Raw genomic sequence first — 55,979 nt, forward strand, 5'->3', positions numbered from 1 at the left:
TACCTGACCAAGCACAGTTTCGGGGTGTACGGCACCGAGCCGCCGCCGTCACGGTTCGTCTGGGAGGACGTGCAACCGGCGGTCGACGCCGAGGAGACCTGCACCGCGGCGGTGCACTGGGAGGGTGCCGGCACCGTCGAGGCGTGGACGGTGCCGTTCGACCGGAACGGCAGCCCGGCCAAGGCGTTCCTGGCGGTGCGCACCCCGGATCGTCGGCGCACGCTGGCCTGGATCAGCGATCCGGCCGCAGCAGCCGAGACGGTCGACACCGATATCGCCGGTGCCGCGGTCACCGTGCACGCCGACGGCACCGCGACCCTCGCCTAACTGCGCAGCGACGCGATCGTGGTGTCCGGGTCGGCGAGCCGGTCGGGGTCGACTGGGGTTTTCGCCCGGATCAAGGCCTTGATGTCGTCGAGCCCCTCCCAGATGTTGACGTTCATCCCGGCGAGGACCCGGTTCTGCGCGTCGAGCCAGAACGCGGTGAACTCGCGGCCGGCGACGTCACCGCGCAACACCACCCGCGCGTACTGCGCAGCGTGCCCGACGTACTCCATGCCGAGGTCGTACTGGTCGGTGAAGAAGTACGGCAGGTTGTCGTATTCGCCGGGGTGGCCGAGCATGCCGGCCGCGGCGACGGCGGGCTGATTCAGCGCAGTCGCCCAGTGTTCGGTGCGGACCCGCGCACCCAGCACCGGAATCTGCGCCGCGGCGATGTCTCCGACGGCGTAGATGTCGGGGTCGCTGCTGCACAGGGCGGCGTCGACGACGACCCCGCCGTCGGCGGTGGCCAGCCCGGCCGCCTCGGCCAGTTCCAGGTTGGGTTGGGCACCGACGGCCACCAGCACCGCATCGGCGCTGATCGTCGTACCGTCGCGCAGTTTCAGACCCGTGGCGGCGCCGTCTGCGGTGGTGATCTCCTCGACGTTGGCGCCCAGACGCAGATCGACGTCGTGGTCGCGGTGCAGTGTCGCGAACACCTCTCCGAGTTCGGGGCCGAGGGCGCGCAGCAGCGGTGCGGCGGCCGCCTCCACGACGTGCACCGTCGCGCCGCGCTGACGCGCCGAGGCGGCCACCTCCAGACCGATCCATCCGGCGCCAATCACCGCCAGGGTGGCCGGCTTGGCCAGCAGGGCGTCGAGCGCTGCGGCGTCGTCGACGGTGCGCAGATAGTGCACGCCGGTGGCGTCGGAGCCGGGGATCGGGGGGCGCCGCGACCGCGATCCGGTCGCCAGCAGCAGCTTGTCGTAGCTGATCGCGGTGCCATCGGCCAGCCGCACCGTGTGCTCCCCGGGATCGAGTGCCTCCGCCCGCACCCCCAGGCGCAGGTCGATGTCGTTGTCGCGGTACCACTCGGCGGGATGGACGGTGAAATCCTCGAGGGACTTGGCGCCGGCCAGGTATTCCTTCGACAGCGGCGGGCGCTCGTAGGGGAGCCGGTCCTCCTCGCCGATCAACACGATCGTGCCGTCGAAACCCTTCTCCCGCAACGCTTCGACAGCTTTCATCCCGGCCAGTCCGGCCCCTACGACGACAAAATTCTGCGACTTGGCCATGACGATGCTCCGTTCGACGGTGTGGACCCACTGTTGCGCGCAACCGATCTCTGGGGGAGTTTGTTCCCAATCACGTCGACATCCGAAACCCGCCCAGTACTCTGATCCGAACAGCACGGAGGGGGAGCGGTCGTGGTCATCGGTCGTCAGCGCGCCCAACCCGGCCTTCGGGGCAACCGTGCCGCCGTACACCGGCGGGTGCTGGGCGCATTGACCGACCCCCGCTGGTATTGGCTGTTGATCCCGGCCGGGCTGGCTGCGTTTGCCCTCGGTTTCTGGGGTTACGGAACCTATGCCGAGGGCACCCACTCCGTTTCCGACGCCATCTACGGCAGCGTGAAGCTGTTTCTGCTCAGCGCGGCACCGCAGCCGGAGACCCACGTCGGGGTGGCCCTGAACATCGCGCGGTTCCTCGCTCCGACCGTGGCAGGCTGGGCCACTCTGATCGCCATCGTCTCGGTGTTCCGGGAACGTGTGCAGCAGATGTTGATTCCGTTCAAACGCGGCCACGTCGTTGTCTGTGGGCTCGGTTATGTCGGGTTCGCTTTCGTTCAGCGGCTGCGCGACGCCGGATACCGGGTGGTCGTCATCGAACGCGACGACTCCAATCCGCAGATCAAGACGTGCCGGGAGTGGGGGTTCCCGGTGATCGTCGGCGACGCCCAACTCCCTCCGACGTTGACGGCGGCCGGAACCCGCCGGGCGGCGCGGCTGCTGGCGGTCACCCCCGACAGCGTCACCAACACCGAGATCGTGGCCTGCGCCCGCCATCTCGCCGACGCCACGCTGTTGGGCCGCCGCCGGCTCCGTTGTTTGGCCCGGATCACCGACCCGGGCCTCAGCGTGGCACTGCGGATTCGCGAGACCAACCGTGGCGATGATTCGACGCTGGATTTCTTCAACATCGAGGAGATAGCCGCGCGGATGCTGCTCGACCGCTATCCGGTCACCGCCGACCGGCCCCACCTGTTGGTGGCCCACCTCGACACCCTCGGGGCGCGGTTGGTCATCGACGCGGCGCGACGCTGGCATGATCGTCGCAGCGACCCGCAGGTCCCGCTGCGGGTCACCGTCGTCGATGACGACGCCGACCGGCAGGTGGCGGCGCTGCGCGCCGCCTGTCCGCCGCTGGACCAGGTCTGCGAGTTCTCCTGCGTCGCGGCCACGGCAGCCGGATGGGATCACCTCGCCGAGACCGAGCGGACGCGTCGCGGCGCAGCGCACCCCGACCCGCCGGTCGCGGGCGCGTTCGTCACCGCCCGCCACGACGATCAGACGGTGCGCACCGCGTTGGCGCTGCGGCAGGCGCTGGGCCCGGCCGTGCCGGTGGTGGCGGCGTTATCGCGGGCCTACGCGGTCGCCGACCTGCTCGAGGACGCCGCCGCGCCCGCAGCGTTGCGCGTGACAGTGTTTCGGACCCTCGCCGAGACGTGCAGCGTGGAGTTGGTCGAGGGCGGTTCGTTCGAGTCGATTGCCCAGGAGATTCACCGGCGATATTGCTTGATGCAGCCTGCCGATGCGACACCGCCGTCGTGGGCCGACCTCGACGCGGAACGACGCCGATCAAGCCGTTCTCAGGCTCGACATATCGGGATCAAACTTCGCAGTATCGGCTGCGAGATTGCGCCCTTGCGCGACTGGGCGGCCCGCGATTTCCGCTTCACCGACGACGAGCTCGTCACGCTCAGCATCATGGAACATGATCGCTGGCAGCAGGCGAAGCAGGACGACGGGTGGACCCTGGGTCCCAAAAGCGCCGAACGCAAAACGGATCCGCATTTGGTGCCCTGGCATGCCCTTCCCGCAGAGATAGCCGACTGGGATCGTCGTTTCGTTCTCGCCATTCCCGAAATGTTGGCCGCGGTCGGACTGCAAATCGTCGATACCCGTAACGACGTCCCCCGTTATCCATTAACGCGGATTGATTCCAAATAACGGCCGCCGGGCTTAAACTTCGCGTAATTACCAGGCCAGGAGCCTGAGGGGAGCCATGCTGTTCATCAGTTACGCCAGCCAGGACAAGGCTGTGATCGAAACCCTTGTCACCACGTTGCGGCGCAGCGGCCAACGCGTCTGGCTCGATGAGGAACTCGGCGGCGGTGAGACCTGGTGGCGGGCGATCCTCGAGCAGATCCGGCGCGCCGACCTGTTCGTGGTCGCGGTGTCGGAGCATTCGCTGGCCTCCAAACCCTGCCAAGCAGAATTGCGCTACGCGCAGGCCCTGAAGCGCCCCGTGCTGCCGGTTCAGATCGGTGCCGTCGACAGCCTGCGGTTGACCCCGCTGGCCACCACGCAAATCTTCGATTTCCGTCATCCCACCGCCCGGTCCCGTGAGCAATTGCTGGCCGCGGCGAGCACGTTGATCGGGCGTGACGCGCCCCTGCCGACACCGCTACCCGCCGAACCGCCGGTGCCCTTCGCCTATTTGATGCGGCTGGCCACCACGATGAGCAGCCCGGAGTTGAGTCGCTACCAGCAGGCGGAGTTGGTGACCGAGTTGAAGAACCGGCTCGATGAGGACCGGAACGATCCAGCCGCGTGCCGCGACATCACCCGGTTGCTCTACCTGCTCCATGAGCGCCCCGACGTCACCTGGCGCACCCGCACCGATATCGACGCCATTCTCGGGCTCGCCGCCGGCCCGGCCAGCGGGCCCCTGCCAACCCCGACCCAGCCGTTCACCGGCCCGCAGGCAGTGTCGACGCTGGCCTTCACCGCTCCGCAGCCGCTGGCCGAACCGCCCACTCACCCCGCCGCCGAGACCACCGCGGCGCCTCCGGGTTGGTGGCGCCGGCACCGGCGGTGGCTGCTCGCCGGCGCGGCCGCTGTCGTCTCGGTGGTCACGGCCACCGTGGTGGTGGTGATCACCCGCCCCGCCCCGGTGTCTGCCGGGCCGATGTTGATCAGCGACGCCGACTTGGAGCCGATCATGGGCACCGAGCAGCTGGCAATCGCCGATAGCGGCGTCGCACAGGCCAAACAGAGCAGCCTGGTCGACATCACCCCCACCGAGTGCGGTGGTGCGCTGTATCCCGGGCTCGACAGTGACTATCTCGACAGCGGGGCCCAGCAGGTGTCGTGGCGGGTGTCCGAGCCGCCCGGCGGATTGAAACGCGCCGGAGTCAACAACAATCCGTTCGTCGACCAGGCTGTCGCCGTCTTCGCGCCGAAATCAGCGGCCGGCGCGGAGTTCGTGCGGCGCTCGGCGCAGCAATGGCGTGACTGTGCCGGAAAGACGGTGACCGTCGATTATCGCGACGGTGCGGTATTCACCTGGCTGCTGGGTGAGCCACGCGGGGAGAGCCCGCGCATCGTCCACTCGTTCACCCTGGTCGCCAACCCCGACTACGGATGTCAACGGGTGCTCAACGCGGTCGCCGACGCAGTCATCGACGTCAAGACCTGCGGGATCGGACTGACCGATCAGGCCAACCGGGTCAGCGCCCGGCTGATCGGAACCCTAACCGACATCCCGTCTTTTTGAGCATCACAGCCCGGTCCGCGGCATCAGCCGGCGCAGCTGGGTGACGTGGGCGGGACCCAGCTCCTCCAGGGAGCTCACCCCGAGCAGCCGCATCGTTCGGGTCAGCTCGTCGGTGAGGATCTCGATCGCGCGCGTGACCCCGGCTTGACCGCCGGCCATCAGCCCATACAGGTAGGCGCGTCCGATCAGGGTGAACCGAGCCCCCAGCGCGACGGCGGCGACGATGTCGGCGCCGGACATGATCCCGGTATCCATCAGGATCTCGGTGTCGGCACCGACATCGCGGACGACGGTCGGCAATAGATGAAACGGCACCGGTGCGCGATCCAGTTGACGCCCGCCATGATTGGACAACACGATGCCGTCCACCCCGACGTCGACGACCCGTCGCGCATCCTCCAGCGTCTGAATGCCCTTGACGACGAATTTGCCCGGCCATTGGCCACGTACCCAGGCCAGGTCATCGAGGGTCACACTGGGGTCGAACATGGTGTCCATGTACTGCCCGACGGTGCCCGGCCATCGGTCCAGCGAGGCGAACGCCAACGGCTCGGTGGTGAACAGGTTGAACCACCACGCCGGCCGCGGCAGGGTGTCGAGCACGGTGCGCAGCGTCAGCGCCGGTGGGATCGCCATGCCGTTGCGGGTGTCCCGCCGCCGCGCCCCGGCCACCGGGCAGTCGACGGTGGCCAGCACGGTGTCATAGCCGGCGTCGGCCGCACGGCGCAGCAACGCCATCGAGCGCTCCCGGTCCTTCCACATGTACAGCTGGAACCAGCGTCGCCCCCCGGGCACGGCCGTGGCCACATCCTCGATGGAGGCGGTGCCCAGCGTGGAGAGCGTGAACGGGATGCCCGCGGCTGCCGCGGCCGCGGCCCCGGCCAGTTCGCCTTCGGTCTGCATCAGCCGAGTGAACCCCGTCGGCGCGATACCGAACGGCAGCGCCACCGGTGCTCCGAGCACGTCGCGACCGGTGGTCACCGCGGTGACGTCGCGCAACACCGCGGGATGGAATTCGATGTCGCGGAACGCCTGGCGAGCCCGCGCCAACGAGATCTCGTCTTCGGCGGCACCGTCGGTGTAGTCGAACGCCGCCTTGGGGGTGCGGCGGCGGGCGATGGTCCGTAGATCCTCGATCGTCACCGCCGCGGCCAGCCGACGCCGGGTCGGCCGCAGGGCGGGGGGCCGGAAACGGATGAGTGGCGCCAACTCTCGCGGTCGCGGCAGACGGCGCTTCATCATGCGCTTTTCGGCGCCGGATGCACGGCTCCGGCGAGCGCCTGTTTGACGTTCTCGCGTTGATCGTCGATGGAACGGCTGATGTCTTGCAGCAGCAGCGGTTTGCGATAGACCAGCGTCTCCAGGTGGTGGCGTTCGATCTGGATCAGGGCCGTTTCGGTGAGCGCTCGCGCGGTGGTGGCGACCGGCTCGCGGGTCAGGGTGGTCTGCCCCAGCCAGTCGCCCTCGGCGAGGGTTCGCACCGGTACACGGCCCCCGTCGGCACCGGTGACGGTGAGTTGGATCCGGCCGGTGAACAGACACGACATCTGTTCGGGCACGTGACCGGGGGAGTGGATGATCTCCTCGGCGCCGTAACGGATGATCCGTATGCAGTCCTGCAGGTCCTGCTCGTCGTCGGCGGTGAGCCGCAACGTGGGCGTGATGATGCGCAGTGCCGCCTGCACCCGTTCGGCGGTGACGAAATCGTCGACGGCCTCATCGAGGTGCAACCCGGAGCGCCGGGCGGCATACCACAGCCAGCGCAGGAACGTTGCCCGCGCCGGGCCGGCATCCGCCGGGGAGCGCAGCGGGATCGTGGTGGCATAGCCGGCGGCACCGACCGGCACGCTGGCGGGCAGCGCGTCGGCGCGGCAGTGCGGCAACCGCGCCGCCGTCGTCGAGAGCACCGAACAGACCCGATCAGGGGGATCATCGGCGACGAATGTGGTCTCCACGGTGATCTCGTAGTCGCCGGCGGGGCGGCTGAGATTGGTGAACGACGCGGCGGCGAGCACCGAGTTCGGCATGATCTGCAGCCCACCCGCGGTGCGGATGTGGGTGGCGCGCCAGTTCACCTCGACGACTTCGCCTTTGGCCGAGGGGGTATCGATCCAGTCGCCAAGCTGGAACGGTTGTTCAAAGAGCACGAACAACCCGGAGATGATCTGGCCGACCGAGTTCTGCAGGGTCAACCCCAACACGATCGAGGTGACCCCCAACGCGGCGAACAGGCCACCCACGTTGGCGCCCCACACCCGCGACAGGATCACCGCCACCCCGATGGCGATCAGCACGAACCGGGCGACCTCCAAGAAGATCGACGGTAGGCGGCGCCGCCAACTGCCCTCAGGGGCGGTCTGGAACAAGGTGATGTTGAACGCGGACAGCAGTAGCAACAGCACTGCGAAGCCGAACACGGTGGCCACCACCCGCACGACGGTGGCCTGTGGTGAGATGTCGTTGGCGCCGACCAGCAGGACCAACAGCGCACCCAACGGCAGCAGATAGCTGCGGACGAGGTTCACCGGCTTGGCCAGAACGTTGTTGCGCCGCACCAGTGCCTGATGCAATTCGGTCAGGCCCACCAACAACAGCGGCAACCCGACAACCACCGCCAGGGCCCAGTAGAACCAGGAGGCGTGCGGCAGTTCACTCACGGTGTGGCCTCGTCGAGCCGCCACACCGATTCGTCGCCGTCATCGACCGTTCCGGCCGCGACGAACCGGTGTTCCTCGCCGACCGCATCACGGACTCTGGTGGTCACATAGATGCCGGGCTGTTGCGCGGCGTTCTTCAGCTCCCGGGCCAGGTTGACCGTCGAACCCCACATGTCGTAGGCCAGATTGGACCGGCCGAGCAGGCCACTGGTCGCCACCCCGGTGTCGATGCCGATCCGCAAGCTCAAGTTGTTGCCGGTCTCGTCGTTGAAACGCCGCACGATGTGCTGCAACTCGATCGCGAACGCAACGGCGCGCTGGGCACTGTCCAGCCGCGGCACGCTCAGTCCGCAACTGGCCATGTACCAGTCGTGCAGCGATTGCACGGTCTCCACCCCAAGGTTCTCCGCCGCCGAATCGAATTGCCGCACCAACGTGTTCACCACCGACAGCGACTCGTCGGAGCTGAGTTCGGCCGACAACCCGTCGAGGCTGTCGGTCTCGGCGACGATCACGGTCACATCGGGGTGCTCGATGACCACCTCCTCGGCGCCATCGCGATAGCGCTGGGCGGCCGCCTCGGGCATCACCGACAGCAGCAGCCGATCGTTCTCCCGACGCTGCTCATCGATGAGTTCCTTGTTGGCCCGCAGGCTCGATCCCATGTCGTTGAACGCCAAGGTCAGATCACCGAGTTCGTCACGCGAGCGAATCGGCAGGTTGACGTCGTAGTCTCCGGAGGCGATCCGGTTCGCCCCGGCGGTGAGGGTCTTTATCGGCCAAACGAAGATGCGCGCCAGCAGCATCCCGGCGATGCAGACCAAAAAGATGATCACCGCCGTCGACAGCACCAGGGTGCGGGTGAACGCCGCTACCGGCGCGAATGCCTCGGCGGTGTCGATTTTCGCGATGATGGTCCACTGCAACCCGTGCAACGTCGCCGGGGCGTAGGACTGCAGGGTCTCGTTGCCCAGATAGTCGTTGGCGATCAGGTTGCCGGTCTCCCCGCGCGCCGCGCGTCGGGTGGCCTCGGTGCCGATGGGTTGGACCAGGGTGGTGCCGTGCTGGCGGATGGCCTTCTCGGCGACGTCCCGCGGTGTTCCGGCCTGCACCACGTCGTGCTCGTATTTCTCCGGATCCTCGAGGAACAGGCGGGAATCCGAGCGCATCAAATTGTCCGGCCCCACCAGGAAGGTCTCGCCGGTCTCGCCCATCCCGGCGCCGGCCCACTTCTGCGAGACCGTCATCATCCGGTTGAGCTTGACGATCGGGAACTCCAGCGCCAGCACCCCGACACGGTTGGAGCCGACGCTGATCGGCGCCATCACCCAGGCGGTGGGCTCACCGACCGGTTCGTACTCGGCGAAATCGGCGATGCCGATGTAGTCGACGGCCCGCGCGTTCAACGTGGTGCGGAACGTCTCGGCCAAGTTGCTGTCGCGGTAGGGTCCGGTCAGCACGTTGGTGCCGAGGTCGATGTTCTTGTAGGCCGAGTAGACCACGCTGCCGTCGGGATCGATCAGCAGCGCGTCCTCGAAACCCGAACGGGTGACCACGGTGCGGAAATAACCGTTGTAGCGGGCGTTGGCGGCCGACCATTCGCTGCCGTCACCGACGTCGTCGGTGTTGATGCCGACGTCGCGATCGGCGCGGGGCACGGTGTAGTGCAACTGCAGATATTTCTGTGCCGGTGTCGACGGCAGCAGCGAGGTTATGTCGACATCGGCTCCGAACGCGACCTTTTCACGCTCGCCCACGGTCTGCTCGTAGTAGCGGCGCAGCACCCGCTCACCGGCCGGTTCGATGACGGCGTCGGAGAGCTTGTCGAAGCCCTTGCGGAACGCGTCGAGCGCCCCGGCGATGGTGTCACCGCGGGTCTGGACGATCACCGTGTTGCGCAATTCATCCAGCGAGGACTGCAGCTGCCGTTTCTGCGCGGTGCGCAGCTGGGTCAGACGGTCCACCACGGCCGCCTGCAGTGATTCGCGCCCGGAGCGGTATCCGATAGCGCCGACGACCGTCGCCGACAAGACACTGGTGACCAGCATCATCAGCAGCAGTTTCGACAGGATGCTGGCGCCGTGGCGGCGCCGACCGCGCCGACCGCGCCAGCTAAGCCGTCGGCGGTGTTCCTGGCCGGACTCGGCCTCGGCGGATTCGGGCGACGCGCTCATCGAATCTTTCACACCCTGGTCTTTCACGCCCTGGTCAGTTGGGTCCGGCCTTACCGGGGGGAGCCTACCTTGAGCCGGCGCCGCTGGGAGGGTTAGCGCCCGGTTGGTGCGTGTTAGCCCGTGGGCCGATATCGGGCGGCGTAGAGCAGTTTCATCGGCTCGGCGAACTGCGGGGCGGGGCCGTCGACGACGGCGCGGGGCACGACGGTGGTGATCGGCAGCGCCGCCACCGGCGGTGCGGACACGCCCCATTCGTCGAGCCAGGCGGCTAGCTGCGCCGCCGAGGTGGCGTAGACGATGCGTCCCAGGCCCACCCAGGCGTGGGCGGCGGCGCACATCGGGCAGTGCTCCCCGGAGGTGTAGACACTGGTCCGGATGCGGTGCACCGGGGCGAGGTTTGCCGCCGCCCAGGCGGCGACGGTGAATTCGGGGTGCGCGGTGGGGTCGCCGGTGCCGACGCGGTTGCGGTCCTCGACGAGAACCTCACCGTCGGGGCCGACCAGCACGGCCCCGAAAGGCTCGTCACCGTGGTCGAGGGCCTCACCGGCCAGCTCGACGCAGCGGGTCAACCGCTGCAGGTCGGTGTCGTTGAGCGCCACACCGGCCAGTTTAGGGGCCGGTGTGGCGCTCCACGAGTCAGCCGGCGGTGTTGGGCAGCGCCTCGGCCGCCAGCATCGCCTGGCCGACACCGGCGATGATCGAGGCCACCTTCAACGCCTCGAGCACTGCCTCGCGGCTGATGCCCTCCTCGCGCACGGTGTGCTCGTGGGCGACGGCGCAGGCCGAACAGCCGTTGACCATCGACACCGCGAAACACCACAGCTCGAAGTTGGCCTTGCCCACCCCCGGGCTGCCGATGATGTTCATCCGCAGTCCCGGGCGCAGGTCGTCGTACGCGCCCTCCAGGAAGTGGCGGCCACGGTAGAACACGTTGTTCATCCCCATGATCGACGCCGCGCCGAGGGCGGCGCGGTAGGCCTCGGCCGACAGGGTGTCGGCGGCCTCCGCCCCGATCTCGGCGAGCACCGTGGGGTTGCGGGTCGCCGCGGCGCAGCTGAGCAGCGTGCCCCAGAGCTGCTCCTCGTCGAGCACCGTGGTGCGGGTGATCGAGCCGAGGTTGAGCTTGAGGTCCTTGGCGTACTCCGGCAACGCTTCTTTGAGGTTGTCCACACTCATCGGCTACTCCTTACACCGACTCTTTGAGCAACTCTCCGGCGTCGAGCGTCGGGTCACCCTTCTTCCAGTTGCAGGCGCACAGTTCGTCGGATTGCAGCGCGTCGAGAACGCGGAGCACCTCGTCGACGTTGCGGCCGACCGAACCGGCGGTCACCGAGACGAACTGGATCTCGTTGTTCGGGTCGACGATGAAGGTGGCGCGGTCGGCCACCCCGTCGGCATTGAGTACGCCGGTCGCCTCCACCAGCTCCCGCTTGAGGTCGGACAGCATCGGGAACGGCAGCGTTTTGAGGTCTTCGTGCTGGGCACGCCACTGGAAGTGCACGAACTCGTTGTCGATCGAGGCGCCGAGCACCTGGGTGTCACGGTCGGCGAATTCGTCGTTGAGCTTGCCGAACGCGGCGATCTCCGTCGGACAGACGAAGGTGAAGTCCTTCGGCCAGAAGAACACCACCCGCCACTTGCCCGGGTAGTCATCGCTGGAGATCGTCGTGAAGTAGTCCTCGGGGGCGTTGGCGTTGACCTGGGACAGGTCTCCGGGGATCAGCGCCGTCAGCCGGTAGCTCGGGAACTGGTCGCCGATGGTCAGCAGGGACATAACACTCCTTCGTTGAGGTTGAACTTCTTCTTCGCGAGATTTGTCCGGACCGTTTCTGGGTCTGACCCCATCTTGCCGCATAACCACTATAAATGAAAGGTGATACCTCACACTATATTTATTGGCATGACCGATAAGACCTATCAACCAACCCTGGCCGGCCTGCGGGCATTCGTCGCGGTCGCGGAGAATCATCATTTCAGCACCGCTGCAAGCAGTTTGGGCGTCAGTCAATCCACACTGTCGCAGGCGTTGGCCGCCCTGGAGAGCGGGCTCGCCGTGCATCTCGTGGAACGCTCCACCCGTCAGGTGTTCCTGACCCCGGAAGGTCGTCGGCTGCTACCGCACGCCCAGGCGGTGGTCGAGGCGGTCGGAGTGTTCTCGGCGGCGGCCGCCGGATCGGTTGATCCGCTGCGCGGAACCCTGCGCCTCGGACTGATTCCCACGGTCGCACCGTATGTGCTGCCGGCGATGCTGACCGGCTTGGCGCAACGCCTGCCCGAGCTCATGTTGCGGGTGGTGGAGGACCAGACCGACCGCCTGCTGACCACGTTGCGTGAAGGCGGTCTCGACGCGGCGCTGATCGCACTGCCCTCCGACTCGCCGGGGCTGACCGAGATTCCCATCTACGACGAGGATTTCGTACTCGCGTTGCCTCCGGGGCACCGGCTGGCGGGGAAGCGCCGGGTCGAGCCCACCCTGCTCGGCCAGCTGCCGCTGTTATTGCTCGACGAGGGACACTGCCTGCGCGATCAGACTCTCGAGGTGTGCCGCGGGGCGGGGGTGCGCGCCGAGGTGGCCGACACCCGTGCCGCGTCGCTGGCCACCGCGGTGCAGTGCGTGGCCGGCGGACTGGGGGTGACGCTCATCCCGGCCAGCGCGGTCGAGGTCGAATCGGCGCGCAGCCGATTGGCATTGGCACAGTTCGCCACACCGCGTCCGGGCCGGCGGATCGGGTTGGTGTTCCGTTCCTCCAGTGGGCGCGACGAACACTACCGACGGTTGGCCGCGGTGCTCGCCGACGCGATCGGCGACGATCCGGCGGTACGCCGGGTCGCCTAGGGTTTAAAGGGTGATACTGCAGATCGATGACCGCAACCGGGTCCGCACCCTCACCCTGAACCGTCCCGACGCGCTCAACGCGTTCAACGAGGCGCTCTACGACGCCACCACCGAGGCGCTGTTGGCCGCCGCCGACGACCCGGAGGTGGCGGTGGTGCTGCTCACCGGCGCAGGCCGGGCGTTCAGCGCCGGAACCGACCTCACCGAGATGCAGGCGCGGGTCACTGACCCGGACTTCGTCCCCGGCCGGCACGGCTTCACCGGGCTAATCGACGCGCTGACCCGGTTCCCCAAACCACTGATCTGCGCGGTCAACGGTGTGGGACTCGGGATCGGCGCCACTGTCCTGGGCCACGCCGACCTGGCGTTCATGGCCACCACCGCGCGCCTCAAATGTCCGTTCACCAGCCTCGGAGTCGCACCGGAGGCGGCGTCGTCGTATCTGTTGCCGCACCTGATCGGCCGACAGAACGCGGCCTGGATGCTGCTGTCCTCGGAGTGGGTCGACGCCGCGCAGGCCCGGGAGATGGGGCTGGTCTACCGGGTCTGCGAACCCGCGGAATTGCTCGATGAGGCGCGCCGGCACGCCGACATCCTCGCCTCCCGCCCGATTCCGAGCCTCATGGCGGTCAAACGCACGATGATGGCGCCGCACCGCGAGCAGATCGCTGCGGCCGGCGAGCGGGAGAACGCCGAATTCGCCGAACTGCTGGGCGCTCAGGCCAATGCGGCCGCGTTGGCGGAGTTCACCGGACGCGGCAGCGACTGACCGCAGCTCAGAACGGACTCAGACGACCTGGAGCAGACGCGCATCGGGCGGGCAGATGACCTCGCCGAACGCATCGGAAGCCGAGGCGATAATGGAGCGCACCGTGCACCGGCACCGTCCACAGTCGGAGCCGGCTCCGCACATCGCCGCGACCTCCTTGGAGTTCGACGCCCCGGCGGCGACAGCATCGGTCACGGTCTGGGCGGTAGCCCCGACGCACAGACACACATACATCAACGCATCTCCACTGCTGGTCACCTGAGCACATCGACGGCGCCGACGAACCCGGAAAAGTTCTTGTTAGTGCAGTCTAACCTAACTCGATTAGCGCAGTCTAACCTAACGTTCAACACGTCTGTGACCAGGGATTTTTCGGCGTTTCACCGCGACGCGCGCACCACGGTCAAACCCCGCGCGGTGGCGCCCGGACTGCACTAAATTTAAGGATGGCAGCCCCACGATGACGCACAGCCCGCGCCATCGATGCCATCTGACACCTGCTGACGAGGAGTGAGCACCATGCAAGGCGATCCGGACGTTTTACGTCTGCTCAACGAACAACTGACCAGCGAACTGACCGCCATCAACCAGTATTTTCTGCATTCGAAGATGCAGGAGAGCTGGGGTTTCACCGAGGTGGCCAGCCACACCCGCGCCGAATCCTTCGAGGAGATGCGACACGCGGAGTCCATCACCGACCGGATTCTGTTGCTCGACGGTCTGCCGAACTACCAGCGGATCGGCTCGCTGCGGATCGGCCAGACCCTGCGTGAACAGTTCGAGAGCGACCTGGCGATCGAGCTCGACGTCGTCGACCGACTCAAGCCCGGCATCGTGATGTGCCGGGAGAAACAAGACAGCACCAGCGCCACGCTGCTGGAGCACATCATGGCCGAGGAGGAAGACCACATCGACTATCTACAGACCCAGCTGGAGCTGATGGACAAACTCGGCGAAGAGCTCTATCTGGCGCAGTGCGTCTCCCGGCCGCCCTCCTGAGCGTGGGCGCCGCCGCGGTCGCCGCGGCGGCGCTGGTCCGAGGCGCCCGCACCCGGCCGAGCCGTCGGCGGGTGGCCCCGCCGTTCACCCCGGAGTGGACCCCGGGGCCGCCGCGCTTCGGCGTGGGGGTGCGCCACAACGTCGCCGTGCCGATGAGCGACGGCGTGATCCTGCGCGCCGAGGTGCACTATCCCACCGATCCGGCGACCGGCGCACCGGCGCCGGGCCCATTCCCGGTGCTGGTGTGTGTCACGCCCTACGGCAAGAAGGCGCCCCCGCCGGCAGCGCAGCTCGGCGGGGGCGCCAGCCCGTACCTGATCACCCGCGGCTACATCGAGGTGCTCGTCGACGTGCGTGGCACCGGAACCTCCGACGGGGATTTCGAGATGTTCGGGGATCGCCAGACCCGCGACGGGGTGGAGTTGGTCGACTGGGCGGCCGCGCTGCCCAACGCCAACGGCCGGGTCGGGCTGTTCGGGTTGTCGTATCTGGGCATCAATCAGCTGTTCACCGCCGCAGCCGTCGGCCCGCAGTCGCCGCTGCGGGCGATATTTCCGGTGATGGCGGCGACCGACTTCTACCGCGACGCGGCCACCATGGGCGGGGTGCCCCACCTGTGGGCGATCCGGGGCTATGCCGCGGCCTACCGCCTGCTCAACGTCATCAACCCTGTTTTGGAGGCCCTCACCACCGGCGATCACCCCCGCCCCCGCTCGGGAGGGCGGGCAGCGGTACGCCGGCGCGGGCTCACCCAGCGCGGCTATTTCGGACCGTTGACCGCCGACGTCCGCAACGGGGGAGAGACCGCCTTCGACGGCCCGTTCTGGGACACCATGCGCCCGTCGGAGGTGCTCGCCGACATCGCCGCCAACAAGGTGGCCGTCCTGCTCACCGGCGGGTGGCACGACGCCTTCCAGCGGGCGGCACCGCTGAACTACGCGGGCCTGCAGAACGCCGCGGCCGGCCGTGACGTGCATGCGCCGATGCGGCCCGGCCAGCCGATCTCCGATCGGATCAAGCTGATCATGGGCCCCTGGTACCACGTCTCCGACTACGGCGGGATGCATCTGGATGCCCTGCAACTGCGCTGGTTCGACCACTGGCTCAAAGACGACGCCGACGCGGCGCTGCCCGACGCGCCGTTGACGTTCCAGCCGATCGGCAGTGCGCAGTGGCTGCGGGCCCGCGAATACCCGCTGCCGGAGGCCGAACCGACCCGGTTGTACCTCTCCGGCGGCGGCCGGCTGACCGAGACCGCGGCGACCGAGTCGTCGTCGGCCACCCTGCTCTACCGGTCCCGCGGACCGGTGTCGGGACGCAGCTTGGAGCAGTGGAGCCTCGGCCTCGGCGGGTTCGCGGTGGGCCAGAGCGGCATGCGGATTCGCTACGACCGCGACAACCGGCGGTTGCAGCGCGAGGCGCTGACCTACACCACCGCGGCGATGACCGCACCGGTGCTGGTGGCCGGGCCGGTCACGGTGACGCTGTATGCGCGGGCCACCACCACCGAGACGCTGTGGGTGGCCCATCTCGACGCCGTGGCCCCCGACGGGGCGAGCCGCCCGCTGACCCAGGGCGCGCTGCTGGGGTCCCACCGTGCCCTGGACCGGCAGCGGTCGTGGTATCTGCCCGACGGTACGGTGCTGCGACCGCAGCACCTGTGCACCCGGGCGGCCTGCACACCGGTGGTGCCCGGCGAGCTGACCCGCTACGACGTGGAGGTCTTCCCGACGGCGGCGTGGCTCGACGCCGGGCATCGGCTGCGCCTGACGGTGACCACGTTCGATTTTCCGCAGCTGGTGCCCACCCGGCCCGCCCAGCAGGCCCTCGCCGGTGGGCGCTACGAGGTGCAGCAGGGCGGTGTCGACGCCTCATATCTCCTGGTGTCGCTCGTCGACCCCGACACTCTGCGCTGAGCTACGGGCGACCGGGTTGGCGCGTCCGGCTCAGCCGGCCTCGGCGACGGCCTTGATCCGCTCGAGGGTGCGGGTCATGTCGCGGATGTTGCGGCGTCGGCGCAGCCAACCGCCGAACACCCAGTAGTAGACGGCGGTGAGCGGGGAGTCGGCCAGCCGGAACGACTCGGTGACCTCCACGCCGCCGTCGGCCGGGCGCAGCCGGTACAGCCAGGTGTTGATCGGCCGGTCCCCGGCGAGGACGGCGAACCCGAATTCGCGGCCCGGGTCGCAGGCGGTGACCCGGCAGGTCGTCCAGTAGACCGGCCCGATGCCGTTGCGTTTGACGTGGCCGCGGAACCGGGCACCCGGCGCCGGGCCGGCGGCCCCGTCGAGCCATTCGGCCTCGAAGGTCTCCGGGGAGTAGCGCCCGATGTTGCCGATGTCGGCGATGAGTTCCCACACCGCATCCGGGCTGGCGTTCATGTGGACCGTGGCCGAGCCGTGCATTCCTGCCATGTCCCGATCCAACCACGCCGGCGTCGGTCAGTAACCGGGAGTGAACAACCCGATGATCTCGGTGACGCTGTTGACCAGGTAGGACCCCGGTGTGCGGGCCGGCGCAGACCAGCGCGGGGCAGGCCCGCCCTGGCGGTTGGAGCAGGTGGGCCAGGCTTTGGGGCCCTGGTTGGCCAGGATCCGGTCGGCGACCCGGATCTGCTGTTCACGGCTGGCGGTGGCCGGCGATCCGGTGCCGCCGTGCGCCGCCCAGGTGGCCTGGCTGATCTGCAGCCCGCCGTAGAAACCGTTGCCGGTGTTGGCCGACCAGTTCCCGCCGGACTCGCACTGCGCGACGGCATCCCAGTTGACCGCGCCGCCGGTGTCGGCGGCCGCGGTCCCGGCGGATGTCCCGGCGGATAGCGCGAAGCCCGCGGCCGCCAGGGCGCCGACGACGGCGGTGCGGGCGAGGAGGTTGCGCACACGGTTCATACCCGGTGTGTCGCAACTTGTGTGCGAAGCGTTACCGGCGCGTTATTGACTGGCGTTGGTGACTGTGGGGCGGGTCAGTCGTCTTCGAGCGTGTCGTGACGCACCACCCGGACGCGGCCGCGCCCCAGACAGGCCGCGTAGCCGTGGTATTTGCAGTACAGCTCCCACGACGCCCCGGGGCCGGGGGAGACCTCGATGCGGTGGCCGCTGGCGAACTCGATGCGCAGTGCACCGTCGTCGTCGAAGCCGAAGCCGGTGCACACGGTTCCGGCGAAGTCGAACAGCGGGCGGTGGGCGGCGCTGGCCGCCCGCGGGTCGATGGTGACGACCTCGGCGGGCTGGTGGCGCGTCGGGGGCAGGCCCAGCCGGATCGGCACCGAGATGACCAGTTCGTTGTAGCCGTCCAGGCTCAACACCAGCCCGTCCCGAAACGAGATCCGATCGACCGCGCATCCCTCGATCCACGGTCCGAGCGCCGTCCGGTCGGACATACCCCCATTTTGCCGGGTTCTGCCCGCCAGGCAAGGGGGAGCAGCGACGAGAAAACCCCGGCCGGATCCCGGCCGGGGTTTTCCCGTTGCGTGGTGTGCGCTCAGGCAGCGCCGAGGTGGCTCTGCAGGTCAGGCTTCATCTGCTGAAGCTGAGCACCCCAGTACTCCCAGCTGTGCGTGCCGTAGTCCGGGAAGTCGAACACCGCGTTGTGACCACCGGCAGCCTCGTAGGCCTCCTGGAACTTCTTGTTCTGGCCGATCATGAAGTTACCTTCCAGGAAGGTGGCCGGGATGTTGTCGCCACCCAGCTCGTTGGGCGTGCCGTTCCCGCAGTACACCCAGAGCCGCGTGTTGTTGGCGACCAGCTTGGCCACGTTCACGGTCGGGTCGTTGCGCTGCCAGGCCGGGTCGTCGTCCGGGCCCCACATGTCTTCCTTCTTGTAGCCACCGGCGTCACCCATGGCCAGGCCGATCCAGCCCTTGCCCTCCGACGGGTTGACGTAACCCGACAGCGAACCGGCGTAGGTGAACTGGTTCGGGTGGTAGATGGCCAGCGTCATCGCCGAGGAACCGGCCATCGACAGGCCGACCGCGGCGTTGGTGCTCTGGCTCACGCCGTACTGCGAGGCCAGGAACTGCGGCAGCTCGCTGGTGAGGAAGGTCTCCCACTTGTAGGTGGTGCACCCGGCCTTACCGCAGGCGGGCTTGTACCAGTCGGCGTAGAAGCTGGACTGGCCACCGACCGGCATGATCACCGAAATGCCCGACTCGTAGTACCACTCGAACGCGGCGGTGTTGATGTCCCAGCCGTTGTAGTCGTCCTGAGCGCGCATACCGTCGAGCAGGTACAGGCCCGGCGAGCCCTCGCCGCCGCTTTGGAACTGCACCTTGATGTCGTGACCCATGGACGCCGACGGCACCTGCAGATACTCCACCGGCAGACCGGGCCGGGAGAACGCCCCCGCAGTGGCCGATCCTCCGACTAACCCGATCAAGCCGGGCAGCGCGGCAGCCGTCACGGCACTGATCATCAGCCGGCGAACCCAGCTGCGCTTATTTTCGCTGACGTGTCCCATACCTAACCTTTACAATCGGGGGCATTCGTAAGCCGCGGTGGAATTTACCGTGGCGAAACCAAAATGTCGATTCGACCACCCCGATTGGCCTGCCCCGACATTTCGATTCGGTCACAATCGCCGACCGTCGACTCCCGTTGATGATAGAGGCACTCGCTGGCGTCGTCATCTCCGGCCGCGTAGGCTCGGCGGAACGTTGAGCCGAATAGAACCAGCGCCCTGTGGCCGGTTTCGGTGCCTATGACATCCCCATCTTGGTGTGAACCTGCTGGGTGGCGCCGTTATCTCCGGCCCTCGGCGCGATGTGAGGTGTGAGATTTTGGATACGGTACTGGGGCTGTCGCTGACGCCGGAGACTGCGGAGGTCGTCGCTGTCGACGGTCGCGATGCGGGCGGCGGCGTGGTGTACCGCACAGTTGTCGACACGCCCGCTGTCGGCGGCGCGGCCGCTGTCGAGGTCGCCGGGCAGATCGTGGAGATCGTTCTGCACGCCCAGGCCGAGGCCGTCGAAAGCGGCCGGGCGGTCCACGCGCTCGGGGTGACCTGGACCGACGACGCCACCACCACCGCCGCGCTGGTGGTGGAGAAGCTCTCCGGTGCGGGAATGTCCAACGTGGTTGCCGTCCGCTTCGCCCAGGCCACCGAGGCCGTGCCGGATCAACCGGGCCAACACGCCGTCGGCGCGGCCCGGGAGGCCACCCGCAACACCGCGTTTCCCCACGTCGGCGTCGTGGAGACCGTGCCGCGGCCGTCCGCTGCGGCACGTCCGACACCGCAATCGCTGCAGTACGCCGGGGCCGCCGCGATGCTGGTCGTCGGGGCGCTGACCTTCGTGGTGTCGCTGTCGCTGGCGGTCAGCCTGCAAAACACCCCAGAGCGGGAGGTCGGGCCGATCGAACGGGTCGCCACCACCACCGAACCCACCGTGGAGCGCCCCGCCGCCCCGCGTCCGGAGCCCACGGTTGCGCCGGTGGATGTGCACGAACCCGAACCGGCCGAGCAGCAGGACCCCGCAGCGGCACCCGAGGACGCGCCTGCCCCCGAGGAGGCCCCGGAAGTCGCCGAGGAGGCCCCGGAGGTCGCCGAGCCTGTCGACCCCGCCGAGGGCCCGCAGGCCCCTGAGCAGCCCGAGGCCGCGGCCGACGAGCCCGACGAGCCGGCCGAATAGGCGTCCCCACAGCCGGGTGTCGCTCCGCCCCTAGCCGCGGCTAGCCGGGCCGGCGCTCGGAGTCGTCTTTGAATCGGGTGACGGCGACCGAAACGGTCACGGTGTCAACGACTTTCAGCAGGCCGAGCAGAAGATCCGGTGGGCTGATCCCGAACTCGGTCTGGCGGATCGGCGTGCGCAACGTCACCGCCCAGAAGTCGCCGAGGTCCCCGAAGGCCACGTCGATCGGCCGCGGGCGCGAGCGCCCACCCACGGTCAACGTGCCGTGCAGCCGGTAGCCGTCGTCGCGTGCGGTGATCCGGTCGGCGGTGTAGGCGATCTCGGGGAATTCGGTCGCACGCAGCGCGGCGAGCGCGCGGGACCGCACCAGCGTCTTCTCCGGTCCGATCATCGGCGCCAGTCCGCCTTCACCGTGCCGCACCTGCAGCGAGTCCACCGCAACCCGCACGTCGATCGCGGCGGGTTCATCGCCGCGCCAGTGCAGGGTTGCCTCCCAGTCGGGCATCGCGAGGGTGAGCCGGTGGCCGAGCCATGCGGCGGGGCCGCTCACCTCGGTGTGGACGAGCACCTCGCCGTCGGTCCCGTCGAAGGTCCACACCGGGTCAATCATCGGGCAATTATCGCAGCAGCAACCGTGCTGATTTCTCCATTTGGTCGGCGATCTGCTGGTAGGAGCCGTATCCCATGCCTGCGCGCAGCAACGCACCGGCGTACAGCAACTCCAACGAGGCCACCCGGTCGACCTCGGCGTCGGCGCCGAGCGCGGTGGCCAACCGGTCGCGGATCTCGGTGCCGATCCGCAGCCGCAGGTGTTCGACGTCGGGGTCCTTGCCCAGCAGCGCGCTGGTGACCGCCGCGGCGAGTTCGGGGTCGTCGGCGAGCAGCAACGCGACATGGCGCAGCACCGCGATCACCCGCTCGATCGGTTCGGGGGAGTCGCAGGGCGGCACCGGTGCGCCCGCCAGCCGGCGCCAGAACACCTCGGCCACGAGGTGCTCCTTGGACGAGAAATAGGTGTACGCGGTCGCCGAGCCCACGCCCGCCTGCGCGGCGACCATCCGGATCGTCAGGCCCGCGAAGCCCTCCCGGCCGAGCACCTCGAGGGCGGCCTGGCCGAGCCGTTCCACGGTCTCGGCCTGTTTGGCGGAGAGTCGACGGCGGGTGGACTCCCGCGCAACCGGACTGGACATGTGTCCGGACTATAGTCTCTGCGGTGCCTGCCACAGCGGGGTGCACGATTTAGCCGACCAGCGCGGTCACCGCGGTGGCGAACATGGTCTGTTTGATCGCCCCCAGCGTGCCCTGGTCCTTGCCCGCCAGGGGCCGCACCCGCTCGACGGCGGTGCTGGTGACTGCGCCGTCGGCGGCGGTGGCGTCGACGATGCCGAACGCCAGCGCCTCCTCGCCGCCGAACCGGTGGCCGGTGGTCATCGCCGCAACGGCCGCCTGCGGCGTCAGCTTGGCTTGGATGAGGGCGGCCATGCCCGCGCTGAACGGGATGCGGATGTCGACCTCGGGCAGGCAGAAGAAGCCGCGGTCGCCGCGCATCACCCGGAAGTCGTGGGCCAACGCCAGCATCGCCCCGGCCCCGAACGCGTGACCGACGACGGCGGCCGCGGTCGGTATCGGCAGGGTCAGCATCCGGGCCAGCAAGCGCTGCACCCGCCCGACGTACCAGGCCGTTCGCTCACCGTGATCCTGCAGCCACGCCAGGTCGAGGCCGTTGGTGTAGAACTTCGTGCCGGCGGTGGTGACCAGCGCGGCCGCTTCGGCCGCCACGACCTCGTCGAGACGCCCGTCGAGCTCGTCGAGGAAATCGGGGGAGAACCGGTTCTCATCGTCGCCGAGGTGCAGGACCGCCACGGCGCCCTCTGCGGCATCCTCCACAGCATCCTCATAGTGCAGCGTGATCGTCATCGGGGTCCTTTCCTCGGGCGGTCATCGGGACCGACTGTGGCGACCGCCCGCACGGCGGCCCGCAACTGCCGGCGCGCGGCAGCGTCGCTCAGCCGGCCGCGGGTGAGCAGGATCGCGGTCGGCAGATCGACCACGCAGGTGGTGATGACCGCGACGGCGACGCCGTCGCGGCGGTGCCACATCCGTTCGGCCAACTCGACGAGCACCTCGACGAGGCGATCCTGCACGGCGGCGAGTTCGCCGACCAGTGTGGTGGGCACCCCGGCGGCGATCAGAACGGGCCGCTCCAGGGCCGTCAGCAGCGCGGCGGAGCCCGGATGGCGTTCGGCGAGCACCGCCGGCGCCTCGGCCGCCGCCACCACGGATTCGACCGGATCGGAGCCGGTGGGCACCGCGGCGATCTGGCTGCGCTGGATGTCGAGGAACCGGTGCGCGGCGCGCAACCAGGCGTGGCCCAGAACCGCTGCGCGCGATCCGAACCCGTGGTAGATGGCGCCGTTGGAGACGCCGGTTTCCGCGGCGAGCGCCCGGGTGGTCACCGCGGCGACCCCGGATCCGGCGGTCAGGTCCTCGACGGCGTCGAGGACCGATTCCAGGTCGTGTCTGCGGGGGCGCGGCACCCGACAACCGTAACAGAGCAGTTGCTCTGTTATCGGGTTCGGGGTTCCGGTTGGCCCAATCGGGTCACCGCCGATGGGCGGGCGGTTAGGCTTTGGCGCAGGATGCGCGCACCGCGCGCCCGCCCGAACTCGAAGGCTGAACATGATTCGCGAGGTTGTCATCGCCGCGGCCGTGACCGTCGGCGCCGCGGCTGCGATCGGCGTGGCTCCCGGGCCCAGCGCCGCCGAGCCCGGAGGCCACTACGACACCGATGTGCCCGGGATGAACTACGAGGCGTCGGCGGGTGCCCCGTGCTACAGCTGGGAGCGGTTCATCTTCGGGCGCGGACCCGGTGGACAGACCCTGGCCTGCCACTGGATCCCCAACCAGGGGCCGCCCTGGGACCCACCGACCACCGGCTTTTGGGTGATATCGCCACCGATCCGCGGTGTCCAGGAGGTGGGTGCCCCGTGCCCGGACGCCAAACGCAGCCAGGTCTCGGCCCAGTCACCCGACGGGTTGCCGATGCTGTGCACCGAGCGGGGTTGGCAGCCCGGCTGGTTCACCGGCGGGGCCGGTCCCTATGCACCGCCGGGATTCTTCCAACCCTGATCGGCCGGGCGGCTCCCGATCCGGCGTTCGGCGCTAAAATCTAACCTGAGCTGCTAACCACGAGGAGACACTGATGGCTTTCAACCCCAAGGACGCGCTGAACTCGGCGCGCGACATCGCTTCCCACGCCGTGGACAAGGCCTCCGACATCGTCGAGAACGCCGGCGACATCATCCGCGGTGACATCTCCGGCGGTGTGAACGGCATCGTCGAGAATTCCCTGGACATCGGCAGCCACACCATCGAGAAGGTCAAGGAGATGGCGACCGGTCGCGACGACGACGTGGTCGACGACGCCTGAGCACGCACCGCCGCCCGGCCGGGCCCGCGCCGGTGTCAGGCCCCGGCTGCCTCGTTGAGTTCATCGAGGCGGCCGCTGGCCTCCAGGTACTCCTGCACCCACCGGCCGATCACCGCGGAGGTCTTCTCGACCTTGGTGAACTGGCCGACCACCTGACCCACCGGGTTGAAGGCCACGTCGACGGTCTCGTTGGGGTATTTGTGGGTGGCTTTGACCGCCATTCCGGAGACCATGTACTGCAGCGGCATGCCCAGCGGTTCGGGGTTGCCCGGGGTCTCCCAGGCTTCGGTCCACTCGTTGCGCAGCATCCGGCACGGCTTGCCGGTGAATGAGCGGCTGCGCACCGTGTCGCGGCTCGACGCCTGGACGTAGGCGTCCTGCTGCACCGGGGTGTTCTCGGCCTCCTCGACCATCAGCCACTGCGATCCGGTCCACGCCCCCTGGGTGCCCAGCGCCAGCGCCGCGGCGATCTGCTGACCGCTGCCGATCCCACCGGCCGCGAGCACCGGGGTGGGTGCAACCTCCTTGACGACCTGCGGCCACAGCACGATCGATCCGACCTCACCGCAGTGACCGCCGCCCTCGCCGCCCTGGGCGATGATGATGTCGACGCCGGCGTCGGCGTGTTTGCGCGCCTGCGACGGCGAGCCGCACAGCGCCGCGACTTTGCGCCCGGCGGCGTGGATGTGCTCGATCATGTCCGCCGGCGGGGTGCCCAGCGCGTTGGCGATCAGCGTCATCTTCGGGTGCCGCAGCGCGATCTCCACCTGCGGGGTGGCGGTGGCCTCGGTCCAGCCGAGCAGTTGCAGGGCGTTGTCGTCGGCGTCGTCGACGGGCACGCCGTGGTCGGCGAGGATCTTGCGGCCGAAATCCAGGTGCTGCTGGGGCACCATGTCCTGCAGCATCTTGGTGAGTTCCTCGGTGGACAGGTTGGCGTCCATGCCCTCGTATTTGTTGGGGATGACGATGTCGACGCCGTACGGGTGGTCGCCGATGTTCTCGTCGATCCAGTTCAGCTCGATTTCCAGCTGTTCGGGGGTGAAGCCGACCGCGCCGAGCACACCGAAGCCACCGGCCTTGCTCACCGCGACCACCACGTCGCGACAGTGGGTGAACGCGAAAATCGGGAACTCGATACCGAGGTCGTCGCAGAGGGGAGTGTGCATCGGTGCATCCTTACCGGGCCGGGAAGAAAAATGTAACGCGTTCTAGTTTAGCTAGTTTAGTACCCGCCGGCGGCCGACAATGCAAGTGCGGGGCGTCGGTTCAGCTCCGCAACGCCGCGGTGAACGCCCGTTCGGCCGGCTCACCGTGGACGGCGAACACGATCCGGCGCAGCCCGGTGGGCCGGTGAGCCCGCACCGCGGCGACCATCAGCCGGGCGGCCTCGGCAAGCGGGAACCCGCCGACGCCGGTGCCGAACGCCACCAGCGCCAGCGACGTGCACCCCAGTTCGTCGGCGACGGCCACGGTGGAGGCGGTCGCCGCGGAGATGATCTGCGCAGACGTGGGGCCGCCGAGTTCCATCGTCGCCGCGTGGATCACATACCGGGCGGGCAGCGCCGCGGGCGGTGGTGGCGACGGTCTCGCCGAGTCCGATCGGGGCCTTGTCGCGGGACTCGCGCACCAGGTCCGGACCGGCCGCGCGCGCGATCGCCGCGGCCACCCCGCCGCCGTGGCGCAACTCGGTATTGGCCGCGTTGGTGATCGCGTCGACCGCCAGCGTGGTGATGTCGACCTGGGCCACCTCCAGGTCCATGCCCGCCGCACTCACCCCCACAGCGCCGCCCACCCGAACCCGGCGACGCGGCGCACGGTGCTGCGCTGATCGGGACGCGCCATCCGCAGCACCGGCCAGTTCTGCTCGGCGGCCATCGCGGCGAGCCCGGAGCGGGGATTGACCGGCCGCGGCCGGCCCACCAGGCTCATCAGCGCCGCGTCCTCGTCGCCGTCGGCGTAGAAATAGCTGTCCTGCAACGCGATGTTCTGCTCTGCGCAGAACTGTTGGACGGCAGCGGCTTTCTGTGTTCCCCAGACGACGGGGGTGCGCACACCGCCGGTGAGCAGCCCGTGCTCGTCGAGTTCGAAGTGATTGCACAGCACGTGGGGGATGTCGAGGTAGCGGGCGACCGGCTCGGCGTGGATGGTCAATGCCGACGAGCTGAGCACCACGGTGTGGCCGCGTCGCTGGTGCGCGTGGACGATCTCGCGCATCAGCGGATAGACCCGGCCGGTGATGCGGTGGGTGAACAGCCAGTCGCCGAGCGCGTCGAGGGTGGCGATCGACTCGCCTCGCAGGTATCCGGCGGCGCGCACCAACAGCCGGTCGAATTGGATGCGGCCGAGCCGGTAGCGGGTGGCGGCCTCGATGACGCCGAGGATCTCGCCGATCCGGGCCTGCCGCAGCCGAACCCGATGTCCGGCGTGCGCGGTCGCGGTGAACCCGGCGACCAGCGTTCCGTCGAGATCGAAGAAGGCGCCGACGTGCGGCCCGGGCGGGCTCGCAGCGATCTGGGCCACCGCGTCGGGCACCGCCGGCTCCGTGCCTGGCCCGGCCCCTGCCCCGATCCCTGCCTCGGTCATTGTCTCGGCGACGCTATCCCTGGGCTTTGTCCCAGGTTTCGGCCAGCGTGGTCAGGATCTCCTCGGCGCGCCCCAATCCACCGAGGTGGCTCTCTCCGGGCATCGGGTACATCGTGGCCTCGGGTAGTCGCGCTACGACATGCTCGCCGTGCGAGAACGGGATGATGTGGTCGGCGTCGCCGTGCCACCAGTGCACCGGGACGGTGACCTCCTCGAGCCGGAAACCCCAGTCGTGGGCGAACACCACGGCGTCGGCGAACGGCGCCGCCAGCTGTTTGCGGCTGCCGTTGAGCAGGTCGTCGAGGAACATCGCCTTGAACTCGGGGCGCCCCAGCAGTTGACGGTCACCTTCGGGGGAGAGCCGCGCGTAGAGCCCGAGTGCGGGGGAGGCGACCGGTCGGACCAGCCGGATCACACTGCTGGCGACCGCGCTGATCGGTCCACCGGCGACTTCGAGGACCGGGGCGGCGACCGCGGCGAGTTTCATCAGCCCGCTGGGCATCCCGTCGGGCCCCGTGGACGGCGCGACCCCGCCGAGCACCCCGGCGGCAACCACCCGGTCGGGCATGGCGGCGGCGCACCCGAGCGTGTACGGACCGCCGCCGGAGAGCCCGATGACCGCCATCTGCTGCACACCCAACGTGTCGGCCATCGTGCCCAGGTCGTCGGCGAACTGCAACACGGTTTCGTACTGGTAGGGCGTCGAAGACCCGATCCCGGGCCGGTCCACCCCGATCAGCCGGATGTTCTCCCGCTCGGCGAAGAGCCGCGCCTCCAGCGGGATCTGGCGACGGGCCCCCGGGGTGCCGTGCAGCCAGAACATGGCCCGCCCCTGGGGTGCACCGAACTCGGCGAAACCGAGTTGGCGCCCCTCACCGACAGCAACGTTGCCCTCCAGCTTGGGCCGAGCGATTGCGACCACCATGGTCAAGAGTGTGACATGGACGACGCCGCCCCGGCACCTCGCTCCGTGTCGGCGGCGCGATCCGCTGCGGGCCGGGCCGGCCACCAGCGGGCGCAATACTGGACGGCGGAGGTGGAGACGATGTCGGTTCTGGTTGCATTCTCGGTGAGCCCGATGGGCACCGGCGAAGGGGTCAGCGAAGCGGTCGCCGAGGCGGTGCGGGTGGTGCGGGAATCGGGGCTGCCCAATCATACCGACGCGATGTTCACCGTGATCGAGGGAGACACCTGGGAGCAGGTGATGACGGTGGTGCACCGTGCGGTCGAGGCGGTGGCCGCGCGTGCCCCGCGGGTGAGCACCGTGATCAAAGTCGACTGGCGTGAGGGTGTCTCCGACGCGCTGACCCACAAGGTGCAGGCGGTGGAGCGCCACCTGCAGTCATCGGACTAGCCTTCTAACCGGTGAGCACACGCGCGGGAATCGTCGTAACCGGAACCGAGGTTCTGACCGGACGCATCCAGGACCGCAACGGCCCGTGGATCGCCGACCGGTTGCTGGAGTTGGGCGTGGAGCTGGCTCACGTCACGATCTGCGGTGACCGCCCCCGCGACCTCACCGCCGCGCTGCGGTTCTTGTCCGACACCGGGATCGACCTGATCATCACCAGCGGGGGACTCGGGCCGACCGCCGACGACCTGACCGTGCAGACCGTCGCGGAGTTCTGCGGACGTGAGCTGGTGTTGGATACCGACCTCGAGGCGACCATCGCCACGATTCTGCGCTCGCTGATGCGCCGCTATCCCGACGCCGACTTCGAGGCGGTGATGGCGGCCAACCGCAAACAGGCCCTCGTCCCGGCCGGCGCCGCCGTGCTCGCCCCGGTGGGCACCGCGCCCGGTGTCGTCGTTCCCGCCACGGCGGCGGGTGCCCCCACCGTCGTGGTGCTGCCCGGCCCGCCGCGGGAACTGCAGGCGATGTGGCCCGCGGCGCTGGCCACCGCGTCGGTACAGCAGGCGATCGCCGCCCGTACCCACTACCGCCAGCAGACCGTGCGGATGTTCGGGCTGCCCGAGTCCAACCTGGCCGACTGCCTGCGCGAGGCCGAACGCAGCATCGCCGGCTTCGAGCGCCTGGAGATCACCACCTGTCTGCGCCGCGGCGAACTGGAGATCGTCACCCGCTACGAACCCGACGCCCCCGGCGCCGCCGACGCCTACACCGCCCTGGTGGAGTTGCTCAGTACCCGCCATCCCCGTGAGGTGTTCTCCACCGACGGGTCGCTGATCGACGAGCAGGTCGCGGCGCTGCTGGCCGGGCGCACCGTGGCGACCGCCGAGTCGTGCACGGCGGGGCTGCTGGCGGCCCGGCTCACCGAGGTGCCGGGATCGTCGGCGTACGTGACCGGGGGAGTGGTCAGCTACTCCAACGCCGCGAAAACCGAGCTTCTGGGGGTGGATGCGGGCTTGATCGAGGAGCACGGCGCGGTCTCCGAGCCGGTCGCCCAGGCGATGGCCACCGGCGCTTTGCGCCGGTTCGACGCCGACACGGCGATCGCGATCACCGGGATCGCCGGGCCCACGGGGGGATCGCCGGACAAGCCGGTGGGCACGGTCTGCTTCACCGCCGCACTCGCCGACGGCCGCTGCCTGACCCGCACCGTACGGCTGCCCGGTGACCGCGCCGACGTGCGGGAACGCTCCACCACGGTGGCGCTGCATCTGTTGCGCCGGGTGTTGGGCGAGAAGGCGACCGGCGACGCCGCCGCGCGCTAATCCTGCGCGGCGACCAGGGCGTGGGCCTCCTCGTGGGAGCTCACCGCCGGGGTGGCCCCGGGCAGCGGCTTGCCGTTGGGTTCGCTGATCAGCGCGATGCTGATCAGCCCGACGGCGCCGGCGGCGATCAGGTAGTAACCCGGCCAGTTGAGGTCTTTGGTTGCCGACAACAAGGTGCTCATGACCAGGGCGGTCGTCCCGCCGAACAGCGAGACGAAGATGTTGAACGAGATCGCCAGGCCGCTGTAGCGGACCTGGGTGGGAAACAGCGCCGGCAGTGTCGACGGTGCGGTGCCGGAGAAACAGGCCAGCATCAACCCGATCATCAGCAGCCCGGCGAACGTGCTGATCACGGTGCCGCCGCGCAACAGCAGCACCGCCGGCAGCGACAACACGATCAGCCCGATCGCCCCGGTGGCCAGCACCGGGCGCCGGCCCACCCGGTCGCTGAGCCGGCCGATGACCGGGATCAACACGATCAGCATCACCAGCACCGCGATCTGCATGAACTGGGTTGCGGTCTGGTCGACCCCGCCGAGACCGAACTCGGGCAGGTCGGCCAGATAGGTGGGGATGTAGCTGGTGAGCATGTAGTTGGTGACATTCCAGGTGATCACGATGCCCCCGCAGAGCAGGATCGCCCGCCAGTAGTGCACGAACACCGCCCGCACACCGGTCTTGGACTCGTCGTGCTGGTGCTCGGACTGCTCCTCGAGCAACTTCTCGAAGGCCGGGGTCTCCTCCAGCCGCAGCCGCAGGAACAGCCCCACCATGCCCAGCGGCAGCGCCAGCAGGAACGGGATCCGGTACCCCCAGCTCAACAGGTCGTCTTCGGGCATCAGCGCAGTGAGGATCGCCACCGTCGCCGCACCCAGGGAGTACCCGGTGAAGGTGCCGAACTCCAGCCAGCTGCCGGTGAAGCCGCGACGCTTGTCCGGGGTGTATTCGGCGATGAACGTCATCGACCCGCTGTATTCGCCCCCGGTCGACAGGCCCTGGCCCAGCTTGGCGATCAAAACCAGGATCGGCGCGGCGATCCCGATCGAGTCGTAGCTGGGCACCAATCCGATGCAGAACGTGCTGGCCGCCATCAGGATGACCGTCATCGCCAACACCTTGGTGCGACCGATGCGATCGCCGAGCGAGCCGAAGATCAGCCCACCGATGGGCCGGACCAGAAACGACGAGGCGAAGACCCCGAACGCCGCGATCAGCGACGCCGTGTCCGACATCCCCGCGAAGAACACCTTCTGCAGGGTGAGGATGAAGTAGCCGTAGACCCCGAAGTCGTACCACTCGGTGATGTTGCCGACGGTGGCGGCCGCGACCGCCCGTTTCACGACTTTCGGGTCGGTGACCGTGATGTCTTCCGCCCGCAATGCCGCATCCTGCGTGGCGTCTACAGCCGAACTTGCCACGCGGGTGCCGCCCTCCTTCTCCGTCGTCGCCGAAGTGGTGTCGGTCCCGTCAGCGTAGGGCATTCGCTAGCGAGTAGCGATTTCCGGCTGCGGGGCGCCGCCGGACGGCCCGGTTGATCAGGGCCCGGGCACCTGCCCACCGCCGTGCAGGAGCGAGCCCAGATTGAGTTTGCCGATGTCGTCACGCAGTTTGTTCTTCGCCGCCGCCGGGTCGAGTCCGGGCGGGGCCTGCTCGGTCTCGCTGCGATGCCACGGCTGGCATCCGCTGGTCCGAAACTCGGTGTCGGTCGGCTCGATCTGCACGACCTGCGGCTTTTTGGTCATCGCGTTGTCGACGATCTCACCGTCACGGCTGCGCCTCCAGTAACAGGTGGCGTCCTCGGCGGGACCCGCCGAGGTGTAGGTGCCGGGAGCGATCTGCTCACCGACGCGGTAGGTGCCGTCCTCCTCGATCGCCGTGGCGGGCTGTCCCTCGGCGGGCGCCTCAGCGGCGGGCGCCTCGGCGGTGGGCGACGGAGGCGGTTCCGGGGCGGGCTCGGGGTCGGCCGCTGCAATGGTGGCACCGGCCAGCGCGGTCGCGCACGCCACCAGGGCCGTCGACAAGCCCGCCGGCAAGCCCGTCGACAAGCCCGCCGTCACCGCCCGCGTCCACATGGGTCTCCACCTTACGCGCCGCCGGCCCGCCCAGCCCGGTCTGATCGGCGGACATGATCAGGATCACCGTTGCAACACCGCGGCGCCGGTCACCTCCCCGGTTAGCGCCGTTTCTGCTGTTACCCTGCGGAATCGGCGGGTTATGGCCGGGTTAGGGCCGGGTTATGGCCGGGTTTGTGCCGGGTTAGTGCCGGGTTAGTGCACAGGCCCCGGTTGTCGTCCACCCCTGGGACGAACACCGAAACCCCAACGGACACCGACAGAAAACGACCAAAGACCAACGAAAAACCGACGAAAGATCACTGTGGGCAGCGGAGAGATCAAGGCACTGACCGGCCTGCGGATCGTGGCTGCCCTGTGGGTGGTGCTGTTTCATTTCCGCCCACTGTTGGCCGGGGCGGCCCCGTACCGCGCCGAAGTGCTCGCCCCCGTCCTCGACACCGGCGCCCAGGGCGTGGACCTGTTCTTCATCCTCAGCGGTTTCGTGCTGACCTGGAACTATGCCAACCGGATGGGGCAGTCGTGGTCGACACGCGCGACGCTGCGGTTCCTGTGGCTGCGGTTGGCGCGGGTCTGGCCGGTCTACCTGGTGACCCTGCACCTGGCGGCGGCCTGGATCATCTTCACCCTCCACGTCGGCGACACACCGTCGGAGCAGGCGCAGCGCCTCACCGCGGTCAGCTACCTGCGCCAGCTACTACTGGTGCAACTGTGGTTCGAGCCGTATTTCGACGACACCAGCTGGGACGGCCCCGCCTGGTCGATCAGCGCCGAGTGGCTCGCCTACCTGCTGTTCGGGCTGCTCATCCTGGTGATTTTCCGGGTGGCACGGGTGACCCGGGCGCGGGGGCTGCTGTGGCTGGCGTTCGCCGCCTCGCTGCCGCCGATCCTGCTGCTGCTGGCCACCGGCGAGTTCTACACCCCGTGGAGTTGGCTGCCGCGGATCGTCATGCAGTTCACCGCCGGCGCGCTGGCGTGCGCGGCGGTGCGCAAGCTGCATCTGACACACCGCACTCGGGTCGGGGTGGGCTGGCTGTCGCTGGCCCTGATCGCGGCGATCGTGGCCGCGCTGTACTGGATCGACGCGCACCCGATAGCCACCGTGCCCGATGCCCGCGGTCTGGTCGACGTGCTGTTCGTTCCTCTGGTGATCACCCTCGCGGTGGGGGTGGGCAGCCTGCCGCGGCTGCTGTCGACGCGGCTGTTCGTCTACGGCGGCCAGATCTCGTTCGCGCTGTACATGGTGCACGAACTGGTCCACACCAGCTGGAACTGGGTGGCGATCGAATACGACCTGGATCTCAATGCCGCACAGGGAAAATTGGTGCTGGTGGTCGTCCTCGCGGTGTGTCTGGCCGCGGCGAGCCTGCTGTATCACGCGGTGGAGGAACCGACCCGCCGGTGGATGCGCCGCATGGTCGATGTCCGCGACACCGACACCCCGGTGGCGCCCGCTCCGGCGGCGGCCGAGCCGGCCGCGGTGGCCGCCGCACTGCGGTGACCGCCGATTTGGTTTGATTACGTTCCACAAAACCGATTCGTGACGACGGAAGGCTCGGACGGCTGTGATGCGCACTTCGGTGATTGTTGGCGTCGCGATGGTCGCACTCATGATGGGTGCCGGTGTCGGCCACGGGTATCTCGGCCCGGTGACCCCGCCCCGCCTCGCCGACCATGACCTGCGAGTCCGCAGCATCGCGGTGATCGGGGACTCCTACACCACCGGCGGCCCGGAGGGGGGTTTGGGCGCCAACGGCTGGACCACGCGCGCCGGTCAGGTGCTGCTGCGCGACGGCAAACCGGTCGCCGCCTCGGTCGCCGCCGAGGGGGGTGCCGGCTACGGGGTCCGTGGCAACCACGGCAACCTGTTCGTCGATCTGGTGCCGCGCGCGGTCACCGCCGACGACGCCGTGGTGGTGTTCTTCGGCTCCCGCAACGACGACGTCGCCGATCCGGGCCTGCTCGCCGGCACCATGCACGACGCGCTGGCCCGCGCCCGCGACCTCGCACCGAACGCCACCCTGCTGGTGATCGGCCCGCCGTGGCCGACCGCCGACGTGCCGGCCGCGATCTGGCGGGTGCGCGACACCCTGGCGGCGCAGACCTGGCTGGTCGGCGGTGAGTTCGTCGACCCGCTGGCCGAGGGCTGGTTCGTCGGGCGTCCGGACCTGATCGGCGCCGACGGCATCCATCCCACCGACGCCGGCCACGCCTACCTCGCCGAGCGCATCGCCCCGCTGATCAGCGCGCGACTGCCGGGCTGATCACCACCGGTTGAGCCGCTGCGCCACGAAGTCGGCGGCCCGGCCGGTCATGCCGTTGGCGGCGTACAGCCCGTGCGAGCCGCCGTCGCTGCCGGTCGGGGAGCAGATCGGGTCGGTGTCGATGCACAGGTTGATCGTCTTCGGCGCATAGCGCGAGCCGATGTTGATCGGCGGCGCATCGATCCGGTTGAGGAAGTCCTGGGACGGCTCACCGAACAGGGCCACCGCCGCGACATGGTCGGCGACCTCCGGCGCCATCGGCCCGCTGATGCCGTCGGGCAGGGTGAAGTTCTCGGGGACCTTGTCGGCGGTGACGTAGCCCATCACCGCCGCACCCTGGGAGAACCCGCCGAGCACCATCTTGGTGTCGGGGCAGGTGTTCACCCGATTCTGGATGTGGTTGCTGGCGTCGATGATCCCCTGTGCAGCGGTGGGGAAATCGGTGCTGGCCGGGTAGTTCACCGGGTACACCTCCACCGACTTGTCGCCGACACGGCCGCGCACCGAGTCGACGAAGTCCTGGCCGACGCCGCCGACGCCCGGTGGCTCAAAGGTGCCGCGGGCGAACACCACGTCGACGTCGGGGCAGGGTTCGGCGCCGGCGATGGGCAGGGCCGCCGGCACACTGAGTGCAGCACCACCCGTCACGGTCAGCGCTGCGCACAGCCGCGCCCACACGGTCCAGTTGCTTCCGGTCATCGAGCACACCCACCGCCTCGCATCGCTTCATCGTCTTCGGGTGGTTTCAGGGTAATGGGCGCACCCGGTGGACGCGAGTTGTGTTGCCCGGCAAGTCGGGCGCCGCACGCGCCGCGGCGGTTAATTCTCCTTTTTGATCAGCTGCTGCAACGCCGCCTGGTCGGAGGCGAGCAATTCGGCGATACGCTGGTGGTTCACCTCGGCGACGATGATCTCGCCGACCTCCTGGTGGACGTCGCTGAAGATGCCGTGCGATTTCATCTTTTCGGTCTGGTAGACGTTGTCCTCGGTCGGCGTGACGTAGTAGAAGGCGTCGGCTTTGAACCGGTGCACCAGCCACAGGTGAATCAACGTCATCAACCGCTTCTGACGCAACGCCTCGGCAAAGGTGTTCTGGTCACGCACCGTGAGGATGCTGCGGCCGTGCCGGTCTTTGATCGGGTCGACGATGACGTTGGCCAGCTTCTCTTCGCCGTCGGAGCGCTCACCGTAGATACCCAGCTCGAGCAGTTCCCCGCCGGCACGCCGTGGCCGCAGGTCGACACGGAACTTCTCGCCGAGCTTGTAGTGCTCACCCCAGAGTGCGAGCCACTCCTCGAGCAACTTCTTGGGCACCTCGGTCTGGACCAGATGCTGGTGCTGGGTGGAGCCTTCGCCCATCGCCTTGGTCGTCGCGGTGCGTCCCGAGGAGGCGGCCAGCGCGGCGTCGCTGCGGGGTCCACCGACCAGGGTCTGCGGCGTGCGGTAGGGCGATTCGGTCAGCCGCATCTTGCGTTGCAGCCGCGCCAGGGCGAGCATCCCGTCCTGGCGCAGGGCGCCGGCGAACTCCTCGGCGGCGACCCCGTCGATCTGGTGACCGCCGTAGGTCATGAAGTTGAAGACGAACCCCATCTTGCCCAGCTCGGCGGGGAACTGGCGCATCTCGTCGTCGCTCATGCCGGTGGTGTCCCAGTTGAACGAGGGGGACAGGTTGTAGGCGAGCATCTTGTCGGGGTAGACCGCGTGGATGGCGTCGGCGAACTGCCGCGCATCGTCGAGGTCGGCGGTTTTGGTCTCCATCCACAGCAGATCCGCGAACGGCGCAGCCGCCAGCGACTTGGCGATCGCGTAGGGGATGCCGCCGCGGATCTGGTAGTAGCCCTCCGGGGTCTTGGCCAACTCACAGTTCCAGGTGGCCGCGACACCGAGCTCTCGGGCCTTGGCCTCGGCGGTGTACAGCGAGGCGGTCCGGGCGAATTCACGCCATTCGTCGGCGCTCATCGACCGCGCCTCGTTCTCCCGTTCGGCGAACTCCAGCAGGTCCGCGACGGCCTCTCCGTAGGTGGTCAGCCCGGCGTCGTCCTGCCACGCCCGGACGAACTGGGATTCGACCTTGTCGTAGTGCGACTCGACCGATTCGGCGCCGCTGGCGCGCCACTGTTCGACCGCCTCGGCGGCCACCGCGAACAGGCCCTGCTTCTCCAGCCAGGCATCGGCGGCGGCGTACTCGCCGTCGGGCAGCGAGTACAGCAGGTGCCCGACCAGTTCGTCGACGCCGAGTTCGGTGTGGAAGTGGCGCATCAACGCCAAGAAACACGACTTGTAGGACGGGATCGTCACGTTCGTCGCGCCCAGCAGAAACGGCTGGTCGCGTTCGTCGGCCCGGCTGTCGATGAGGTTCGCGGCCTCGGCGTCGGTGCGGGCGACGATGATGCCCGGCACCCGCATGATGTCGAGCTGGAAACGGGCGGTGTTGAGGCGTTTGATCTGCTCGTCGGAGGGCACCAGCACCTTGCCGCCCTGATGTCCGCACTTCTTCGTGCCCGGGCGCTGGTCCTCGATGTGGTAGCCGGGCACACCGGATTCCACGAAACGCCGAATCAGGTTGCGCACATGCGGATCTCCACCGTGGCCGGTGTCGGCGTCGGCGATGATGAACGGCCGGTAGTCGTAGGCGGGGGTCTTGGCGCGTTCCTCCTCACTCATCCGCGACCGCAGGTACTCCTGGTTGCGGTCGGCGGTCAGCAGGGCGCGCACCAGCCCGGCCGCCTCGTCGGGAACCTGGCTCAGCGGGTAGCTGGCCAGGTCTGGGCCGGGGTCCTCGCTGATCGACCCCTTCGCCGAGGTGGCCCACCCACCCAGGTAGATCCCTTCGATGCCCATCCGTTTGATGGTCACCGCCTGCCCGGGCGAGTACGGCCCGAACGTGGAGATGCTCTTCTTCTCGGCGAACAGTTCACGCAGTCGGGTGAAGAACGCGGCCGCCGCGTTTCGGGCGACGGTGTGGTCGACGGCGATGGTGCCGCGTTGTTCGACGACTTGTCGCGCGGTGTAGAGGCGGGTGATGCCCTCGAAGCGGGCACTGTCGAAGTAGCGCTGAGTATCGGCGATGTCTTGCGTGAAGTCGATCTTCGCGTCCGCTTCGACCGGTTCGGCGTTAGCCATGTTCCTTCGCTCCTCCTCAACCCGTTCGAGCACTGTTGCCCACAACGCTGTGAGTCTCCCACTGCGCCATGTTTTCCGTGGCAGAATCCGGGGCGTAGCCGCCTGTGGACGCTGTGAGGAGGCCCTCGATGCGGGTGCTGCTGGGAGTCTGCGCGGCGCTGACCGCGACGGCCCTCACCGGCTGTCACAGCGCAGCACCCGACGAGACCCCGCAGGGCACCACCACGGGGCCCCCGGCGACGGGCGCCGGCACCACAACGGTGGCTTCCACTCCGGCACCACAACCAGCACCACAACCGGCACCGCAACCAGCACCGCACCCGGCCACGAAAGTGTGGGTCGATCTCGGGGTCGGCGACTGCCTGGCCGAGCCGCCACCGACCGATCCGAGCGTGGTCACCGTCACCGTCGTCGACTGTTCTCGTCCGCACGCCGCCGAGGTGTTCCTGCGCGCCGCGGTGCCGGTCAACGACGCAGTCGCCGATGTGGCCGACCAACGGTGCGCCGAGGGTTTTTCCGCCTACACCGGTGAACCGGCGACCGCCGGCCGCGACACGATCAGCTATCTGATCGACTCGATGCAGGACCGCACCGGGGCCGTGCCGGAGCCGAGCACCGTCATCTGTCTGCTGGCACCGGCCGACGGCCAACCCGTGAGCGGCACGGCCCGCCGCTGAGCGGCCGGCCGCCCGTCGTGACCCCTTACACTGCGCGTATGGACGGTGCACCGGCACAACAGTTCGCCGCCCCCGACGGGTTGCTGCGCATCGAAGACACCCTCGACGCCGACGGCGAGATCTCTCTCCCCGACGGGACCACGCTGATCTCGCTGATCGAGCGCAACATCGCCAGCGTCGGTGACACGTTGGCGTTCCGGTATCTGGATTTCACCGGTGGCGACGATCCCCGGGTTCACGAGTGGACGTGGAAGCAGCTGGGGGTCCGGTTGGCCGCTGTCGCCGCCCGGCTGCAGCACCACGCCGGCCCGGGGGAGAGGGTGGCGGTGCTCGCACCGCAAGGGCTGGACTACGTCGCGGGGTTCTTCGCAGCGATCAAGGCCGGCACGATCGCGGTGCCGCTGTTCGCCCCGGAGCTGCCCGGCCACGCCGAACGCCTCGAGACCGCGCTGGCCGACTGCACGCCGTCGGTGGTGTTGACCACCGCCGCCGCCCGCGCCGGCGTCGAGGAATTTCTTCACCGGCTGACCTCGGTGTGCCAGCCGCGCATCCTGGTGATCGACGAGATCCCCGACTCCGCCGGCGCTGAGTTCACCCCGGTGATGTTGGACGTCGACTCGGTCTCCCACCTGCAGTACACCTCCGGGGCGACCCGCCCGCCGGTGGGTGTGGAGGTCACCCACCGCGCGGTGGGCACCAACCTGGTGCAGATGATCCTGTCGATCGACCTGTTGAACCGAAACACCCACGGCGTGAGCTGGTTACCGCTCTACCACGACATGGGCTTATCGATGCTGGGTTTCCCGACCGTCTACGGCGGTCACTCCACACTGATGTCACCGGCCGCGTTCATCCGGCGTCCGCTGCGCTGGATCCAGGCGTTGTCGGACGGATCGCGGGAGGGGCAGGTGGTCACCGCCGCCCCCAATCTCGCCTACGAGCTCACCGCGCAACGGGGGCTGCCCGGGCCCGACGACCAGATCGACCTGACCAACGTGGTGATGATCATCGGCTCGGAACCGGTGAGCATGGAGGCGATCACCACCTTCACCACGGCGTTCGCCCCCTACGGGCTGGCCCGCACCGCGATCAAACCGTCCTACGGCATCGCCGAGGCGACCCTGATGATCGCCACCACCGCACCGGACGTCGAAGCCCGCGCGGTGTACTTCGACCGTCGCCAACTCGGCGAGGGCCGGGCGGTGCTGGTCGCCGCCGACGCCCCCGAGGCGGTGATCCACGTGCCCTGCGGACAGCTTGCCCGCAGCCTGCGCGCCGTGATCGTGGACCCGCAGAGCCGCACCGAGCTTCCCGACGGTCACATCGGGGAGATCTGGTTGCACGGCGACAACGTGGCCCGCGGCTACTGGGACCGGCCCGAGGAGTCCCGAGCGGCCTTTGCGGCGGTCCTGGTGAACCGGCTGTCCAGCGGCAGCCACGCCGATGGCGTTCTGGCGCAGGCGCATTGGCTGCGCACCGGCGATCTCGGTGTCTTCCTCGACGATGAGCTGTATGTCACCGGCCGAATGGCCGACCTGGTTCGACTCGGCGGCCGCGACCACTACCCGCACGACATCGAGGCGACGGTGGCCGAGGCGGCGCCGATGGTGCGCAGCGGCTACGTGGTCGCGTTCACCGCGCCGGATCGTGACGGCGAGCCGCAGTTGGTGATCGTCGCCGAGCGGGCTCGCGGCACCCGTCGCACCGATCCGCGGCCCGCGGCCGAGGCCATCGGCGCGGCGGTCGCCCGCGTCCACGGGCTCACGGTCACCGACGTCCGGTTCGTGCAGGCCGGCGCGATCCCGCGCACGACCAGCGGCAAACTGGCTCGCCGTGCATGCCGCGCCGCCTATCTCCAAGGAGCGCTATGAACACCCGCCGCAACGCGCAGGTGGTGCTGCGCCGGCGCCCCAGCGGTCTGATCGCCGCCGGCGACACCGAGGTGGTCAGCGGCGACGCCCCGGCACCCGCTGACGGGGAGGCCCTGGTGCGCACCACCTATGTGGGTATCGACGCGGCGGCACGAACCTGGCTCAACGACCAGCCCGGGTACTTGCCGCCGGTGCAACTCGGTGAGGTGATCCGAGCCGCCGGCATCGGTGAGGTGGTGGAATCACGCTGCGCGGCCTACCGGGTCGGTGACGTGGTCACCACGTTGACCGGCTTCCAGGAGTACGTGCTGGTGCGCGACGACGTGTTCACCACCCCGGTGCCCGGCCCCGACGTCGACCAGTTGGCGGTGATGTCGGTGTACGGGCCGACCGGAGCGACCGCCTACTTCGGGATGACCGGCATCGGGCGTCCGAAGGCCGGGGAGACGGTGGTGGTGTCGGCGGCGGCGGGGGCGACCGGATCGGTGGCCGGCCAGATCGCCAAGATCGCCGGCGCCCGGGTCGTCGGCATCGCCGGTGGTCCGCGGAAATGCCGGGCGGTGGTCGATGATTTCGGTTTCGACGCCTGCATCGACTACAAAAGCGACACCCTGACCGCTGACCTCAAGACGCATTGCCCACGGGGGGTCGACGTCTACTTCGACAACGTCGGCGGACCGATCCTCGACGCCGTGCTGGGCCGGCTGGCCCACCGTGCCCGGGTGGTGCTGTGCGGCGTCATCTCCAGCTATCTCACCGGCGAGCATCCCGGCCCGGCCAACTATGTGAACCTGCTGGCGAAAACCGCGGTGATGCAGGGCTTCAACGCGTTGCACGAATGGGACCGGTTCGACGAGGCGTTCGCGGCACTGCACGACTGGGAGAAAAGCGGACAGTTGGTGCACCGCGAGACCGTCATGGAGGGCATCGACTCCTGCGTGGACGCCCTCAACGGTTTGTTCAGCGGCGCCAACATCGGAAAAATGCTGGTGAGACTCAGCGAACCCGGTTCCGGTCAAGCCGCACGACGCTAGGCTGACATGGGTGATCAGCCCGTCGAACCGGTTCGGCGGTCACCGGCCGCCGCTTTCGCTCGAGCCGATGATGACCATCAGGCAGGCCCGCCGGTGGTGTCGTCGTCTGTCCAGCGTGGGCGTCACCGTCAGCCCGGAGCGACTGGTGGCGATCAGCACCGGATCCGGTGCCACCGAAGCGGAGAACGTGGATCTGCGGTTCGCGCTGACCGCGCTGCACCTACGCGACGACCAACACAGCGTCCGGGTGCGCCGCCGCCGGCAGGTCCGGCTGCGCTGGCTGATCGTGGTGGCGATGACCCTGGTCGCGTTGAACACCCTGGTGTGCCTGGGCTACCTGCTTTTCAGCGCGCTGGCACCGTTCTGATTCTCAGCGGGCCTGCCACCGCGGCGGGCGCTTCTCCCGCCAGGCCGTCAAGCCCTCGGTGACATCGGCGGTGGCTCCGACGACCTTGCGCATGGTCTCGCCGAACCGCACCGCCTCGGTCCAGCCCATCTCGGCGCCGCGCCACGCGACCTCCTTGGTGGCACGTTGGGCCAGTGGGGCGGCGGCGGTCAGGATTTCGGCCCAGTCCCGGGCGGTGGTCTGCAGATCCTCCGGATCGCACAGCCGCCACACCAGTCCGATCTGATGGGCCCGCTCGGCGCTCATCGGCGCCCCGGTCAACAGCAACTCCATCGCATTGGCCCAGCCGACCCGCTGCGGCAACCGCAACGCGCCGACGATCGTCGCCACGCCGAGGCGCACCTCCGGAAAGCTGAACACCGCATCGGTGCTGGCGATGACGAAGTCGCAGAACAACACCCCGGTCAGCCCGTAGCCGACGCACGGACCGTGCACAGCGGCGATCGTCGGCTTAAATAGCTCCAGGCCCGATTCGAAGGAGTTCACCGTCGGCTTCTCCCAGAACGTGCCCGCGAAGGTGCCGACGGCCCCCGCACTGTCGGTGAGGTCCGCGCCGGCGCAGAACACGTCCCCGGCAGCGGTCAGGATGGCGACCCAGGCGTCCTCGTCACCGCGGAATCGTTCCCAGGCGGCGTTGAGGTCGTTGCGCAGCGCGCCGTTGATGGCGTTGCGGGCCTGCGGGCGATTGAGGGTGATGGTCGCGACATGGTCGCGCACCTCGTAGGTGACCAGGCTCATGGACGCACCATAGTGCCGATAGTGCCGATCGCCGCCTTGTCGGGGCCCGCTAGCGTGACACGATGCGATGGCTGGTCGACGGCATGAATGTGATCGGGTCGCGCCCCGACGGATGGTGGAAGGATCGGCACTCCGCGATGGTGCGGCTGGTGACCGACCTGCAGCGCTGGGCTCAGACCGACGGGCAGCAGGTGACGGTGGTTTTCGAAAAACCGCCGGACCCGCCGATCGCCGCTCCGCCGGTCACCGTCGCCCATGCCCCGCGCAGCTACCCCAATTCCGCCGATGACGAGATCGTGCGCCTGGTCGCCGCCGCCGACGAACCGGGCCGTATCACCGTCGTCACCTCCGATGCCGCGCTGATCGAACGGGCTCGCGCCGCCGGGGCGATGACCTCCCCGGCCGCGGCGTTCCGTCGCCGGATCGCGCCCGACGGGCACCGTCGACACCCTTAAACGGCGGCTGCGACGATGGACCGCGATGAACGATCGGCTTCGCATCGACGTGGCGCACCCTGAGGATCAACGCCTGCCGATCGGTCGCAGCCTGGCCTACGGCCTGCAACACATCCTGACCATGTATGGCGGGTTGATCGCGCCACCGATCATCGTGGGCGGCGCAGCGGGGCTCAACGAGGCCGAGATCGCGCTGCTGATTTCGGCCTCGATCTTCCTCAGCGGGCTCGCCACGTTGTTGCAGAGTCTCGGCGTTCCGTATTTTGGTGCGAAACTGCCGATTGTGCAGGGCATTTCATTCGCCGCTGTGTCGACGATGGCCACCATCGCCAGCACTGATGGCCTCCGCCCGATCTTCGGGGCGATGCTCGTTGCCGGGGTCGTTGGAATGCTGATCGCCCCGCTTTTCGCGCGGATCATCGTGTTGTTCCCTCCGGTGGTCACCGGCTCGATCATCACCGTGATCGGCTTGTCGCTGCTGCCGGTGGCGTTCGACTGGATCATCGGCGACGACCCGCACGGCGACGGCAGCGGCTCACCCCGCGACATCGCGCTGGCGGGACTGACGGTGACCATCATCGTGGTGATGACCCGGTTGTTCCGGGGGATGTTGTCGCGGATGGCTGTGCTGTTCGGACTGGTGCTGGGCACGCTGGTCGCGGTGGCGGTGGGCGCGGGCACCTTCGCGGCGGTCGGGGAGGGGCCGGTGTTCGCCGTGCCGCCGTTACTGCATTTCGGCACACCCCAATTCTCGGCCGGGCCGATCGCGGCCATGCTGGTCGTGATGGCGGTGATCATGACCGAAACGACGGCCGATCTGCTGGCGGTCGGGCAGATCATCGGCACTCCGGTCGATTCCCGACGGTTGGCCGATGGGTTGCGCGCCGACATGGCGTCGAGCACCGTTGCCGCGGTGGTGGGCTCCTTCCCGTGCAGCGCGTTCGGCAGAATGTCGGCCTGGTCGCGTTGACGCGGGTCAGCAGCCGCTACGTCGTGGCCTGGGGTGGCGCGATCCTCGTCGTCCTCGGCGCCCTTCCGGTGATCGGACGCGTGGTCGCCGCGATTCCGCTGGCGGTGCTCGGCGGCGCCGGGATCGTGTTGTTCGGGTCGCTGGTCTCCGCCGGGATCAAGACCCTGACCTCGGTGCGCCTCGAGGGGAACCTCAACATGGTTTTGATCGCCGTCACCATCGGGGTGGGAGTGCTGCCGATCGCCGCACCCGGATTCTGGGGCCGCTTCCCGGCCGGGGTCCAGGTGGTCGCGAATTCCGGGATCAGCGCAGCCGCCCTGGTTGCGGTGACGCTGAACGTCTTTTTCAATATCTGGCAGCGCCCATCGGATCGGACTCGACGATGACCACGATCAGCAGCCATGTCCTCGACACCGCGCTGGGGCGCCCGGCCTCGGGGATGGCGGTGGACCTCGATCTGCTCGACGGCGCCCGCACCCACCCGGTCGGGACCTCGGTCACCGATGCCGACGGCCGAGTCGGCGACCTGAGCCGCGCGCCACTGCACGAGGGCGTCTACCGGCTCACTTTCGACACCGCCGGCTATTTCGCCGCCACCGGTCAGCGCGGACTGTTCCCGGTTGTGACCGTGACGTTCACCGTGGCCGACCCCGGCGGGCATTACCACGTTCCGCTATTGCTGAGCCCGTTCGCCTACAGCGTGTACCGAGGGAGTTGATCGTCATGGCCATCGTGCTCGGCCCCAATCAGTACGGCAAAGCCGAGATCCATCTGGTCCGGGTGGTCCGTGACACCGCCGTCCACGACATCCGCGACCTGACGGTGTCCACGGCACTGCGCGGCGACTTCCGCGAGGCCCACACCACCGGCGACCAGCACCAGGTTCTGCCCACCGACACCCAGAAGAACACGGTTTTCGCCCTCGCCAAAGAGCACGGGGTCGGCGCCATCGAAGAGTTCGCCCTGACCTTGGCCGACCATTTCATCGATGCCTGCACCGCCGCCAGCGGCGCTCGCATCGAGATCGTCGAACGGCCGTGGAACCGCATCCCGGTCGGCGGCGCCGGGCACGATCACGCGTTTTATCAAGGCGGCGGGGGATTGCGCAACACGGTCGTCAACGTCGACGGGACGGGATCACAACGCCGCGCCGCGGTGGTCTCCGGGATCCAGGATCTGGTGGTGCTCAAGACAACCGGGTCCGAATTCGCCGGCTTCCAGCGGGATCGCTACACCACCCTCGACGACGCCGACGATCGCGTCCTGGCAACCTCTCTCGTGGCGCGGTGGCGCTACGAGTCATCGCAGAGTCGCGATTGGGACGAGAGCTATACGGCGATCACGGCATTGCTGATGGAGCGGTTCGCCGAGGAACACAGTTTCGCCCTCCAGCAGACCCTCACCGCGATGGGAACGGCGGTGCTGCAGGAACGCTCGGAGGTTGCCGAGATCAAATTCTCCGCACCGAACAAGCACCACTTCGTCGTGGATCTGGCGCCGTTCGGGTTGACCAACCCCAACGAGGTGTTCTTCGCCGCGGACCGGCCGTACGGGCTGATCGAAGCGTCGGTGCTGCGCGAAGGTGCCTCCGATCCGGGGCGGGCCTGGCATGCGATCCCCGGTTTTTGCTGACCCAGCTCAGTGTTCGGCACCGGTATCGGCGGCGATGGCCGCCCCGGCCCGGCGCCCGGCGAACACGCAGTCGGCGATGGACAGGCCGCTGACGTAGGAGCCCGAACAGATTCCGACCGCGGTGCGCCCGGCGCTGTAGAGACCGGGTACCGGGTCACCGGCGGCGTTGAGCACCGCGCCGGTGTCTTCGTCGACGCGCACACCGCCGAGGGTGAGCATCGGGGTCGGGTACAGCAGGTTGGGCCTAACCGAGATGTTCATCAGTGTGAACGGTCCGCGGTCGATGCGCCGGCGGAACTCCGCGGGTTTGCCGACCGGATCCTCGGTGCCGGCGTCGATGGCGTCGTTGTGGGCCTGCACCGTCGCCGCCAGTCCGTCGGGGTCGATGCCGGCGGCGCGGGCCGCCTCGGCGAGAGTGGCCCCGCGGGCGGCTCCGTAGAACATCAGGGCCGCGGCCTGCGCACGCTGGAACCACAGCGTCTGGGTGAACAGCTGCCGTTTCGCCTCGGCCATCAGCGCGGCGTCGGCGAGCATCCATCCCTTGCCGCCGTGGTTGCGGACCATGGCGTTACCCAGGGCCGCACCGTAGCGGCTCTCGTCGATGATCCGTTGACCCGCGTCATCGACGACGATCGAGGAGATGAACGTGCTCGGCGGGGTGATGAACCGCCACACCGACACGTCGTCCATGTGGGCGGTGACCGCTCCGGCGCTCTCGGCCAGCGCGATCCCGCTGCCGTCGTCGCCGCTGGTGCCCAACGGCAGACCACCGGCGAACTGCGGTGCATAACGCTCACGCCACTCGGTGTTGGCGTAGAACCCACCGGCACAGACGATGACGCCACGACGCGCGACGATGCGCAGCGGCCGGGCGTAGCGGCGCTCCAAGGCGGCCAGCCGTGCGTCCATCACCCGGCGCAGCGGCGGATAGTAGACACCCGGCTTGACCGAGATCGCCGCCAGCCGGGCATACAGCCGCCGGATGGCTCGCGGGGCGAAGTTCATCGTCTGGGTCTGCACCCCGCTGACCCGACCGTCGGCGTCGCGCAGCAACTCGGTGACGGTGGTGTGTGGGCGGAACCGCACGCCGAGGCGGCGTGCCGACTCCGCCAGCGGCGCATACATTTTCTTGCCCGAGGTGCCCTTGCCCTTGAACCGGTGCCCGCGCGGCACCGGCGGGGTGGCCGATCGGAACGCGCCGGCGTTCTCGCTGCCCGAGTAGTACAGGTAATAGCGATTGGTGGGAAACGACGTCTTGTAGGGGCAGAGGCTGCCCTCGAACGGCACACCGTGGTGTTGCAGCCATTCAAGGGTCTGCGGGCTGCTGCGCACGAACCGCTCCAGGGTCTCCGGGCGCACCGCGTCGCCGACCTCCAGTCGCAAGTACGCGAGCATCTGCTCGACGCTGTCGTGTACACCGGCCTGCTGTTGGATCACGGTGCCGGCACCGGCGTAGTAGATGCCGCCGGAGATCGCGGTGGCACCGCCGCCGTTGCTGCGGTCCACCGCGATGACGTCGACACCGTGTTCGCGGGCGGTGATCGCCGCAGTGGTCCCGGCCGCGCCGAATCCGACGACGACGACGTCGGTGGTCTCGGTGATCTCAGCAGTCACGTGTTGTCCTTTTCGCTTCCGTGGTTGACAAAACCGGCCCGCCACGCGCTTTGGGCGGCACCACTGTAACAGCCCTTCGTCCGTGCGAATTCGGGTTGAGCAGCACAAAGACACCGTTGGGTCGCACCGATCCGGCCCGATCGGAACATGTTCACCGGCGCGCCGCAACGCGCCGGTCGCCCGGAACGCCCCAGCGCGGCAGCCGTGGGTCAAGATGATCACGACGTGATCACCCGGATCGTCGACATCTCGGCGGCCACCGGCAGGGAAGGAACCGCGGTGCACAACAACAGAGCCCGGGCGGCCTGCGGAATCCTCGCGTGGTTGCTGGTCGTGCTGAGCGCGACGGCCGCGATCGCGCCCGCGGCGGCGGACCCACCGGGGCAAACAGCCGACCCGGCGACGCTGGCCGCGGAGTTGGTCGCCGCCGAGCAGGCTCTGCGCAACCCCGGGACCGCACAGCCGACCCGGGTGGCCGCGGCTCGCCGTCAGCAGACGACCTACCGGACCCTGGGACGGCACTCCGACTGGGCGGCGGCAGTGCGCACCCGGATTCCCGCAGCGTTGATCGGGGTCTATGACCGCAACGTCGACGCGCGCCGCCACCTGACCGCACTCGGGGAGAGCGAGGTCAAAAACTCCCTGCCGGCCTGGCGGATCATCGCACCGGCACCGGCGAATGAACTTCTCGGCTATTACCGCGCCGCCGAGGCGGCAACCGGTGTCGCCTGGACCTATCTCGCGGCGATCAACCTGGTCGAGACCGGCTTCGGCCGCATCGACGGAGTGAGCGTCGCCGCCGCGCAGGGACCGATGCAATTCCTGCCGTCGACCTTTGCCGCCTACGGCAACGGCGGTGACATCCATGCTCCCCGCGACGCGATCATGGCCGCCGGCCGACTGTTGGCCGCCAACGGATTCGCCTCCGATCCCGACCGCGCGGTCTTCGCCTACAACCACTCCGACGACTACGTGCGTGCCGTGGGGGATTACGCGGCGGTGCTGGCGGCCGATCCCGCCGCGTTCACCGGCTACTACCTGTGGGACATCTACTACCGCACCACCGCCGGCGACGTGCTGTTGCCGATCGGCTATTCGGCCACCGAACGGATCCCCGTCGAGCAGTACCTGGCCAGCCATCCCCGCTGAGACCCGCCCGCCACCCAACTGTGGTCCAGCTCATAACTCTGATAAGCTATGAGCTGAATCACAGTCGAACGGAAGTGAGTCAGGTGAGCAGTCCAGCGAGGCAAGTCGGCGCACCATCACGATCCGGTGGGGCGCTGAGCCTGCGGCGGGCGATGTTGGCGCTGCTGTGCCTCGCCGTGCTGGTGGTGGCCACCGTCGGCATCGTCGCGACCGCCACCGCCGGGCAGTCCTCACTGGCCATCGCGATCGGATTGGTGGCCGGGGCGTTCTTTTTCGCCGCCGCTTTCTGCTGACCGCGCGCATCAATTGCCGTAACTGCCGGTAGGGCACTCGGTGCTGCCCTAACCTCAAAGGCGGAGGCGCGCCCATGATCGGTCGGATTACCGAAATCCCTCGGACCCACAACCCATTCGGACAGTCCGGGGTACACCGGGACAGCCATGGTGTCCTGCACTACGGCGAATTGCCCGACACCCTGATCGCGATGCTAAGAACCCATGCCGAGCACCGCCCCGACGCCGAGGCGGTGGTCGAGGTCGGTGGGGGGCGACTGACCTACGCAGCGCTGTGGCGACAGGCCACCCGGGTCGCCGGTGGGCTACGGGTTCTCGGTGTCGAACCCGGCGATCGGGTGGCGCTGCGCTACCCGGCCGGCATCGACTGGGTGGTGGGTTTCTGGGGCATCGTGCTCGCCGGGGCGATCGCCGTGGTCGTCAACACGCGGGGGACCGCCGCCGACGTGGAGTTCGTCCTCACCGACGCCGGAGTGAGCGTCGATATGGCGCCCGGGCAGCCGCTGCCCGACGACCGGGGGTTGGTTAGCGAATCGGCGTCGCCGACCGATGTGGCAGCGTTGTTCTACACCTCGGGGACCACCGGGCGCCCCAAGGGGGTCCCGACCACCCACGCGGCGTTCGTCACCAACACCGAGAACATGATTCGCTGCCTGGGACTCGCCCCTGAGGAACTCGCCGCGCTGCGCACGCTGATCTCGGTGCCGCTGTTTCACGTCACGGGATGCAATTCGCAATTGCTGGTCGCGGCCCGCACCGGGGGCACCGCTGTCATCTTGCCGGCGCTGGATCTGCCGACATTGATGAACACCCTTTCCGCTGAACAGATCTCGCTGTTGGTGACAGTGCCTGCCGTGTACGCGCTGCTGCTGCGCCACCCCCAGTTCGCCACCGCGGACTGCTCCACGGTCACCGGGGTTGCCTATGGCGGCGCGCCGATCGCCCCGGCGCTGGTGCGGGCGCTGCGGGCCGGGTTCCCGCAGGCGACCCTGATGAACGGCTACGGCATGACCGAGACCGCGTCGCTGCTGACGGTGTTGCCCGACGCCGACGCCGACGACCACGCCGATTCGGTGGGCTACGCGGTGCCGTCGGTCGACCTCGGAGTGCTGCCGATCGGCGAGGACCCACGGGTGGGGGAGTTGGTGGCGCGCGGCGCCAATGTCGCCGCCGAGTACTGGAATCGGCCCGCGGCGACCACGGAGACGATGGTCGACGGCTGGCTGCGCACCGGCGACATCGTCCGAATCGACGCCGCCGGGCGGGTGCATCTGATCGACCGCAGCAAGGACATCATCAACCGGGGCGGGGAGAACATTTCCAGCGTGGAGGTCGAGGCGGCGCTGTTGGGCGCACCGGGCGTCCTCGATGCCGCGGCACTGGCCGTTACCGACGAGGTGATGGGGGAGAAGGTCGGTGCAGTCCTGGTGCTCGACTCCGAGCAGGTCGACATCGACGCGGTCATCGCGCACTGCCGAGAACACCTGGCCGATTTCAAAGTCCCACAGTTCGTCAGCGTGATGAACGGGCCGCTGCCGCGCAACTCCGGCGGCAAACTGCTCAAGACCGAGTTGCGTGGCCAGGTGGACTGGACCGCGCTGTGAGGCCGGTTACGCTCGCAAGTGCGAAGCCCACCGCCGCGGGTGGGGCCGCGGAAAGGAGGACCAACCATGGCTGTCACCGCTGTTGACGCCGGGCCACGGCAGATCAGCCGCTCGGTTGAGGTTGCCGCGCCGGCGGGCGAGTTGTTCGCGATCGCCGCCGACCCCCGACGTCACCACGAACTCGATGGCTCCGGCACGGTTCGCGACAATGTGAGCGCACCGGCGGAATTGACTGTCGGTTCGAAGTTTTCGACGAAAATGAAGATGTACGGGGTGCCGTACCGGATCACCAGCACGGTGACCGCGCTGCAGCCCGACACCGTGGTGGAGTGGCGCCACCCCGAGGGGCATCGGTGGCGCTGGGAGTTCGAGGCGCTCACCCCGACGAGCACCCGGGTGACCGAGACGTTCGATTTCCGTGATGCGGGGGCGGTGAAGTTGGCGTTCTATCGGCTGACCCGCGCGATGAAGACCAATGCCGCCGGGATCGAAGCAAGCTTGACCAAATTGCGCGAGCGCTACGCGACACCGGCGCACTGACACGCCTGCCGCCGCCCGCCGGTCAGGCTGTCGCGTCGAGAACCTTGATCGCGAACACCAAGGTGTCGCCGGGCTCGATGCCCGCGCGCGGCTGGCCGTTGGGGTAGCCGTCGTCGGAGGTCATGGCGACCGCCACGGTCGATCCGACGTGTTGGCCGGCGATGGCTTTCTGGAAGCCGGGCACCACCTGGGTCAGCGCGAACTGTACCGGCTCGCCCCGCTGGTAGCTGCTGTCGAAGACGTTCCCGTCACGGCCATTGACGCCCATGTAGCAGACCGACACCGTCGCGGTGTCGGCGACTTCGGGACCATCGCCGGCGGTCAGGGTGTGCACCTGGGTCTCGGTGACGCTAAACGGCGCCTCGACGACCACGCTCGGTGCCGCGGTGTCGGTGGAGCCGGTGACCGCGACGCTCCCGGTCGCACCTGGCAGGGTCCACTCCGGTGCCACGCCGGCCTCAGGCGCGGCGGTGGGGCAAGTGGCGTCGTCGGCGGCGGTATTGGTCACCGCAGGGGCGTTGTTTGGTGCAGTGGCCGTATCCGTGGCGGTGTCGGACCCGCACGCGCTCAAGCTCAGCGTCAACGCGGTGAGGCCTGCGGCCGTGGTCAGGGCAGTGCGCACGGGGGAGAGGTTCACGGTTGTCACGCTACATGCTTGCGATCGCAGGCGAGGCGGGCGGTGTGATGCGGTCACCGTCGCCGTCGGTTGGCAGGAAGATCTCGTAATGGTTGCGGTTGAGCAAAGGTCGGGTAGCCAGCGGCGATGCGCAGATACCGACCGGCATGCGGGTCCTAACATTGGCGACCGTGGCCGTACTGGGTGATTTTGGGAGACGTTGGCGCACCGCGCTTTATGTCATCGTCATGGCATTCTTTCTTGCTGTTCCCGGAATGATCGTTGCCCCGACAGCCCGTGCGGCAGCGGCGGCTACAGCGACATTGTCGGTGACCTCGACATGGCAGACCGGTTTCATCGCGAGCTTCACCGTCACGAACATGAGCGCGGCGCCCCTGAGCGACTGGAAGTTGGAATTCGACATGCCGGTGGGGCAGTCCGTCTCACACGCCTGGAGCTCCAAGGTAACCCAGTCCGGAACGCATTTCGTGGTGACCCCCGTGAACTGGAATCGCATCATCGCACCCGGGGCGTCAGCCACCGGCGGTTTCAGGGGAGTGCTGTCGGGTTCCTACTCCCCGCCGTCGAATTGCATGCTCAACCGCCAGGTTTTGTGCAGCTAGGGACCCTGACGTGACGGCGCCGTCTCGACACACGGCGATCGAAACCGGGCGGCACGACTGAAATCGACGCCCATATGGACATACAGGTCCATATACGGGGGGTTGTGTCCGCTGAGGCGTCGATTTCAGTCATACAACCCAGTCGTGGCGGGGCAGTCGCTCGAGGCAGGCCACGGTGACCGCCTGCGCCACACGCGTGCTTCGGTTATAGTCCCGGCCAGAAGGGGGTTCACCCGCAATGCGGCCCCAACAGTCATGAACCCAACCGTCATGAACCCATCGAAAGGACAGCCGTGATAACGATGCCCAACCGCCACGCTGCAGTCGTTGGTTTGGTCACCATCGCGCTGATCGCTGTGGGTTGCAGCAAAGACGAGAATGCCGACGCGTCTGCGCCGCCTGGTGTCGAGGTGACCGCCGTCTCCACGTCGGATACCACCGTCCCGGGCCCCGAGGTGACGCTCATGGGCGAGAGGGATGTCGAGGTGACCCTGACCGGTCCGATTGCTGCGAAGTACTCGTCGGCGACCGAGGATCAGCGGGAGACCCTGGGCAAGCCACTCACCGGTGACCGCAATGCGGGAACGCGGGACAGCGGCGTGGTTTTCCAGCAATTTCAGGGCGGGGTGATCACCGCCAAGAATGACGAGGCCGACACTCCCGCGTACATCACCCTGGGCAAGATCCGCGATGCCTGGAACGTCCCGCGCGCCGCGGACGGCACACCCGAGGTCATGGGCGACAACGGGTCGGCGGGTCCGCTGGGCTTACCCATCAGCGACGCCAGCACCGTTGACGGCCTGCTCGTTTCGGACTTCGAGCACGGCCGTATCCAGTACGACCCGACCACCGACCAGGTCGAGGTGACGGTCAATGGCACGGTCGTGCCCTCCGGGCTGTAACCCGAAGCGGGGGCAATACAACGGCAGCGAACTGGTAACCCTGCGTATTCGATTCCTGCATATTCTTTGACCCACCTGAGTGGGCCGAGGGCGGGCGTGAGAACCCCGAAGGGCAACATGCTACGATTGTGCTACATTCGTAGCATGTCTGAAATTGCTTCCCGAGAGCTGCGCAACGACACCGCAGGGCTGCTGCGGCGCGTCCAGGCGGGGGAGGAAATCACCGTCACCGTCAGCGGTAAGGCGGTCGCACGCCTGACGGCCCTACAGCCTGCCCGGCGCAGATTGCTGAGTCGGGAGGAATTGCTACGACGGCTTGAGCGTGCACAGGCGGACCCAGCGTTGCGTGCGGAACTCGCCGAACTGGCGGGCGACACCACCGATGACCTCGGGTCGCCTTCGTGACCTCCATTGGCCTGCTCGATACGTCCGTGTTCATCGCACAGGAGAGCGGTCGCCGACTCGACGCATCCGGAGTGCCGGACGAGGTTGCGACGACCGTGATCACCGTGGCCGAACTCAACCTCGGCGTCCTTGCGGCTGCGTCGGCAGATGTGCGCGCGCAACGACTGGCAACGCTCGACGCGATTGCCGACATACTTGTGTTTCCGGTCGACGAAGATGCAGCACGCATGTGGGCGCGCCTTCGCATGCACTTGGCGGAGACCGGTCAGCGAGTACGAATCAACGACCTCTGGATCGCGGCAATTGCCGCTTCCCGCGACCTACCAGTGGTCACGCAAGACGAGGATTTCCATCCCCTCGATGGAGTCGCCGGCCTGACTGTTCTGCGAGTTTAGGTCGCGAGGGGACCCTCCTGATCGCCTCCACCGCATTGGACACATTGAAACATGCTGCACACCAACACAATATGCAGCGTTAACTTGACATAATGTAGCTTATCGGCGTTTGCCTGACATCGGCGGTCAGGGGCGCCCGCGACGCCCATCGCTTGGGCCTCCAGTCCGATCCGGTACCAGTTGATAGGAATCCGCGAACACATGACGGTGATCGGATTCGGCCCCGTTGTCCGCGACCGCCCGATTGGCTGCCGGACCGGGTTGCCGGACCGGTTTGCGGTTGGGTCGTCCGCATTCACCAGATGGTTCCGGACAAATCCTTCCCGTCGGCACTCCCCGGCCCACCGCCTGGCCCTGGCCAAAACGTCACAGTGACGTAATTGTCGCGGCCGGCGGCGGCGAACTCGGTGCCGCCCTCACCGCCGTCGAGGCCTACGACCACCGGTTGGTCGAGGGCTGCCACATACCGGAACCCGGTGTCCCACCCCGGGGCGCGCCCCGGGGACTCCCGGGCACTCGGCGCGGACGAACACCGCGGATTGCGATGTCCCGGCGTCAGCCCTTCCAGATCGCCTTCTCGACACCGGCGGCGTCGCGGTACACCACACTGTCAGGTGCAGCACCGTCACGCACGTCGAAGTAGAGCCGGCCGCTTGTCTCGGCGCCCTGGGCGACCGGGGTGTTGGGAAGTCCGTCGACCTCGTTGCCCTTCATCACCCAGTAGGTTTCGCTGTCGCCGGCGCGCGCGTTGAAGTTGGCGATCACCGGAGTCACCGTGCCCTGCACGCCCTTGGCGGTCACCTCGGAGTACCAGATGCCGTCGTTGTGCCCGCTGGGCTGCAGTTTGGCGACGGTGTAGTCGATGATGCCGCCGTTGTCGGTGATCTCGGCCGACTGGCCGAACGGCACTGTCTCGGGGGCCGCCACCGCCGGGGTCGCCGCCAGGATTCCTGCTGTCGCGGCGCCGGCGACGGCGGCCACCGTCTTGGTGGCGATTGCGGAGATATTCACGTCAGTCTCCCTTCGCATCGGGGTCAAAAGGTCAGCCGTGTTCACGGCTCGATGCAGGAGGAGGTAGCCATCCTCGCGACTTTCAAACCTGCCCGCGGCAAGGCGGTGTGATCACCGCGCCTTCACGGCGTCGATGGCCCGGTAGATCCGCTGGGGGCTGACCGGGCGCGGGGTGCCGAGTTGCTGTGCCCACAGGCTCACCCGCAGCTCCTCGATCTGACGGGCGATGTCGAGCACCTCCGCGGAGGTGCGCCGGTGCGGCGCCACGTCGGCCAGCAGCGCATCGTAGGCGTCTTCCACCGCGTGGACCTGGTCCATGCGTTCGGCGTCGCGGCTGAGCTGGTGCGGCAGCTGATCGAGGCGCCGGGCGATCGCGTAGAGATAGCGGGTGAGGTCGCCGAGGTGTGCATAGCCGGTGTCGGCGACGAACCCGGGAGCCAGCAGCCGGTCCAGCTGTGCCCGGACATCGTCGATCGCGTCCTGCTGGGCGGCCGACGGTTCGGCGGGCAGACGCAACTGCGCCTCCCGGGCGGCGGCCAGCACGGCCTCGACCCGACCGACGATCTGGGCGGTCGTGTCCACCAGCGACCCCGACACCGCTGCGCGCAGCGCGGCAAAGTCCTCGGCGGTCCAGACCGGCTCACCCATCAGGTGAGCGACCGCGGCGTCGGCGCAGTCAGCGATCAACGCCGGCAGCGACCCGTCGGGGTTCGCCGCCAGCGCCAGACGCGCCTGTGGGCCCAGCGTGCGCTCCACGGCTTTGACCGGCGAGGCGATGCTGCACCGCAGCAACCGCAGCGTGCCGGTGGGCATGGCCGCCTGCTGGTCGGCCTCGGTGGCCAACACGCGCAGCGCCACGGTCTCCCCTTCGTCGACCAACGCCGGGTAGCCACGCACACTGCGCCCGCCGACATCTTCTTCGACGGTCCGTGGCAGAACGTCCAGATCAGCGGGCCAGTCGCGCAGGCCGATCCGCTCCAGGTCTCCGGCGACGGTCTCGGCGACGGCGTCACGCGCCGGGGCCGCCAACCGCTGCTGCAGATCGTCGAGATCGCCGCCGCGGGCGATCTCAGCACCGTCAGCGGCCTCCACCACGAACGTCACCTGCAGGTGGGACGGCAGTTTGGTCACGTCGAACGCATCGAGGGGAACCATCACTCCGGTGCGTCGGTGCAGGGCCCGCTGCACCGATTCCAGCAAGCCGCCCTGGTCGGGGTCGATCTCGGCGAGCACCGCGCGAGCGGTGTCTGGGGCGGGTACGAAATTGCGCCGCAACGCCTTCGGCAGTCCGCGGATCAGTGCGGTGATCAACTCCTCCCGCAGCGCCGGAACCTGCCAGCTGAAATCCGCACCGCCGAGGCGGGCGAGCACGTCGATCGGTACGTGCACGCTGACCCCGTCATCGGCGGCCTCTGGTTCGAACCGATAGCTCAACGGCAGCGTGACCCCGCCGGCCTGCCAGGAGTCCGGGCGCCCGGCGGTGACATCGTTGTCGCTGTCGTCGCGGCGCAGCAGCTCCTCGCGGGTAAACGTCAACAGATCCGGGGTGCGACGTCGCTGCTTTTTCCACCAATTGTCGAAGTGCCGTGCGGACACCACCTCAGCGGGAATGCGTGCGTCGTAAAGCGCGTAGACCTCATCGTCGTCGGCGAGAAGGTCGCGGCGACGGGCCCGTTCTTCCAGCTCGGTGAGTTCGGTTCGCAGCCGCGCGTTGTCTGCGAAAAACCGGTGCCCGGTGCGCCACTCCCCCTCCACGAGGGCGTGTCGGATGAACAGTTCGCGGGCCACCACGGGGTCGACGGTGCCGTAGCCGACACGGCGGCGGGCCACCAGCGGCAGGCCGTAGAGCGTCACCTTCTCGTAGGCGAGGACCTGCCCGCGGTCGGCGTCCCAGTGCGGCTCACTGTAGCTGCGTTGCACCAGCTCGCCGGCGACGCGTTCCACGGCGTCGGGCTGGATGCGTGCCGCGGTGCGCCCGTAGAGGCGGCTGGTCTCGACCAGCTCGGCCACCATCACCCACCGCGGCGGCCGTTTGGCCAACACCGATCCCGGGGCGAGGAGAAACCGGGAGTTCCGTGCGCCCAGGTAGTCTCGCCCGTCGACGTGGCGCATGCCGACATGCGACAACAATCCGGCCAGCAGCGCGGCGTGGATACGTGCCCGGTCGGCGGGCTTGCCGAGATCCACATCGGATTTCGCCGAGCGGTCACGCAGATTCATATCGGCGGCGATACTGCGTAGCTGGCCCACCAGATCCTGCCATTCACGGATTCGCAGATAGTGCAGGAACTCCTCGCGACACATTTTCCGGAATGCATTGCCGCTCAGTGTTTTACGTTGCTTTGTGAGATAGTTCCACAGGTTGAGGTAGGCGAGGAAATCGGATTCCTCGTCGGCGAACCGGGCGTGTTGGGCGCGCGCCGCCTCCTGCTGGTCTGTGGGGCGTTCCCGCGGATCGGGAATGCTCAGCGCCGCCACCAGCACCAGTACCTCCCGCAGGCAGCCCTCGGCCTCGGCCGCCACGATCATCCGCCCCAGCCGCGGATCGACGGGCAGCCGCGCGAGTTGCCGTCCCACCGCGGTGATCTTCCCGTCGGGCCGGAAGGCACCGAGTTCCACCAGCAACTGGATCCCGTCCCGGACGGCGCGGCGGTCCGGCGGATCGAGGAACGGGAAGTTCTCGATGTCGCCGAGTTGCAGTGCCGCCATCTGCAGCAGAACCGCGGCGAGGTTGGTGCGCAACACCTCCGGATCGGTGTAGCGCGGCCGGGCGTCGAAATCGGCTTCGGAGTACAGCCGGA

57 protein-coding genes and 2 pseudogenes (2 of these 59 running past the window's edge) are annotated in these 55,979 nt (G+C 68.5%); 30 read left to right on the forward strand and 29 right to left on the reverse strand.

What is annotated here, in order from left to right; translation table 11 throughout:
- A protein-coding gene (locus tag B8W67_RS04305) for an acetyl-CoA acetyltransferase (RefSeq protein ID WP_069390937.1) crosses the window boundary here: on the forward strand, window positions 1–327 show its 3' end. It extends 1,146 nt beyond the left edge of the window; only the last 327 of its 1,473 coding nucleotides appear in the window; the start codon falls outside the window, past its left edge; its stop codon occupies window positions 325–327.
- Here B8W67_RS04305 and B8W67_RS04310 read toward each other — a convergent pair.
- Window positions 324–1,556: an NAD(P)/FAD-dependent oxidoreductase gene (locus B8W67_RS04310; protein ID WP_085302410.1), complete on the reverse strand. Its 1,233-nt coding sequence runs from the start codon at window positions 1,554–1,556 to the stop codon at window positions 324–326. The two genes, B8W67_RS04305 and B8W67_RS04310, sit on opposite strands and share 4 nt — an antisense overlap.
- Before the next feature lie 132 nt (window positions 1,557–1,688).
- On the opposite strand from B8W67_RS04310, the gene B8W67_RS04315 reads away from it, so the two are divergent.
- A complete protein-coding gene (locus B8W67_RS04315) occupies window positions 1,689–3,491 on the forward strand; it encodes an NAD-binding protein (RefSeq protein WP_085302412.1) in 1,803 nt (600 codons plus the stop codon).
- Between the two features lie 55 nt (window positions 3,492–3,546).
- A complete protein-coding gene (locus B8W67_RS04320; protein WP_085302414.1) occupies window positions 3,547–5,040 on the forward strand; it encodes a sensor domain-containing protein in 1,494 nt (497 codons plus the stop codon).
- Window positions 5,041–5,043: 3 nt separating this feature from the next.
- Here B8W67_RS04320 and B8W67_RS04325 read toward each other — a convergent pair whose 3' ends face one another.
- From B8W67_RS04325 to B8W67_RS04350, 6 genes are all read right to left on the reverse strand, one after another.
- Entirely contained in the window at window positions 5,044–6,279 is a 1,236-nt protein-coding gene (locus B8W67_RS04325) for an alpha-hydroxy acid oxidase (protein ID WP_085302416.1), read from the reverse strand.
- A complete protein-coding gene (locus tag B8W67_RS04330; protein WP_069390934.1) occupies window positions 6,279–7,697 on the reverse strand; it encodes a mechanosensitive ion channel domain-containing protein in 1,419 nt (472 codons plus the stop codon). The genes B8W67_RS04325 and B8W67_RS04330 overlap by 1 nt, the downstream gene beginning before the upstream one ends.
- Window positions 7,694–9,871, reverse strand: a complete 2,178-nt coding sequence (locus tag B8W67_RS04335) for an adenylate/guanylate cyclase domain-containing protein (RefSeq protein ID WP_069391034.1) — start codon at window positions 9,869–9,871, stop codon at window positions 7,694–7,696. Before B8W67_RS04335 ends, B8W67_RS04330 begins: the two co-directional genes overlap by 4 nt.
- Before the next feature lie 113 nt (window positions 9,872–9,984).
- Window positions 9,985–10,470 carry a nucleoside deaminase gene (locus B8W67_RS04340; protein WP_085302417.1) on the reverse strand — a complete coding sequence of 162 codons (486 nt, stop codon included), beginning with the start codon at window positions 10,468–10,470 and terminating at the stop codon, window positions 9,985–9,987.
- A 37-nt stretch (window positions 10,471–10,507) separates the two neighbouring features.
- Window positions 10,508–11,047 (reverse strand): alkyl hydroperoxide reductase, encoded by a 540-nt coding sequence (locus B8W67_RS04345; protein ID WP_069390932.1) that lies wholly within the window; start codon window positions 11,045–11,047, stop codon window positions 10,508–10,510.
- A 10-nt stretch (window positions 11,048–11,057) separates the two neighbouring features.
- Window positions 11,058–11,645: a peroxiredoxin gene (locus tag B8W67_RS04350; protein WP_069390931.1), complete on the reverse strand. Its 588-nt coding sequence runs from the start codon at window positions 11,643–11,645 to the stop codon at window positions 11,058–11,060.
- Window positions 11,646–11,771: 126 nt separating this feature from the next.
- On the opposite strand from B8W67_RS04350, the gene B8W67_RS04355 reads away from it, so the two are divergent.
- Both B8W67_RS04355 and B8W67_RS04360 read left to right on the forward strand, forming a co-directional pair.
- Window positions 11,772–12,707, forward strand: a complete 936-nt coding sequence (locus B8W67_RS04355) for a hydrogen peroxide-inducible genes activator (RefSeq protein ID WP_069390930.1) — start codon at window positions 11,772–11,774, stop codon at window positions 12,705–12,707.
- Window positions 12,708–12,717: 10 nt separating this feature from the next.
- Window positions 12,718–13,476 (forward strand): enoyl-CoA hydratase/isomerase family protein, encoded by a 759-nt coding sequence (locus tag B8W67_RS04360; protein WP_085302419.1) that lies wholly within the window; start codon window positions 12,718–12,720, stop codon window positions 13,474–13,476.
- An 18-nt stretch (window positions 13,477–13,494) separates the two neighbouring features.
- Here B8W67_RS04360 and B8W67_RS04365 read toward each other — a convergent pair whose 3' ends face one another.
- Entirely contained in the window at window positions 13,495–13,710 is a 216-nt protein-coding gene (locus B8W67_RS04365; RefSeq protein WP_069390928.1) for a (2Fe-2S)-binding protein, read from the reverse strand.
- A 285-nt stretch (window positions 13,711–13,995) separates the two neighbouring features.
- Here B8W67_RS04365 and bfr point away from each other — a divergent pair, with 285 nt between their 5' ends.
- Together bfr and B8W67_RS04375 are read left to right on the forward strand one after the other, a co-directional pair.
- Window positions 13,996–14,475 carry a bacterioferritin gene (gene bfr, locus B8W67_RS04370; RefSeq protein ID WP_069391032.1) on the forward strand — a complete coding sequence of 160 codons (480 nt, stop codon included), beginning with the start codon at window positions 13,996–13,998 and terminating at the stop codon, window positions 14,473–14,475.
- A 122-nt stretch (window positions 14,476–14,597) separates the two neighbouring features.
- Complete coding sequence (locus B8W67_RS04375; protein WP_085302459.1) at window positions 14,598–16,391, forward strand: CocE/NonD family hydrolase; 1,794 nt, start codon at window positions 14,598–14,600, stop codon at window positions 16,389–16,391.
- A gap of 30 nt (window positions 16,392–16,421) precedes the next feature.
- On the opposite strand, the gene B8W67_RS04380 is transcribed toward B8W67_RS04375, so the two are convergent.
- The 4 genes from B8W67_RS04380 to B8W67_RS04395 form a co-directional block, all read right to left on the reverse strand.
- Complete coding sequence (locus tag B8W67_RS04380; protein WP_234793802.1) at window positions 16,422–16,889, reverse strand: SRPBCC family protein; 468 nt, start codon at window positions 16,887–16,889, stop codon at window positions 16,422–16,424.
- A 27-nt stretch (window positions 16,890–16,916) separates the two neighbouring features.
- Window positions 16,917–17,360: a transglycosylase family protein gene (locus tag B8W67_RS04385; protein WP_085302421.1), complete on the reverse strand. Its 444-nt coding sequence runs from the start codon at window positions 17,358–17,360 to the stop codon at window positions 16,917–16,919.
- A 74-nt stretch (window positions 17,361–17,434) separates the two neighbouring features.
- The gene (locus B8W67_RS04390) at window positions 17,435–17,851 is read right to left on the reverse strand and encodes a DUF6188 family protein (RefSeq protein WP_085302423.1); all 417 of its coding nucleotides are present in this window, start codon (window positions 17,849–17,851) and stop codon (window positions 17,435–17,437) included.
- A gap of 101 nt (window positions 17,852–17,952) precedes the next feature.
- Complete coding sequence (locus B8W67_RS04395; protein WP_069390925.1) at window positions 17,953–18,927, reverse strand: esterase family protein; 975 nt, start codon at window positions 18,925–18,927, stop codon at window positions 17,953–17,955.
- 319 nt (window positions 18,928–19,246) lie between these two features.
- On the opposite strand from B8W67_RS04395, the gene B8W67_RS04400 reads away from it, so the two are divergent.
- Complete coding sequence (locus tag B8W67_RS04400; protein ID WP_131814638.1) at window positions 19,247–20,095, forward strand: DUF7159 family protein; 849 nt, start codon at window positions 19,247–19,249, stop codon at window positions 20,093–20,095.
- A 40-nt stretch (window positions 20,096–20,135) separates the two neighbouring features.
- Here the strand turns inward: B8W67_RS04400 and B8W67_RS04405 are convergent, their stop codons facing one another.
- The 4 genes from B8W67_RS04405 to B8W67_RS04420 are packed head-to-tail and all read right to left on the reverse strand — an operon-like array spanning window position 20,136 to window position 22,632.
- Complete coding sequence (locus B8W67_RS04405; RefSeq protein WP_069390923.1) at window positions 20,136–20,705, reverse strand: YceI family protein; 570 nt, start codon at window positions 20,703–20,705, stop codon at window positions 20,136–20,138.
- Between the two features lie 7 nt (window positions 20,706–20,712).
- Window positions 20,713–21,285, reverse strand: coding sequence for a TetR/AcrR family transcriptional regulator (locus B8W67_RS04410; RefSeq protein WP_069390922.1), 573 nt, complete (start codon window positions 21,283–21,285; stop codon window positions 20,713–20,715).
- 49 nt (window positions 21,286–21,334) lie between these two features.
- Complete coding sequence (locus tag B8W67_RS04415; protein ID WP_085302425.1) at window positions 21,335–22,012, reverse strand: enoyl-CoA hydratase-related protein; 678 nt, start codon at window positions 22,010–22,012, stop codon at window positions 21,335–21,337.
- Entirely contained in the window at window positions 22,009–22,632 is a 624-nt protein-coding gene (locus tag B8W67_RS04420) for a TetR/AcrR family transcriptional regulator (RefSeq protein WP_069390920.1), read from the reverse strand. The genes B8W67_RS04415 and B8W67_RS04420 overlap by 4 nt, the downstream gene beginning before the upstream one ends.
- Window positions 22,633–22,774: 142 nt before the next feature.
- On the opposite strand from B8W67_RS04420, the gene B8W67_RS04425 reads away from it, so the two are divergent.
- Both B8W67_RS04425 and B8W67_RS04430 read left to right on the forward strand, forming a co-directional pair.
- Window positions 22,775–23,224, forward strand: coding sequence for a hypothetical protein (locus B8W67_RS04425; RefSeq protein ID WP_069390919.1), 450 nt, complete (start codon window positions 22,775–22,777; stop codon window positions 23,222–23,224).
- A gap of 73 nt (window positions 23,225–23,297) precedes the next feature.
- Complete coding sequence (locus tag B8W67_RS04430; RefSeq protein WP_069390918.1) at window positions 23,298–23,525, forward strand: Rv1893 family protein; 228 nt, start codon at window positions 23,298–23,300, stop codon at window positions 23,523–23,525.
- 35 nt (window positions 23,526–23,560) lie between these two features.
- Here B8W67_RS04430 and B8W67_RS04435 read toward each other — a convergent pair whose 3' ends face one another.
- From B8W67_RS04435 to B8W67_RS04450, 4 genes and pseudogenes are all read right to left on the reverse strand, one after another.
- A complete protein-coding gene (locus B8W67_RS04435; protein ID WP_069390917.1) occupies window positions 23,561–24,691 on the reverse strand; it encodes a nitronate monooxygenase in 1,131 nt (376 codons plus the stop codon).
- A 100-nt stretch (window positions 24,692–24,791) separates the two neighbouring features.
- A pseudogene (locus B8W67_RS04440) lies at window positions 24,792–25,284 on the reverse strand (macro domain-containing protein).
- Window positions 25,285–25,295: 11 nt separating this feature from the next.
- On the reverse strand, window positions 25,296–26,108 hold the full coding sequence (locus B8W67_RS04445; protein WP_084228494.1) for an HAD family hydrolase: 813 nt from the start codon (window positions 26,106–26,108) through the stop codon (window positions 25,296–25,298).
- Window positions 26,109–26,121: 13 nt separating this feature from the next.
- The gene (locus B8W67_RS04450; protein WP_069390915.1) at window positions 26,122–27,033 is read right to left on the reverse strand and encodes an alpha/beta fold hydrolase; all 912 of its coding nucleotides are present in this window, start codon (window positions 27,031–27,033) and stop codon (window positions 26,122–26,124) included.
- A gap of 120 nt (window positions 27,034–27,153) precedes the next feature.
- Here B8W67_RS04450 and B8W67_RS04455 point away from each other — a divergent pair, with 120 nt between their 5' ends.
- Both B8W67_RS04455 and B8W67_RS04460 read left to right on the forward strand, forming a co-directional pair.
- The gene (locus B8W67_RS04455; protein ID WP_069391028.1) at window positions 27,154–27,462 is read left to right on the forward strand and encodes an MTH1187 family thiamine-binding protein; all 309 of its coding nucleotides are present in this window, start codon (window positions 27,154–27,156) and stop codon (window positions 27,460–27,462) included.
- 11 nt (window positions 27,463–27,473) lie between these two features.
- On the forward strand, window positions 27,474–28,784 hold the full coding sequence (locus tag B8W67_RS04460) for a competence/damage-inducible protein A (RefSeq protein WP_085302427.1): 1,311 nt from the start codon (window positions 27,474–27,476) through the stop codon (window positions 28,782–28,784).
- On the opposite strand, the gene B8W67_RS04465 is transcribed toward B8W67_RS04460, so the two are convergent.
- Window positions 28,781–30,202 (reverse strand): MFS transporter, encoded by a 1,422-nt coding sequence (locus B8W67_RS04465; protein WP_234793801.1) that lies wholly within the window; start codon window positions 30,200–30,202, stop codon window positions 28,781–28,783. The two genes, B8W67_RS04460 and B8W67_RS04465, sit on opposite strands and share 4 nt — an antisense overlap.
- A 117-nt stretch (window positions 30,203–30,319) precedes the next feature.
- A complete protein-coding gene (locus tag B8W67_RS20200; protein ID WP_133056039.1) occupies window positions 30,320–30,856 on the reverse strand; it encodes an Rv1352/Rv1906c domain-containing protein in 537 nt (178 codons plus the stop codon).
- Between the two features lie 304 nt (window positions 30,857–31,160).
- Between B8W67_RS20200 and B8W67_RS04480 the strand changes: the two genes are divergently transcribed.
- Both B8W67_RS04480 and B8W67_RS04485 read left to right on the forward strand, forming a co-directional pair.
- A complete protein-coding gene (locus B8W67_RS04480) occupies window positions 31,161–32,357 on the forward strand; it encodes an acyltransferase family protein (protein ID WP_085302431.1) in 1,197 nt (398 codons plus the stop codon).
- A 67-nt stretch (window positions 32,358–32,424) separates the two neighbouring features.
- A complete protein-coding gene (locus tag B8W67_RS04485) occupies window positions 32,425–33,120 on the forward strand; it encodes an Rv0518 family GDSL lipase (RefSeq protein ID WP_069390912.1) in 696 nt (231 codons plus the stop codon).
- Here the strand turns inward: B8W67_RS04485 and B8W67_RS04490 are convergent, their stop codons facing one another.
- The gene (locus B8W67_RS04490; protein ID WP_085302433.1) at window positions 33,121–33,819 is read right to left on the reverse strand and encodes a cutinase family protein; all 699 of its coding nucleotides are present in this window, start codon (window positions 33,817–33,819) and stop codon (window positions 33,121–33,123) included. It lies immediately after the preceding gene.
- Window positions 33,820–33,939: 120 nt separating this feature from the next.
- Complete coding sequence (gene aceA, locus B8W67_RS04495; RefSeq protein ID WP_069390910.1) at window positions 33,940–36,243, reverse strand: isocitrate lyase ICL2; 2,304 nt, start codon at window positions 36,241–36,243, stop codon at window positions 33,940–33,942.
- Window positions 36,244–36,356: 113 nt separating this feature from the next.
- Here aceA and B8W67_RS04500 point away from each other — a divergent pair, with 113 nt between their 5' ends.
- The 4 genes from B8W67_RS04500 to B8W67_RS04515 are packed head-to-tail and all read left to right on the forward strand — an operon-like array spanning window position 36,357 to window position 40,192.
- Window positions 36,357–36,920, forward strand: a complete 564-nt coding sequence (locus B8W67_RS04500; protein ID WP_372507420.1) for a hypothetical protein — start codon at window positions 36,357–36,359, stop codon at window positions 36,918–36,920.
- 38 nt (window positions 36,921–36,958) lie between these two features.
- Window positions 36,959–38,791, forward strand: coding sequence for a fatty acyl-AMP ligase (locus B8W67_RS04505; RefSeq protein ID WP_069390909.1), 1,833 nt, complete (start codon window positions 36,959–36,961; stop codon window positions 38,789–38,791).
- Window positions 38,788–39,825: an NADP-dependent oxidoreductase gene (locus tag B8W67_RS04510; protein WP_069390908.1), complete on the forward strand. Its 1,038-nt coding sequence runs from the start codon at window positions 38,788–38,790 to the stop codon at window positions 39,823–39,825. Before B8W67_RS04505 ends, B8W67_RS04510 begins: the two co-directional genes overlap by 4 nt.
- A 10-nt stretch (window positions 39,826–39,835) precedes the next feature.
- Window positions 39,836–40,192 (forward strand): hypothetical protein, encoded by a 357-nt coding sequence (locus B8W67_RS04515; protein ID WP_084228490.1) that lies wholly within the window; start codon window positions 39,836–39,838, stop codon window positions 40,190–40,192.
- A 3-nt stretch (window positions 40,193–40,195) separates the two neighbouring features.
- On the opposite strand, the gene B8W67_RS04520 is transcribed toward B8W67_RS04515, so the two are convergent.
- The gene (locus tag B8W67_RS04520; protein ID WP_069390907.1) at window positions 40,196–40,969 is read right to left on the reverse strand and encodes an enoyl-CoA hydratase/isomerase family protein; all 774 of its coding nucleotides are present in this window, start codon (window positions 40,967–40,969) and stop codon (window positions 40,196–40,198) included.
- Between the two features lie 62 nt (window positions 40,970–41,031).
- On the opposite strand from B8W67_RS04520, the gene B8W67_RS04525 reads away from it, so the two are divergent.
- From B8W67_RS04525 to pucL, 4 genes and pseudogenes are all read left to right on the forward strand, one after another.
- The gene (locus tag B8W67_RS04525) at window positions 41,032–41,424 is read left to right on the forward strand and encodes an NYN domain-containing protein (protein ID WP_069390906.1); all 393 of its coding nucleotides are present in this window, start codon (window positions 41,032–41,034) and stop codon (window positions 41,422–41,424) included.
- 121 nt (window positions 41,425–41,545) lie between these two features.
- A pseudogene (locus B8W67_RS04530) lies at window positions 41,546–42,780 on the forward strand (nucleobase:cation symporter-2 family protein).
- Complete coding sequence (gene uraH, locus B8W67_RS04535) at window positions 42,777–43,112, forward strand: hydroxyisourate hydrolase (protein WP_069390903.1); 336 nt, start codon at window positions 42,777–42,779, stop codon at window positions 43,110–43,112. Before B8W67_RS04530 ends, uraH begins: the two are co-directional and overlap by 4 nt.
- A gap of 5 nt (window positions 43,113–43,117) precedes the next feature.
- On the forward strand, window positions 43,118–44,026 hold the full coding sequence (gene pucL / locus B8W67_RS04540) for a factor-independent urate hydroxylase (protein WP_085302435.1): 909 nt from the start codon (window positions 43,118–43,120) through the stop codon (window positions 44,024–44,026).
- Window positions 44,027–44,032: 6 nt separating this feature from the next.
- Here the strand turns inward: pucL and B8W67_RS04545 are convergent, their stop codons facing one another.
- Window positions 44,033–45,640, reverse strand: a complete 1,608-nt coding sequence (locus tag B8W67_RS04545; RefSeq protein ID WP_109470014.1) for an FAD-binding protein — start codon at window positions 45,638–45,640, stop codon at window positions 44,033–44,035.
- A gap of 354 nt (window positions 45,641–45,994) precedes the next feature.
- On the opposite strand from B8W67_RS04545, the gene B8W67_RS04550 reads away from it, so the two are divergent.
- From B8W67_RS04550 to B8W67_RS04560, 4 genes are all read left to right on the forward strand, one after another.
- A complete protein-coding gene (locus tag B8W67_RS04550) occupies window positions 45,995–46,789 on the forward strand; it encodes a lytic transglycosylase domain-containing protein (RefSeq protein WP_372507422.1) in 795 nt (264 codons plus the stop codon).
- 83 nt (window positions 46,790–46,872) lie between these two features.
- Entirely contained in the window at window positions 46,873–47,082 is a 210-nt protein-coding gene (locus tag B8W67_RS20480; protein WP_131814635.1) for a hypothetical protein, read from the forward strand.
- An 86-nt stretch (window positions 47,083–47,168) separates the two neighbouring features.
- Window positions 47,169–48,686, forward strand: coding sequence for a class I adenylate-forming enzyme family protein (locus B8W67_RS04555; RefSeq protein ID WP_085302461.1), 1,518 nt, complete (start codon window positions 47,169–47,171; stop codon window positions 48,684–48,686).
- 66 nt (window positions 48,687–48,752) lie between these two features.
- Window positions 48,753–49,226 carry an SRPBCC family protein gene (locus B8W67_RS04560; protein ID WP_069390901.1) on the forward strand — a complete coding sequence of 158 codons (474 nt, stop codon included), beginning with the start codon at window positions 48,753–48,755 and terminating at the stop codon, window positions 49,224–49,226.
- Window positions 49,227–49,248: 22 nt separating this feature from the next.
- Here B8W67_RS04560 and B8W67_RS04565 read toward each other — a convergent pair whose 3' ends face one another.
- Entirely contained in the window at window positions 49,249–49,863 is a 615-nt protein-coding gene (locus tag B8W67_RS04565; protein ID WP_174254728.1) for an FKBP-type peptidyl-prolyl cis-trans isomerase, read from the reverse strand.
- Between the two features lie 170 nt (window positions 49,864–50,033).
- On the opposite strand from B8W67_RS04565, the gene B8W67_RS04570 reads away from it, so the two are divergent.
- From B8W67_RS04570 to B8W67_RS04585, 4 genes are all read left to right on the forward strand, one after another.
- The gene (locus B8W67_RS04570) at window positions 50,034–50,465 is read left to right on the forward strand and encodes a cellulose-binding domain-containing protein (protein ID WP_084228506.1); all 432 of its coding nucleotides are present in this window, start codon (window positions 50,034–50,036) and stop codon (window positions 50,463–50,465) included.
- Window positions 50,466–50,758: 293 nt separating this feature from the next.
- Entirely contained in the window at window positions 50,759–51,367 is a 609-nt protein-coding gene (locus B8W67_RS04575; RefSeq protein WP_085302439.1) for an LGFP repeat-containing protein, read from the forward strand.
- A 144-nt stretch (window positions 51,368–51,511) separates the two neighbouring features.
- Window positions 51,512–51,772 carry a type II toxin-antitoxin system Phd/YefM family antitoxin gene (locus B8W67_RS04580; RefSeq protein WP_069390899.1) on the forward strand — a complete coding sequence of 87 codons (261 nt, stop codon included), beginning with the start codon at window positions 51,512–51,514 and terminating at the stop codon, window positions 51,770–51,772.
- A complete protein-coding gene (locus B8W67_RS04585; protein ID WP_174254727.1) occupies window positions 51,769–52,167 on the forward strand; it encodes a type II toxin-antitoxin system VapC family toxin in 399 nt (132 codons plus the stop codon). Before B8W67_RS04580 ends, B8W67_RS04585 begins: the two co-directional genes overlap by 4 nt.
- A 555-nt stretch (window positions 52,168–52,722) precedes the next feature.
- Here the strand turns inward: B8W67_RS04585 and B8W67_RS04590 are convergent.
- Both B8W67_RS04590 and hrpA read right to left on the reverse strand, forming a co-directional pair.
- Window positions 52,723–53,178, reverse strand: a complete 456-nt coding sequence (locus B8W67_RS04590; protein WP_085302441.1) for a DUF1942 domain-containing protein — start codon at window positions 53,176–53,178, stop codon at window positions 52,723–52,725.
- A 111-nt stretch (window positions 53,179–53,289) separates the two neighbouring features.
- Window positions 53,290–55,979: the 3' portion of an ATP-dependent RNA helicase HrpA gene (gene hrpA, locus B8W67_RS04595; RefSeq protein WP_085302443.1), read on the reverse strand. Its footprint extends 1,291 nt past the window's final position; the window shows 2,690 of its 3,981 coding nt (coding positions 1,292–3,981); the start codon falls outside the window, past its right edge; it ends in the stop codon at window positions 53,290–53,292.

Source organism: Mycolicibacillus koreensis (assembly GCF_002104795.1).
Lineage (GTDB): Bacteria > Actinomycetota > Actinomycetes > Mycobacteriales > Mycobacteriaceae > Mycobacterium > Mycobacterium koreense.

What these genes read in the sequence shown, in the direction of transcription:
- B8W67_RS04310 (WP_085302410.1), bottom strand. Translation starts at nt 1,556, where the DNA reads ATGGCCAAGTCGCAGAATTTTGTCGTCGTAGGGGCCGGACTGGCCGGG.
- B8W67_RS04320 (WP_085302414.1), top strand. Translation starts at nt 3,547, where the DNA reads ATGCTGTTCATCAGTTACGCCAGCCAGGACAAGGCTGTGATCGAAACC.
- B8W67_RS04325 (WP_085302416.1), bottom strand. Translation starts at nt 6,279, where the DNA reads ATGAAGCGCCGTCTGCCGCGACCGCGAGAGTTGGCGCCACTCATCCGT.
- B8W67_RS04335 (WP_069391034.1), bottom strand. Translation starts at nt 9,871, where the DNA reads ATGAGCGCGTCGCCCGAATCCGCCGAGGCCGAGTCCGGCCAGGAACAC.
- B8W67_RS04345 (WP_069390932.1), bottom strand. Translation starts at nt 11,047, where the DNA reads ATGAGTGTGGACAACCTCAAAGAAGCGTTGCCGGAGTACGCCAAGGAC.
- B8W67_RS04350 (WP_069390931.1), bottom strand. Translation starts at nt 11,645, where the DNA reads ATGTCCCTGCTGACCATCGGCGACCAGTTCCCGAGCTACCGGCTGACG.
- B8W67_RS04355 (WP_069390930.1), top strand. Translation starts at nt 11,772, where the DNA reads ATGACCGATAAGACCTATCAACCAACCCTGGCCGGCCTGCGGGCATTC.
- B8W67_RS04365 (WP_069390928.1), bottom strand. Translation starts at nt 13,710, where the DNA reads ATGTATGTGTGTCTGTGCGTCGGGGCTACCGCCCAGACCGTGACCGAT.
- bfr (WP_069391032.1), top strand. Translation starts at nt 13,996, where the DNA reads ATGCAAGGCGATCCGGACGTTTTACGTCTGCTCAACGAACAACTGACC.
- B8W67_RS04380 (WP_234793802.1), bottom strand. Translation starts at nt 16,889, where the DNA reads ATGGCAGGAATGCACGGCTCGGCCACGGTCCACATGAACGCCAGCCCG.
- B8W67_RS04385 (WP_085302421.1), bottom strand. Translation starts at nt 17,360, where the DNA reads ATGAACCGTGTGCGCAACCTCCTCGCCCGCACCGCCGTCGTCGGCGCC.
- B8W67_RS04390 (WP_085302423.1), bottom strand. Translation starts at nt 17,851, where the DNA reads ATGTCCGACCGGACGGCGCTCGGACCGTGGATCGAGGGATGCGCGGTC.
- B8W67_RS04395 (WP_069390925.1), bottom strand. Translation starts at nt 18,927, where the DNA reads ATGGGACACGTCAGCGAAAATAAGCGCAGCTGGGTTCGCCGGCTGATG.
- B8W67_RS04405 (WP_069390923.1), bottom strand. Translation starts at nt 20,705, where the DNA reads ATGATTGACCCGGTGTGGACCTTCGACGGGACCGACGGCGAGGTGCTC.
- B8W67_RS04410 (WP_069390922.1), bottom strand. Translation starts at nt 21,285, where the DNA reads ATGTCCAGTCCGGTTGCGCGGGAGTCCACCCGCCGTCGACTCTCCGCC.
- B8W67_RS04415 (WP_085302425.1), bottom strand. Translation starts at nt 22,012, where the DNA reads ATGACGATCACGCTGCACTATGAGGATGCTGTGGAGGATGCCGCAGAG.
- B8W67_RS04425 (WP_069390919.1), top strand. Translation starts at nt 22,775, where the DNA reads ATGATTCGCGAGGTTGTCATCGCCGCGGCCGTGACCGTCGGCGCCGCG.
- B8W67_RS04430 (WP_069390918.1), top strand. Translation starts at nt 23,298, where the DNA reads ATGGCTTTCAACCCCAAGGACGCGCTGAACTCGGCGCGCGACATCGCT.
- B8W67_RS04435 (WP_069390917.1), bottom strand. Translation starts at nt 24,691, where the DNA reads ATGCACACTCCCCTCTGCGACGACCTCGGTATCGAGTTCCCGATTTTC.
- B8W67_RS04445 (WP_084228494.1), bottom strand. Translation starts at nt 26,108, where the DNA reads ATGACCGAGGCAGGGATCGGGGCAGGGGCCGGGCCAGGCACGGAGCCG.
- B8W67_RS04450 (WP_069390915.1), bottom strand. Translation starts at nt 27,033, where the DNA reads ATGGTGGTCGCAATCGCTCGGCCCAAGCTGGAGGGCAACGTTGCTGTC.
- B8W67_RS04455 (WP_069391028.1), top strand. Translation starts at nt 27,154, where the DNA reads ATGTCGGTTCTGGTTGCATTCTCGGTGAGCCCGATGGGCACCGGCGAA.
- B8W67_RS20200 (WP_133056039.1), bottom strand. Translation starts at nt 30,856, where the DNA reads ATGTGGACGCGGGCGGTGACGGCGGGCTTGTCGACGGGCTTGCCGGCG.
- B8W67_RS04485 (WP_069390912.1), top strand. Translation starts at nt 32,425, where the DNA reads ATGCGCACTTCGGTGATTGTTGGCGTCGCGATGGTCGCACTCATGATG.
- B8W67_RS04490 (WP_085302433.1), bottom strand. Translation starts at nt 33,819, where the DNA reads ATGACCGGAAGCAACTGGACCGTGTGGGCGCGGCTGTGCGCAGCGCTG.
- aceA (WP_069390910.1), bottom strand. Translation starts at nt 36,243, where the DNA reads ATGGCTAACGCCGAACCGGTCGAAGCGGACGCGAAGATCGACTTCACG.
- B8W67_RS04505 (WP_069390909.1), top strand. Translation starts at nt 36,959, where the DNA reads ATGGACGGTGCACCGGCACAACAGTTCGCCGCCCCCGACGGGTTGCTG.
- B8W67_RS04510 (WP_069390908.1), top strand. Translation starts at nt 38,788, where the DNA reads ATGAACACCCGCCGCAACGCGCAGGTGGTGCTGCGCCGGCGCCCCAGC.
- B8W67_RS04520 (WP_069390907.1), bottom strand. Translation starts at nt 40,969, where the DNA reads ATGAGCCTGGTCACCTACGAGGTGCGCGACCATGTCGCGACCATCACC.
- B8W67_RS04525 (WP_069390906.1), top strand. Translation starts at nt 41,032, where the DNA reads ATGCGATGGCTGGTCGACGGCATGAATGTGATCGGGTCGCGCCCCGAC.
- uraH (WP_069390903.1), top strand. Translation starts at nt 42,777, where the DNA reads ATGACCACGATCAGCAGCCATGTCCTCGACACCGCGCTGGGGCGCCCG.
- pucL (WP_085302435.1), top strand. Translation starts at nt 43,118, where the DNA reads ATGGCCATCGTGCTCGGCCCCAATCAGTACGGCAAAGCCGAGATCCAT.
- B8W67_RS04560 (WP_069390901.1), top strand. Translation starts at nt 48,753, where the DNA reads ATGGCTGTCACCGCTGTTGACGCCGGGCCACGGCAGATCAGCCGCTCG.
- B8W67_RS04580 (WP_069390899.1), top strand. Translation starts at nt 51,512, where the DNA reads ATGTCTGAAATTGCTTCCCGAGAGCTGCGCAACGACACCGCAGGGCTG.